This window comes from Nocardia sp. NPDC051832 (genome assembly GCF_040681285.1).
Taxonomy (GTDB): Bacteria; Actinomycetota; Actinomycetes; order Mycobacteriales; family Mycobacteriaceae; genus Nocardia.
The window spans coordinates 680,179-734,061 of the sequence record NZ_JBFAYL010000004.1 but is presented as its reverse complement, the minus strand read 5'-3'; the positions used below and the strand labels follow the sequence as shown (position 1 = coordinate 734,061).

Below are 53,883 nucleotides of genomic sequence, written 5' to 3'. Positions count from 1 at the left end.
CGCGACCGCCCGGCGGTAAGCGAAGACCGACCGGTGCGCGACGAGATCGAGAATGAAGTCGTACGGCCCGGTCCGCGTGAAATCCGCAGCGCGATAATCGATCACCTCGTCAGCGCCGACCGAACGCATGAACGTCAGCTTGTCCGCGTTGTCCACCCCGGTCACGTGCGCCCCGGCCCGCTTCGCCAACTGAATCGCGAACGCCCCCGACCCGCCGCCCGCGCCATTGATCAACACCGACATCCCGTCCGCGACCCCAGCCGTACCCTGCGACGCGATCGCCGCCGCCTGCGGCAGCGTCGACGCCTCGGCGAAGCTCAGCTCCGCCGGTTTCCGGGCCAGCGCCGATTGCGGCGCCACGGCGTACTCCGCGAACCCGCCCTTGAGCATGAGATTGTCGCCGTAGACCTCGTCACCCACCGCGAACAGTGTGACCGCGGAGCCGACAGCTTCGACCCGTCCGGCGATATCGGATCCGAGCACCGGCCGCCGAGGCGCCCGAATCCCGCCGATCCGCGAATACAACGGCGTCCCCCGCAGCGTCTCCCAGTCCGAGAGGTTGATCGACGTCGCCTGCACCCGAACGAGCACCTGGTCAGGTCCAGGCGTCGGCACTGGAATTTCCGCGACCGACAACACCTCGGGATCGCCGTACCGGTCGTAAATGACAGCCCTCATGCGATTCCAGCACACCGGACCGAGCGACAGCCTGACACGCGACAGAGTCTAGCCGTGGTGCCGCCCTGCGACCGGCGAACGTCACCAGCATGCCGGAGGCGCAACGACCCACCCGACCGGTAACGATCGGCTCGACAAAGGATTGCTATTCGATTGCGATGAGCTCCGGGCGCGATGCCCGCACCGTCACTTCGTTCCGCCTGCCTAGGCTCGGTTCTCATGGTTGCTGAGAGCACGGAGGTCCGGCTGGACAGCGAGTTCGCGCCGCTGCGCACCGTGGTGGTGTCCCGATGCGAGTTCCGCGCACCGGCCGGCGCCGCGATCCTCGGACACTCGATGCCCGTGGAGGCCGGCGCGGCCGAGATCCTCGAAGCGGTGTGGGGGAAGGATTTCGGGGCGGTCCATCCCGAGAAGCAGGCGGCCTGGGAGGCCGAACGGGAGGAACTGGCGGCGGTGCTGACGCGGCACGGCGTGGAAGTGCTGCGTCCGCGACTGTTCAACGACGTGGAGAAGGCCGCGGCCGGCGACACCGGTTACGCCAACTTCTTCGTCCGTGATCCCTGGTTCACCGTGGGTGAGCACGTGGTGGAAGGCGTCCTGCAATTCCCGCATCGCCGGCGGGAGATCCTGCCCAGCCGCCAGCTGCTGCTGGATCGCGTCCTGCCCTCGGCCGCGCACTATGTCTCGCTACCGCAACCGGAGATCGCGCCGCTCGGCGCCCCCGGTGCGGGACCTTTCCTCGAGGGCGGTGACGTCTTGGTGCTGGGCGCCGAGGTATTCGTGGGCTGTTCGGGCATGGCCACCGACGAACTCGGATATCGCTGGCTCGCGAAGTACCTGAAGCCGTTCGGATTCACCGTGACCCGCGTCGAGCTGCCCCCGCACGTGCTGCACCTGGATTGTGCGATCAGCCTGGTCCGGGACGGCCTGATGATCTCCTGCCCGGCCCGTCTGCCGGCAGGATTGCCTGCGGCACTGCGCGATTGGGAACAGATCGAGGTCAGCGAGGACGAGGCGGCGGCCATGGCCACCAACGGTCTGCCCATCGACCCCGGCACCTACATCACCGATCCGCAGTTCGAACGGGTCGGCAAGGAACTCGAGGCCCGCGGGATCACCGTGGAGTACATCGACTTCTCGGTCTCGCGGCTGTTCGGCGGCGCGTTCCGCTGCTCGACCCAGCCCCTGCTGCGCGCCGGCTGAAGCTCGGCGACTCGGCCTACGCAAAGTATCGAACATACGTTCTATCTGATGTAGTCTGCTCCACGTGACCATAGATTCGACCGCGCTGGCGCCGAACGCTCCAGCATCGGGCTGGCCGGAACTGGCCGATGTCGATTTGCTGCGCATTCTCGTCGAAACCGAACGCCGCCGAAGGCGATTGGACGCCGCCATGCGTGCGGCCGTCGCCGAAGCCGAGCGCCGCGGCCTCGCTGCGGACACAGGCTACCGCGACACTGTCGACCTCTTGGCCGATCTGCTCCGGATCAGCGCCCCCGAAGCGCGCCGTCGAATCGAATACGCCGCTCCACAGCCCCGGTCACGTTCCCGCAAGGTGTGGCGGGTGCTGGCGGCAGCAAGCTGACGCCGACCGGTCGGATAATCAGCCCGGCACGTTGTCGAGCGCGATTCGCGGGTGCTCCGGAATGCGATCCGGCAGCACCCGTGTCAGCGTCAGCAGCGCGTCCGGGTCTCCGTCGAGCGTGACGCGTCCGGTGGTGAGGGCTTCGGACAGCGCCAGTCGGCCGGCGCTGATTTCCAGAACGGTGACGGGATCGGTGCCGGCCGTGGCGTCGAATCGGTCCAGCGGGCCCGGCGTCACGGTCACGTCGTTGTGACTGATCCGCAGATAGGCCTCGGATTCGCCGAGCTGGAAGCGATAGGTGTATTCGAGGCCGGTGAGTGCGTCGCGATCGATCATCTGAGCGATGAAAACGAGCGCCCATTCGGCTCGATAGGCCTCGTCGGGCCGCGGTGCTCGCGCGCGATGGCGCGCTCCCCACAGCACCAAGGGCAGCATCGCTTCGGCGAGTTCGGTTCCCGCTGTGGTCAGTTCGTAGACGGTCGCCGCGGTGGGTGGGGGTAGCTGGCGCTGGCGGATGATGCCGTCGTCTTCCAGCTGCCGCAGCCGGGCCGCGAGCAGGCTCGAGCCGATTCCGTCGAGGGCGCCGGCCAGGTCGGTGTAGCGCTTGGGGCCGGCCATGAGCTCGCGAACGAGGAGCAGGGTCCACCGTTCGCCCACGATGTCCAGGCTCAGCGCGAGACTGCAGAACTGGTTGTACACACGCCTGGCCATGCCGCCAGCCTAATCGCCGGGAACAATTCGGGAGGACATGGTTCAGTTTCATGTCCTGATTCCGGCGTCGCTCAATTGCTGCTGCAGGGCCGCCAGGGTGAAGACCTCCTCCGGATTCGCGGCTCCGGTGCGCCCGTCGACTGCGGAGCGGAGGAACGCTCGGCCGAAGATCTCGGTCGCCCGGGCCGCACGCAGGTAGCCGCCCGAGCATTCGACGGTGCGCTCCTCGAGCCGGGTCCCCCGGGCAGACGTCGCGACCCAGTGCACCACGGTTTCGGCGCTGGGCCGGGCGGGCACGGTGCGGCGGCCGAGGAGGAACGGGGCTTTCGGCACTTCCGCGAGCAATCCGAGCGGGTTGAGGGCAACGACCAACTGGTGCAGGAACTTTCGGTCCAGATAGGCGTAGGTGCGGATGGCGCGTCCGCCGGCGCTGTCCAGCAGCCAGCCCCGGTCGCGCTCGGCGAAACCGAAACAGGTCATCGGCTCGGCCCGATCGGGCAGGGACACCGTCATGGTGTGATGACGCGGGGCCAGCTTGTTGTAGACGCCGTGCCGGCCGATGGTGGTCAGATTCTCGTGGACGAATCCGACTCCCGCGGGTCCGGCCATCCCGCTGGCGGGGAGGCACATCACGAACTCGACGGTGTCGGCTTCCGGATGACGGGCGAGCATGTCGGCGATCACCAGATTGCTGACCCCGGGCGCCAATCCGGCATTGAGCAGTACCGCACCCCGGACCGGTCGCTGCGCCGCATGGATGCGCAGTTTTCGCGCGGAAGTCGCCGGCACGGTCGCCGGAGTCAGTACGCGGCAGCCGTTGGCCAGCGCCCAATTCTCGACGGTGAGATCGGGATCGGGGACGGTATTGACGGTCAGGTCGGCCGCCATCAGCGCCGGGGCGATGGTCTCCGGCCGGGACAGATCGATCAGTACCGAACCGGGTGCGGCCCGCCTTTTCCGGGTTCCGCGCAGCACCTGCCACCCGGCGCGGGCGAATACTTCGGCGACCGTGGATCCCAGCACGCCGGTGGCTCCGATCACGAGGACGGTTCGATCGATCATCGGGCACTCCTGGTTTCGGCGAGTTCGCTGCTCGGCTCCGGATTCGACTGGGGCGCTTCGTGTTCGGTGAGACCCCATTTGTCGTGCCAGCGGGCCAGCGGGCCCGGCGCCCACCAATTCGCGCCGCCGGCCAGTTTCATGAACGCGGGGATCAGCAGGGTCCGGACCAGGAACGCGTCCACCAGCACGCCGATGGTCAGGCCGACTCCGAGGGCGCGCATGAACAAGACCTGGCCGGCGCTGATCCCGAGGAACACGATGACCATCACCAGGGCCGCCGCGGTGACGATCCGGCCGCTGCGTGCCATGCCGAACGCCACTGCCCGTTCGTTGTCGCCGGGTCCTCTGCCGGATCGCAGCCATTCCTCGCGAATGCGGGAGAGTACGAAAACCTCGTAGTCGATCGCGAGTGCGTAGGCGATACAGGCGAGCAGAGGCGGAACGAACGCGATGGTGCCGTAGTCGCCGCCCGCCGTGCCCAGCGCGCCGAGATTGCCGAACTGGAAGATCCACACCACGACTCCGAGTGCGGCCGCGAGCGACAGCAGATTCATCACGAGTGCTTTGATCGGCAACAGCACGCTACCGGTCATCAGGAACATCAGGACGAGCGTGATGACGGCGACCAGGACCACTACCAGCGGAACGTGTTCGGTGATGCCGTCGACGTTGTCCAGATTCCGTTGCGCGATGCCGCCGAACAGCGCTGGGGCGGGCGCGGGCACCTCTTTGAGCATCGCGAGTTGTGTTTTGCCCTGCTCCGAGAACGGATCCCGGGTCGTCGACACCGTCAGATAGGCGGCATTGTCTTTGCGGGCCGCTCCGAAGGTCACCGGGCTGATCGGTCGCCCCTCGGCGTAGATGCCATTCGGGGCGGCGACCTGAGTCACGTCCTCGACCCGGGACAGTGCACTCGCGTACTCGGCGACGACACCTGGCGAGGTCACGCCGTCGGGGAGGACGATCACGATGTTGCCGGTGTTGTTCTGGTGCAGGAATTCCGCGCGTATGAGGTCGCCGGTCTGCCGCGCCATCGCCGACTGCGGCAGGATCCGGTCGTCGGAGTAGCCGAGTTTGATACCGAGGAACGGCGCACCCAGGAGCAGCAGGATCGCACTGCCGACCAGGACGACCGGTATCGCACGCCGCATCGAGAAGAGCGCGATGCGATGCCAGAACTGCTGTTCGGGTCGTCGATTTCGTGGTGTCAGGCCCAGCCGGCGCGCGATCGGCTTACGGATGTCCAGGGCGTCGATCCGCTTGCCCATCAGCACGATCAGCGCCGGCGCCAGCACCAGCGCGCCCACCAGCGACAGCGCGACCGCGATGACCCCGCCATAGCCGAGTGACCTGAGCATGTACTGCGGGAACACGATCAAGGTCGAGACGGTCAGCCCCATGGTGAGCGCCGAATAGGTCACCGTCCGCCCCGCGGTATTCATGGTGACCAGCAGCGCCTGGCGCGGCGGACCACCCCGTGCGAGCTCTTCGCGATAGCGGTTGACGATGAACAGGGTGTAGTCGATAGCGAGCGCCAAGCTGAAGGCGGTCGTCAGATTCACCGCGTAGATAGACACATTGGTGAAGAAGTGGATCGTCCACAGGCTCGCGAGCGTGCCGGCGATCGCGAAGACCGCCACCAGCAGCGGCAGCGCCGAGGCGACGGCACTGCCGAAGATCCACACCAGTGCCAGGAAGGTGAACGGAATCGCCAGCGCTTCCATGAGCAGCAGATCGGCACGGGACCGGTCCTGCGCCTCCCGGAAGGCCAGCGCCTGGCCACCGGCGCTGACCGTGACCCCGTTCTCGGTTCCCGCGAACCGCGCGGCGATTTCCCCGGCCCGGGCCGGGGCGGTGGTGTCGTCGCCGACGATCTGAGCGGCGACGAGTCCGGTGCGATTGTCCACGCCGACCAGTGCGTCGTTCAGCCCCGGCGGCACCGTCCAATACGAAATGACTTGCCGCGCATGGGGAAAGGCTTGCAGAGCCGCCACGATCGCCTGGCCCCGCGACCGTGCGGCCGGACTGTCGGCCCCACCCGGGGCGGTCACGGTGAACACCAGCGACGACCCGCCGGCGTGAAACTTCTCGTCGAGAATCTGCTCGGCCCTGGTCGATTCGGCGCCGGGCTCGTCGAAGAACCCGCCAGAGGGCAACTTCCAGGTCGCCGGCGCGGCGTAAACCCCCGCCACCACGATGAACAGCAACGCGCCTAGCACGATCCGGCGCGGATAGCGCAGGGCCAGCGTGGCCAGGTCGGTGAGCTTCATTCGGACCCATCCCCCTCGGTAGGAATCTTTTTGAAGTATCACCGTATATTTTTGAAGTAGGCCGTGTCCAGGGTGAATCCGGAACTCGGCGAGTACCTGCCGCTGGGTGCGCGTGGTAGACAGGGCTGATGATCAGTCACGGAATCGCCGAGACACGACATCACCCACCGCGTGGGCTGCGCGAGGACCGATCGTGACTGCCGGCGAGGTCTTGTTCGGCCTCGGCCTCGAAACCGATGTCACCCAGGTCGATGAGATCCTCGCCCACGCCCGCACCGCCGACGACGCGGGCCTGGACCTGGTCACCCTCTCCGATCACCCCTACTTCGCCCAGCGTCTGGACGCCTACGCGGTGCTGGCGTTCGTGCTGGGCGCGACCCGCAACATCACCGCGGCGACGGTCATGACCAACTTGCCCAATCGGCCCGCTCCTCAGCTGGCCCGCACCGTCACCGGCCTGTCCACGATCTCGGGCGGCCGATTCGCACTCGGCATCGGCGCCGGCGGCGGACAAGGCGAGGAAAGCCGCGCCCTCGGCGCCCCGCAGCTCGCGCCGGCGGCGCGGGTCCGCGCACTGGAGGAGGCGATCACCCTGATCCGGGCATTGTCCGGCGGCGGCGATCCGGTCACCTTCGACGGCGAGTTCTACCAGGTCACCAACCTGGCGCCGGCCGCAGCGCCGACACCGCCGATCTGGGTCGGCGCGCTGGGCCCGAAGATGCTCGCGCTCACCGGCCGACACGCAGACGGATGGATCCCCGGCCACCTCGCCGACTGGCGCAGCCCCGACGTTGCCCGAGGCCGGCCGATCATCGACGAGGCCGCCACGGCCGCGGGCCGCGATCCCGCCGACATCACCACCATCTACAACGTGGCGGGAACCATCTCCCGCGACCCGCTGCCCCGGACCCGCACCGCCGAAGGCCGCTGGATCGGAGGTTCGGTCACCCAGTGGGTGGAGGAGCTGACCTACGCCGTCGCCGAACACCGCGCCGGTGCGTTCATCTACCTGACCCGCCCTGGCGACATCATCAGCGACGACACCGTCGACCGCTGGGCACGGGAAGTGGTGCCCGCCGTCCGCGAGGCAATAGCCCAGCACTGACGCCCGTCAGCCTTGCCGACGGAGATCCCCGCGAAGACGCTCGATTGCCCTGCTGATCGCCGCCGCCCGATCAGCGCCGGGATCGTTGCGCTGTTCGAACTCGATGAGCCGCTCGGCCGTGGCGTGATTGCCCATCACCATGGTGAGGAGGATGTCCATGTCGCCTGCCGGGGTGCGCGCGGAACGGCTGCTTTCCCGCGCCGCGGTCTGGCTCGCCTTGGTCGCTAGGCGGCGCCAGTATTCGGCTTCGGCGATATTTCCGTCCTCCTGCAGCAGCGCTGCGAGCTTGGCCATCGCGTCCGGATTGCCCGCGTCCGCCCCGACCTGATACCAGTACAGGGCACCGTCGCGGTCACCCTGGCCGAGCGCGGATGCCGCATGAGCCTCCAACTCGGCGAAGGAAGGTTTGCGATCCTGCCCTTGGTCGAGGGGCTGAGGTCTGTCGCCGTGCGCGTCGCCGGTACCGGTCGAGGACCGGGTATACCGGTAGCAGACCGCGCCCGCCGCGACGCCGACAACCAGAACCGTGATCCCAGCCGGCAGAATCCCTTTCGCGGATTCGAGGCCCTTACGCTTTTCCTCAACTGCCTGCTCATAGCTGGTGACCCCGGACGAATCCTTTCCGAAACTCCAACACTCCGTGCCGGGAGTCATGACCTTCTCGTCGCAGGTCGGCCCAGCATCCGGATCCTGGCGGGAAACGATGAAACCGCCGACGATTAGGATCAGCCCGATCGGCACAGCCACCACCGCGATCAGCATGCACACCCCGGCCGTCAGCTGCCGGCGATCAGCTTTCATCGTCTGTGCGCCCTCGAACGGACCGGGCCGGATATCAGTGGTCGTGCGGTACTCATGATCGCCCCTCGACTAGATTTCCTGTGTCAGTTGACCATTCTCGGCGGGTGTGAGGAAAGCTAACAGGTCGAAAACATCACGGCTGCTGGAGAACACACGCAAATGCCTGCGGGCTCAGGTCATATCACCGAGGAGCGCTGGGATTCTGTTCTTTGACCAAGACTGGGTTGCGGTGTGCGGCAGGCCAGCATTGGATGTGGACGTGTTGCAGGTCGGCGGCGTTCGCATCCGGAGATTGGAACAACAAGATGCGCAATCGCAGCCACCCGGTCGGCACTGTTATCAGGCCACCATCGTGCGTGTCGCCGGCCGGTGAAGTCAGTTTCAACCTGCTGGAGTCCGCGCGCAGGCTGCACTCGATCACGCTGTCGAAAGCCTCGTGGTCATCGCCAGGAGCAGCGTCGAGGACATCGATCGCGACCGAGACATCGCCGTTGACTCCGGTGCGGATACCGACTGCGTCCTCGGCCAACACCAGGTAGTCGGAAAGTGCGGAATCGGTCCGTCGGTCTGCCAACTCGGTGGACGATGCACTGTCGAGAAGATGGATCAGACCGTCTGCGGAGCGCACAGTGCCGAGGCCGAGCCGCCGACGTGCTTCGCGTACCAGCGGGCTCACGCCGAACATCTCGTCGGGAGCGGTGGCCTCCACGCACGCCCATTCCTCGAGTTCCAGCGCGATCCTCGGTGCTTTGGTTGCCTTCCACACCGCCACCAAAGCGTCGATCAACGATTCAGTTCGTTCCGGCGGATAGTCCCGCGGCGGTGTGACGAGCATTTCCCCCCAAGCCGATTCGAGGACGAGGTCCACCAACCAGAAGCTGATCGACCAATCGGCCTTGTGGGCGAGCAACAGGTCAACGAACTCATCGAGCCGCGCCGGATCGGAGACCTCGATAGGCCAATCCTGCATCCAATCTTCGAGCGCGATGTTCGCCATTTGCGCTACCCGCGACGCCGAATCCGCACTGGGATAGATCATGTCGCTGAAGGTAGCCAACGCAGCGATCGTTGGCGACGGAGTTTCCGTGCGAGCGTTACGTCTCGCCCAGGATCTTTGGTGTCACGCCGGTTCGATGGGCAGCCACAGCTCGCAGGTCGCGGTGCTGAAGTCATCGGCGCGCTCGAGGACCGCGACGATCGAGGGTCCGGGTCGCAACCGCCATGGGTTGGCGGGGAACCATTCGGTCGCGGTCGCGGCCCACGCATCCTGCAGGGTCTGCGGATGGGGTCCGGCGGTGTGGAAGACCGCCCACCTGCCGGTCGGGACCTCGATCGTGTCGAGGTCGTCGGGCGTCGGGGTGCCGGGGGAGACAGCGACCCCGTGGAGGTAGGTCAGTTCGCTGCCCTCGACGCCGTCGGGATCGACGTCGTCGCAGACCTGCAAAAGGCCCACCGGTTCGCTGTCTCCGAGGTCTTTCAACCGGGCATGTTCCTCCAGCGGCAGCGCGGCGATATGGCGCTGAATGTGCGGGTTGATGCCTAGGTGGATGAGTGGAACCCGGGCTGAGTGTCCGATGAGCCGGAAAGCGGGGCGGTCGACGATGCGGGTGTTCATGGGGATGTTCCCTTCGACGGTCAGGCGGAACCTGAGCTGTGGTTGTGTGCGAAGGGGGCCTCCGTCGCGGCGGACGTCGCTGGGGCGGGCGCCGTGAACTGCCCGAAACGCCCGCCCGAAAGCCTCGGTCGAGCCGTATCCGTGCCGGACGGCGATGCTCAGCAAATCGTCCTCGTCCCGGACGACGTCACCGGCGGCGATTGTCATGCGGCGGCGGCGTAGGTATTCCGACAGCGGCATACCGGCCAATGACGAGAACATCCGGCGCAGGTGATATTCGGTAGTGCCGAGTGTTCTGGCGGCTGCGCTGACGTCGAACTCTTCAGCGAGGTGTTCCTCGACAAGAGCGACAAGCCGGTTGAGCGCTGAGATCATGAGGCCTCCTTCGGCATCAACCCTGGTGGAAGGCACCCCTACCGTGCCCGACTATCGCGATCCGATCCGATCAGGCGCGTCCGCTGGTGCAGTCACGCAGTCACCCGGCGGCAGCAAGGCCTGCTCGGTACCACTGCGGCATGTAGGCATCGTCGCGCGGGAATCGTTCTTGTTCGAGTGCGTACGCACTCTCTTTCGGTTACCTCGCTCGGTAGCGCTGTAGCAGCACACCGGACCGCTCGAACGATCTCGCCTCGACCAGACGCAGGTCTCGGCGTGTGCCGTCGTCCGCGAACAGTGGTTTTCCGGTCCCGAGGACGACCGGGAAGACGAGTAGCCGGTATTCGTCAATCAGGTTCAACCGCATAAAGGTTCGCGCGGTGGCAACTCCGGCGAACAGGATCAGCGGCTTGCCGTCCTGCGCTTTCAACGCGGCGACTTCCGTGGCGAGATCGCCGCCGATCCGGCTGGCGGGCTGCCAGGACAGATCCGGGTCCTGCCCGGAGACGACGAGTTTGTTCAATCCGTTCACCTTGGGCGCCAACATCTTGTCGCCCGGCGTGGCGGGCTCGCGCTCAGCTTCCGGCCAGTACTGGCCGAGCAATTCATAGCTGACACGGCCGAAAATCTGGGCGTCGACGCTGTCCAGGAGATCGGACAGGTAATGGTCGAGGTCGGGGTCGTCTACCTCGATCCAGTCGAGGTTTCCCGCCGGCCCCTCGGCCATCCCGTCCACCGACACCATCATCTGCAAGATAAGCTCGCGCACGCTGTCCTCCGCTGGTCGAAACACACTTCCGAGAGAAGGGACGCGGTGGCAGGGCGAAAGTAATCGGTGCCGGGTTTCCGATCGCTCGAAACCGGATCGCGGCCCGATCTCCGGGATCTGTACCTGCGAGTCCTTCGCGGCCAAGGTTGACGGTCTCCTCGATGTCCCGACAATCATTGCCTACAGTGATCGAGCCGTCGTGGTGGAAGATCACGAAGGTTCCGTTATCCCGTGCGACGGTCGCCGCATCTGCTGCGGTTCGCGACCGTAAGGTCAGGTGCCAGCGGACAGCTGGGCGGATCAGTAGGTCACCTGAGTGTCGCGCTGGCGCGGGGTCCAGCCTCGCTTGAGAGCAGCTCGGATTGCTTGGGCGACCAGAGCCGGAGTAACCACCGTTTCCTGACCGACGACGGTGACCATACGCTGGCCTTGGCCGTCGGCGATTTCGGCGACGATACTCATCTCGGGTTCGAGTTTGGCAGCGACAGCCCATCGATACCGGACCCCGTCGACGTCGATCATCCGTGAACCTCTGCGCGCCAGCCCCATTCACCGATTCAACACCGCGGACCGGCCAACGTCGAATGATTTCTCGGTGTCCTACCTCTTGCGGCATCGCAATCTACTGCCGCTGACAAGGCTGTTCGGACCGGGACAGGCCGCGCCAGCGAACGCACTGATCTGCCGATGACACGATGTCTGACAGAAGCCGTTGGAATACGTCAGATGGTGAAGAATCCAGCGATGCCGAAGCCCGGCTTCGCTGCCGCCATGGCGGCGAAATCCACACCTACAGCAATCCATTCGCGGACATGCCGATCCAGGGCGGAAAGCTGCTGTTGGCTCGCTGCATCCCACTCGGCCAGCGCACGCACACACTGTTCATGCGTCCACTCGCCGTACCCGCCGTCCTCGATCGGCGGCAGACCCTTGGGAGTGTCCCCTTCGAAAGCCGTGAACGAGATGGCATCGATACCCACCGACCGAAATCCCCTGTCCACCACACTCAACCAGTCACCGCGATAGGGGCCATGCGAGGCATTTCCCTCTGAGCAGGTCTGACAAATATCGCGGTAGGCCCTGTTGTACCGGTAATCGCAGCCCTCTCTATAGGGCCCGCCTGCGATCACCGCGCGCAATGCCTCCGGCATGCTCGGAATGCGATCGCCCGCTGGGTGATTGGCGAAGTAGGCGGCATCCTCGGCGTACTCGATCACGCAGTCGTAGTCCTCCACGGCCTCCCGGATGTCGTCTCGGTCGCCACCGATGGCCTCGTGCACCTCGTCGAGCATCACCACATACACGCTCAGAAATCGTCCCACGCCTGCAACTTTATGAGACTGAACGGACGATGCCGACTGGAACGCCGTCCGGTGCACAACATCCTGTATTGGCTCCCCTCTATGTCAAGACGCCGGTGGGGGTGCGGGGTTAGCCTGGTTGTCGGGTCCGGGATGTGGCTTGTCCGAAGGATCGGTATGCGGGTTGGAACCGGTCACGCTGGAGTCAAGAGTCGTTCCCGATTGCCCTCCCGGGCCTGCCCATTCACGACGATGTTGATCGGCGAGCATGCGGGCGTAGACGATGTTGGAGAGTCGTCGTTTGAGTGCACGGATCGCTTCCATTGAGGTCTTCCCGCCTGTCTTGCGGCTGTCGTAGTAGACGCGGCCGGCGGTGGTGCGGGTGCGTAGTTGAACGATGGCCATGATGTGTAGAACTCGGTTGATCTTGCGGTTCCCGGCCCGTGAGAGTCGGTGTCGCCGTTGATCACCGGAAGAGGCATCCAGGGGCGCGGTGCCGTTCCAGGACGCGAACCGGTCCCGGTCGCGGAATCGCCTGATATCGCCGACGTCAGCCAAGAGTCTCGCCGCGGAAGACGGTCCGATTCCGTGCAGGTCCATCAGGGTGCAGCCGCGGTCGATGATCAACTGGCGTAATTCTTTGTCGGCGGCCCTGGTTTTGCGGTCGATGGATTCGAGCTCCTCGATCAATTCCACGACCAGTCGTAACCGGATCCTGACCGCGGCGTCCGACCGTGAGATCGGGGCAATCAACTCGCGGGCCTGGCGAGCGGAGAGAAAGGCCTTGGCGCCACCGGGAATCAATTCCAGCAGTAATCGATGCATCCGACACAAGGTTTCGGTGCGGGCGCGCCCGAGTCCGTCGCGGCGATCGGCGAGCATGCCCAGCGCGATCAGTTCCGGATCCGCGGTGACGCGGCGCAGATTCGGGGCGTGCAAGGCGGCCAGCGCGACCGAGTGGGCATCGACGGGGTCGGTTTTGCGGCCGTTGCCGGTCGCGAAAACACGCACCTGCGCCGACAGTTTCGCCGGCACGTCGATCACGGTCTCGCCGTCGTGGACCAGGCGGTGTGCGAGGTGGCGGCCGATACCGTTGCAGCCTTCGACAGCCCATACCCTGTCGCTGAATCGGCCTGCGGTAGTGAGCATTTCCGAATATCCGACGTTGTCGGTGCTGTATCGGCCGGTAGTCAGAACTTGCCCGGTCGGGTCGATGACTTCGATGGTGGCCGAGCGTTTGTGCGGGTCCATTCCGATGATGACGGTCATCGCCGTGCCTCCCGTGTCAACGAAACATCGTGGTGTCCGTGCGGGAGGGCACCGCTAGTACGAGCATCGGGGCAGACCCCTCTTCAGCCACTCCCTGCACGGTGACCGGTGGGAGGCAAGCCAATAGAGAGCCACACCAATCCAGACGGTGGGCAGCCGCATGAAGGGAGCACCCCACCGGGCACCTGGACCTGATCCTGGCCGGGATCCGATCCTGATACCAGTCTCTTACTAGCCGCATATCGCTCGACCGGTGGGCTCGCGCTGGCGCCGCCATCTCGGCGATGCTCAGCACAGCGGTGGCGGTGCTTCGCCCCGGGCACAAGACGAGTCGTTGTCGCTTTTTTGCAAGACCATGATCTGCCCCTGCCATAGGTTGGAGACCAATGACCACTGGAGGAGGCAAGCAAATGACCGGCTATGTGGCTAAGGCGGCAACCGACATCAGCGCTTCGCCCGATCGGGTGTGGGCCGTGCTGACCGACCCCGGCGAGATTCGTGAATTCATGTTCGGGGCGGATGTGCAGACCGACTGGCAGGTGGGCAGCCCGATCGTCTGGAAGGGCGTCTACGAGGGGCGTGAGTACGAGGACAAGGGTGAGATTCTCGCGGTCGAGCCGGGCCGCCTGTTGAAGATGACCCACTACAGCCCGCTCACCGGCCAGCCGGACGTGCCCGAGAACTACCACACCCTCACCTACGAACTGAACGGGGACGGCGCCACGACGCACCTGTCTTTGAGCCAGGACAACAACGCCAGCGCGGACGAGGCCGCGCACTCCCGCGGCATGTGGGAGTCCCTCGTCGACGGCGTCAAGACCGCCGCCGAACGCGACGGTCAGCGGTAATCGACCGGGGCGGAAAAGCCTGTCCTGTCGTCGAGTTCGCGGTGCTGCCGTCCTTCGGGCTGTCCCTCCCGGACCAGGCGTGCCATGCGACCCAGCGCGGTGACATCTGTACATGCCCTGAGTCCGCACCGCTGCACGCTCGGCTCGCAGCGAGATCGACTGTGCCGCGGAGTGTCCGGAAATGCCGATGAGCGTGCGGCCTGTCGTTTCAGGAAACTCCTCAGCTACCGGTGTGCCACCGCTGCTCGACTGCTTGACGAGCCATGGTCCAGACCGTCTCGAAGTCCTCAGCCGGCATTTGGTCGAGGGCGCTGACCTCTACGTCCCAATCTTCGGAACTGCCCTCCCCGAGTACGCCGTACCTGCGCTCGTACGCCTGAACTTCAGCGATTCCCCCGTGGTCACGTGCAAACATCACCTCGGTAAGCGATGCGGCCGTTAGGGGCTCACTGTCAACACCTCGAAGATCGACTTGTCGGTTCGGCCAGCCATCATCATCGAGTTCGATCAACTGCCAGATGCCCTCATCCGCGTAGTAGTCGCGAATCCACCTCATACGACCAGTATTGCGGCTTTCGGCCAGTACCCGAGCATCTCTCTTTTCTGCCACTGGGCATGCGATCCCCAGCGGCTGACGTGGCGGTCGAAACCTGACCGAGTCGATCGGCGTTCTGCCCGCCGGCGAGATACGCTCCCGTCTAAGAGCTGGATCGCGCGGCCGGAGGGGGCGTTGATGGGCAAGGCCCGGTACTACAAGGACGTAGTTGCCACCGCCGCAGTGGTGTTGGTGTTCGAGCTGGTATTTCTCCTGCTCTACTACTTCATCGACATCGACAGCTTCCTGGTGGTGCACAAGCTCCTTCCGCTGATACTCGCCGTGCCCCTGCTGGTGCTGGTGGCGGTCTGCCTGGCCCGCATGCGCAAGAAGGTGTGGGTGTGGGTAGTCCTGGCTCCAGCTCTCGTACTCGGCGCGCTGATCTGCGTGCCTGTTGGAGCGCTGGCGGCAACCGAAATCCATATCGGTGGCCTGTGTTTGGATGCCGTGCCGAATTCGGACACGGCGCTCGAGGTCAAACGGACGACCTGTTCCCAGCCGACCTCCGTCTACGTGCAGAGGAACGCCGGCCCCTTCACCAGACGCTGGCTGGTCGCTCGATGTACGAGTGCCGACACGAACAACTCGGTGGGGCCGCAGCTCAACCCCACATGGACCGGTCGCTCGGCCTTCGTGCTGAAGAACCACCGAGGGGAACTGGTCGACGAGGTCACTGTCGACCCCACCACCGGAAGACCGGACCACGTCCTCCTCGAAGGGGATCGCTGCCCGCGCGGCGGAAGCGGCTAGACGGATATGTCGGATCGCGACGGCGCGCGGTCGGAAGCGGCGACGCGGGCATGCGGAAAATCAACGGGCATAGACCATCGCAGTGTTGGTATGCCCACGGTGCGGCGGTTCTGGATCGAATTCGATCTGGGCAACGAACCATTTTCCTGGCCAGAGCTGCGCCAAGGCGTTGGTGTGACCGGATTCGACGAGCGGGATTGCTTGTCGATGGTTGCGGATCTGTTCGACCCCGACACGGTGTTGCCTCCTGTACGCCGCATCACGGTCGACATCTCACTTGCCGAGAGACTCCCGGTGAACCCGCCCACTCTCGGAGTCCCCGTGTGGCGAGGCGTCTGGTATCCGCCCAGAAACCTTCGGACCGGGCCGGAATGGCGCCCCAGAGGTGTTGACCGAACGGTCGAACGCTCCGGTTACCCGACTCCTGTCACAGGTACATCCCCCACGTGGTGGGACGGAATCCCACATATCGAACGTCTGCTGTTGCCGCTGGTGTACATACACAATCCGAAGTTCGGTGATCGGAAGTGGGAGCACATGGCCTGGATGGAGCGCGCCGTCTTGGCCAAGGATCCGAGCTATGCGGCCATGGTGCGCGAAGCCCTCGACTACGTGATCGCGCGCCGCCCGACCCCGAGCGAATGGTACGACCCAACCAACGCCTGGTTCCATGATCAACGGCAACTGGACGAGTATTTGCGGGCATTCCGAGACTACTTGTTCGGAAATCGCTCAGAGCCGATCTCCCCTCCCAGAGACAAACGGCCTCCACTCCATGCGGGAACCGATGATGGATCGAGACACCTGGACAGCTATCCAGGCGTGACCGAATAGATCCGTTCCCTGATCCCGGCCGATCACCGCGCGCTCCTGTCGCATTGCCGGATCCCGATTTCGCACGGCGATGCGGCGAGCGGTGCGGGTCAGTGCGCGGCCTTGGGGACGAGGTCGAAATGATCGGTCTGGTACTGGAAGAGCAGGCATTCGGTGCCCGGTACACAGCCGCTCAGGTGCGGGATATCGGCGGACAGAGTGTAGAAGGAACCCGCCGGGTATTCGATCCGCTTGCCGTCGAAGACGGCGTAGAAGGTTCCGCTGAGGACCACGGTCGGCAGGTCGCTGGTGTGGGTATGAAACGGATTGTCTTTTCCGGCAGGAAATTTCACAAACGCCTCGTAGGGTCCGTTCCCGGCGAGATCGCCGCGGACATTCGCGAACCGGACGCCACCGCTATCAGGCAGTTCACGCCAGACCAGGTCGGCGGCCGGGAACGAGATGGCGGGCCCCTGCGTGGTTGTGGCCGGATTCGGTGCGGTCGTAGCGGGGGCGGCGGAGGTGGTCGTGCAGGCGGTGGCCGAGATCGCCACGGCCAGCGCCGGCAGGATGATGCGGGCGATGCGACGCGAATTCATGGGGTTCCTCTCAGGGGATGTTCGGTGTCGGCGTCAACGATCTCGTGCCCGGCGGCGACCCGACAGTGGCTCGTGTGCCTACAATCGACGGAATTGGGCCAATGAGGGGAGGCAACAGTGGATGTGATCGCCGTCGTGGCTTTCGACGGGATCAACCCGTTTCACCTGTCGGTGCCGTGCCTGGTGTTCGGCGAGGAGCAACCTTCGCCGGAGTTGCCGCCGTGCGAAATCCGGGTGTGCACCGCCGGTGCGGCGCCGATCACGACCACCGCCGGGTTCACCGTGGCCACCGGTCACGGCCTGGACGAAGTGGCGGGTGCTTCGATGGTGATCGTGCCCAGCTGGCCGGACCCGGAGCTACCGGCCCCGCCCGTCATCCTCGAGGCGATCCGCGGCGCCCACGACAATGGCGCGCGCGTCGTCGGCCTCTGCCTGGGCGCGTTCGTCGTCGCCGACACCGGCCTGCTCGCGCACCGACCGGCCGCCACCCATTGGAAGTGGGCCGATGTGTTCGCGCGCCGGTTCCCCGATGTGCTGCTGGATCGGGAATCCCTCTACGTCGACGACGGTGACATCGTCACCTCCGCCGGGACCACCGCCGCGCTCGACACCTGCCTGCATCTGCTGCGCCGTCAGCACGGCGCCGAACTCGCCAACCGGGTCGCCCGCCGCCTGGTCACCCCGCCGCATCGCGAGGGCGGGCAGGCGCAGTACATCGAACACCCCTTGCCTGCAACAGGTTCCGCGCATCCACTGACGGACACGCTGCGCTGGGCGATAGCGCATCTCGACGAAGACCTGTCGGTGGACCAGCTCGCCGCTCACGCCAGCATGAGCCGCCGAACCTTCACCCGCCGCTTTCGCGAATCCGTGGGCACCGGCGTCGCCGTGTGGGTGGCCACCCAGCGCGTAGCGATGGCCCAGCGCCTGCTCGAGACCGGCGACTACTCCATCGACCGCATCGCCGAACTGTGCGGCTTCGGCAGCGCGGTCACTATGCGCGAACAATTCTGGCGCGCCATCGGCACCACGCCGTCGGCCTACCGCAAAGCCTTCCGCGGGCCGGCGCCACTGTCCGAGATCGGCTGAATGTGCCAGGCCCGATCTACGCCGGGCAGACCGATACCTGGTGGACCGGAAGACATTACGCGCGCTGTTGCGGTATCAGTCCCAGCTTTCGGCCAGTCCCGGGAGGATGTCCGCCAGGAGCTGGGCATGAGTCGCCGCGCCGTCGGCGAGTAAGGTGATCGCCTGCGCGCGTGGGGTATTGGTGACAGCGGTGTCGATAGCGGCGTGCTGGGCGGGTGGCGTCGGTTTGCCTGAACGCTCGGCCGAGTTGTTCGAGGGTGATGGTGGGCGGTAGCCTACGGGCCGGGGGATTCGGGCAGTCGGCATGAGATGCGGAAAGCCGTCCTCGATGGCCATTTCCACTGTCACACGGGGGTTTCGAATGTCTCAGATCGACGCGATGCGGGCGGGCGTGCAGTCGCCGTACGCGAACGAGCCCGCGGTTCGGCGATTGACCCGCGTTGCCGGAATCGCCGGAATCGTTCTGGGTATAGCACTTTTGGCGTGCGCTGTCGGACTCGTGGTGTCCGGGCTGGTCAATCCGGAGTATCTGATCGTCGTCTGCGTGGTCGCGCTGTTGCCCGGGATTCCCGGCCTCAGCCTGCTCGCGGCGTCGCGGCGGATTCTGCGCGGCGAGATCAACGGAACGACCAGGGCGACCACGACGTTGGTCGCCGCGGGCGGTCTGGTCCTCCTGGGGACGGTGGGCGCCGTCATCGAAGGGCCGTGGCCCGCAAAGATTGTGATGGTCTTTCTCGCCATCGGCACTTTCACGACAGCGACCTTCGTCAACCGTGCCGATCGAGCGTTGAAGGGCCAATAACTCGACCGCCGATTACGTGATGTCAACGATTTCATAGGCCACCGGATATGGCGACCACGAAACTGACGATCGTCACAACGACCAGAAGCAGGATATACCGCAGCGGCCAAACCGATACGGGACGCTTGCGCCACCAACTCCAGACCATCAGTACCAGCACGACGATCGCACCAACCAACGTTGTGAAATTCATCAGCCCAATGCCGATGTCAACGTGGGTGCGACAACGACCCGTGCACTCGCTGGACTGACCCCCGGGAGCACCGATAAAGCCGATCATCAGCGTCGCGGTCATTCCGGCGAAACAGATCACCGCGACCAGGACCACCCCACCAACCAGGTCAGCGGCACGTCGCCACGCCCCGTTACGAAACTCCATGGCAGCAGGATAGTTCCAGGCCCAGCTCGAGGGACGTCCGAAAATGCCCTGCCCGGTGTCAGTTGGTGTGCTGCGCCGCTTCAGGTCCGTCCGGGTTCGTGTCCGCTCCAACGTCACCGGTGATCGTCTGCGGTGGAATGATCCTGCGTCCAACACCTTCGGGTTGTCCCGCTGCCGCCTGCTCGGCAACGAAATGCCGCAATCGGGAAACAAGGTCTGTGGACATCGGGGCGGTCCTTCTCGTCTCCAGGTTGACATGCAGGTCCAACTGCTCGGACACGGCTACCCGGGTGTGGTCACCGAGATTGCGTACTTCGTGGAAGAAATGCAGACGTTTGGCGTCCGCGCCGAGCAGCCAGGAATCGACTCCCAGACATGCCCCGCGGCGTACTTCTCGTTCGTAGGTCATCGCGGTTTGCACGACGACCTTGCCACACCTCGTACTCCGGACGTACTCGTCGCCGAGACCGAGGATGTCGGTGAATGCGGCATGCGCGCGATAGACGATGATTCCGTAGTACTGGGCGTTCATGTGGTCGTTGATATCAATCCACGTCGCCTCGACGTCGCATTCGAGAGTTCGCACGCCGCCACTCGGCTGATATCGCGGGTAAGTGTCGAACATCAGCGGTAAATCTGCCTGCGAACCGACGAGTGGGGTGGAAGCACTTCTTGTCCGGTGATCTTCATGATGCATGTCCCCTCCGAGATTGTTGGTGGAACTACGTCTGATGTGCGGGTCGGCGCCGGCCCCGTCGCTCCGTCCCTGGGCCGGAGGAGCGGGGCCGGTTGCCGCCCTGGGCCCGAAACGATCATCAACGACCGGCGTTGAGGCGGTCAATCCTCGGTTTACCTTGGCAATCCCCAAGATTCGGCTTTGATCCGGCACACATTACGGTGGGCTTGGTGCGGATGACCTTCGATGACCTCAGGGTGTTCGTGGCGGTGTGTCAGGCTGGAAACCTCAGTGCTGTCGCGCGCGACCTCGCACGAACCCAACCGGCGGTCAGCCAACACGTCAAACGCCTCGAACGGGCCACAGGAGTTCGTCTGCTCGAACGTGGACCCGACGGCGTGACACCCACTGCGGAAGGTCTCGTGCTGTACACGGCGGCGCGTGACGGCATCCTCGGCGTGGATTCTGCGCTACGCCAGCTGAGCGAAATGGCCCGGGGCCAAACCGGCTGCGTCCGCGTCACCACGGGAGCGACAACCATCCGTAACTTCATGTCCGACGCCGTCGTCGATTTCCGCCGACGGTATCCGCACGCCAGATTGGAGTTTCGCACAATCGTGTCCAGCCGTCGATGCTTCGAGTCCCTCTCCGAGGGCGTCGTCGATCTGGCGTGGGTGACAATCGCCGACGCGATCCCCGGCATCGAACAACGCCCCGTCATGGAATTGCCGTGGGTATTGGCTACCCGAGACGACGATCCTTTGGCGGACCGGTCTTCAATTACACCGGCCGATCTCACCGGCATACGGCACATTCAATTACCCGACAACGCAGTGTCCCGCGCCCACCTCGATACCGCGCTCAACCGACTCGGAGTCCAGTTGACGCCCGAAACCGGTGTCGCGGACTGGAATACCGCTTGCTTGCTCGCTGAGCTCGGCGTCGGGCACGCCATCGTCCCCTCGCTGCCGTATGACTCCGCAGCCGCCGCGCACCGTCCGCTTCGGTTCCAGCCGCTACCGTTCCTTGCTCCGCTGACCGTCGGATGGGCTGTCCGCCGCTGGACGACACTCAGCCCACTCGCGAAGAGCTTCGCCGACATGGTCGAAGAACAGTGCCGAAACCACTGAGACCTTCACAACGAGAACAACATCCGCCTGAGCCCGCACCGATTACCGGGCATGAACGATAAGCGGATTTACTCGCGGACTTGGGCCGACCCAGCGACCTCAAGGGAGGCAGCGTCCGAGCATGAGGCTGATCTGGGGGGCAGTGGGCGGGGCGTCGGTCGCGATGCCGCGCAGAGTAATGCCCTGAGCGGTATCGGTGAGCAGCGCCGCGGTCTCCGCATCGGTGTAATGGGCATACATCGCTCGAGTCGCCGCGGTGAACCGGTCGGCGATCGCCCGCAGCCCCGGCCGCCGGATCGCCGCCACATACAACTCGAGTTGCACCGTGGTGACCGTGCGCTCGGTGGTGAAGCAGGCGACGAGAGCGTGCGCGGTCTGCTCGATAATCCCCTCGATGGTCATGGCGGGGTCGGAGTCCGGGATCGCGGCCATGAGCGCGGCGTAGTCGGCCACACAGAGTTCGAGCGCGGCGACGAGGAGATCTTCCTTGTCCTTGTAGTGGTAGGTCGTGCCCGCGATCGGGACGTCGGCGGCCGCGGCGACGGCGCGATGAGTCAAGCCCTCGATGCCTCGTTCCCCGATGACCTCGATCGCGGCCCGGGCAATGCGCTCACGCCGGTGCGGATCGAACCTGCGGCGGCGCGCGGTCCGGGCAGGGGCCTCGACTGCTTCACTCATTCGCACCTCCCTCCGGCAACCCGACCTCCATAGGGTACATGTGTACCTAATGTGATCTGACCGATATTGAGGTGCACCGGCCGATCCTCCTGAGGTACAAATGTACCTATCAAACCGAAGGCGGACCCCCGTGGTTTCGCTCCGATCGAGTTTCGAGGTGATGACTTATCTCCCAGGCCAAGTAGCCGTTGTTCCGGCACCGACCCCTGAGCCGCGCTGCGTGCGCGCTCCGGTCGTGTCGTGGACGGCTCTTCCCGATGGCCTGGGCGTAGTCATACCTTCCCGCTGTTCCTGTGCGCAGTTGGCGTGCATGGCCCTGGCCTGCCCGTACTTCTCACCGACTGTTCAGAACAGGAGATTTTCGTGTCTTCGGAAACCCTCGACTCCGCCCGTGCTCGCGGTGGCACCGCAATCACGGGCCGAGCCCTCACCATCACGCTGATCGTGGTCCTGGTCGCCGAGCTGATGAACGCTCTCGACGGCTCGATCGTCTACACCGCGCTGCCGACCATCCAGAACGACACCGGCGCGACAAGTGCTGCGGTGCAGTGGATTCCGGCCGCCTACACACTGGTGTTCGCCCTCGGGCTGATCACCGGAGGGCGCCTCGGCGACCTCTACGGCCGCAAACGCGTCTTCCTGGCCGGCGCCGCCGCCTTCACCTCGGCCTCCCTGCTGTGCGGCCTGGCGTCCGGACCGGGGATGCTGATCGCGGCTCGCATGCTCCAGGGCGCGGGCGCGGCGGTCATGGTGCCCCAGGTGCTGGCCACGCTCTATGTCAGCTTCGACGGGGCCGCGCGCGCGAAAGCGTTCGGCCTGTACGGACTGATCATGTCGCTGGGCGGTGTGCTGGGCCCGGTCCTGGGTGGCGTGCTCACCGGCGCTGATCTGTTCGGTCTGGGCTGGCGCACGATCTTCTTGATCAACCTGCCCATCGGACTGGCCGTGGTCGCCCTCGGTATGCGGTTCATCCCGGAGTCCCGCGACACCCACGCACGGCGCCTGGATCCTCTCGGGATCTTGCTGTGCAGCTCGGGTCTGCTGCTGATCGTCTATCCGCTCACCGTGGGCGGCCAGCAGCAGTGGCCTGGGTGGAGTGTGGCGATGATGATCGCCGGGCTGGCGATGCTGGGCGGTTTCGTGGTCCAACAGCGCGCCAAGACCGCGAAGGACGATTCGCCGCTGGTGTCGCTGACGCTGTTCCGCGGCAGGGCGTTCCTCGGCGGAGTGTCGGCCCAGCTGGTCTTCGGACTGGTGTCCGGGATCTTCCTGCTGACGTGGACGCTGTTCATGCAGGACGGACTCGGACTGTCCCCGGTGCAGTTCGCACCGGGCGCGGCGGCGGTGGCCATCGGCGGTATGGGCGGTGCGATGCTGGCCTCCAAACTCGTGGTGACCCACGCACGTCGAGTTCCGCAGGCCGGCGCTTCACTTCTCGCACTGACCCTGCTCGGCTACGAGCTCCTGGTCGGTAGCCGCGGCACTGGAGTCGGCCTCGTGGCGGCGGTCGCGCCGATGCTCGCCCTGGGGTGCGGGTTCGGCATGATCGGCGCGGGTCTGGCCGCCCTGGCACTCGGCCAGGTCGATCCTGCAGACATCGGGTCGGCATCCGGTGTGTTCAACACCGCGTTGCAGGTCGGTACCGCACTCGGTGTCGCGTTGGCGTCGGTGGCCTACTTCGTGGGGGCACCCGCGGGCAGTCACGGGACCGAGGTCACCACGGCCTTCGCGGGCGCGCTCTGGTACGTCATCTGCGCGGTCGTGGCGATGTGGGCGCTGATGTTCCTGCTGCCACGCCACCAGCCCCGCAGCTGAAGGGTCAGATCGTTCCCCTCCCGCAGAGCGAGGGGAACGACGCCCCAGCCGCCGGCACCGTCGAAAACCCACGCGAACAACATCTTCGGCGATCTCCGGAATGGACAAAATCATGATCCGAGTGCTGATCGGCGGCGCACTGCGGCTGCCGCGCGAAGCGATGGCCACCGTGGTCTCGGCCATACCCGGCGTGCAGGTGGTCGCTCAGGTAGGACACGGCAGCGAGGTCGTGCCCTGCGCCGTGCGCACTACTCCGAACCTCGCCGTGCTGGACGCCGACCTTCCAGGGCTGGACGGAATCTCGGCCGCGCAGCGGCTCAAAGCGACCCTACAAAGCTGTCGTGTCGTCCTACTGACTCCACCGAATCGGCCCGATCTGCTGCGCTGCGCCCTGGCCGCCGAGGTGGAGGGATTGTTGAGCCGGGGCGCGTCACTGGAGGCGTTGACCGACACCGTGATCCGGGTCGCGCACGGTCAACGCGCAATTGAACCGCAGGCCTTCGTCGAAGTTCTGGACTCGCCGGGCAACCCGCTCGCAATCCGCGACATCGAGATGCTGCGATTGGCTTCACAAGGGCGCACGCCCGGTGAAATCGCTGCGGCACTGCACCTTTCAGCAGGCACGGTCCGCAACAACCTGGCCGCGATCAACCGCAAGATCGGCGTCCGGAACCGTATCGAGGCGATCCGCGTCGCGACCGCACACGGGTGGATCTGAAGGCTCGTGCATTGTGCACTGCCAGCCGTGCCAAACGCACGAGTTCACTGGGCCCGAGGGGCGGGGGAGCAGCTTGTCCGCGCAGGTAGTGAGCCAGATTGTGCCACACGCCGCTCTTCTAATCGTCTCGCGTGCTCGGCCGGGAGAGACGAAGACTAGTCCGTGGTGAACCACCGCTCGCATCGGTAGCGAGCGCTACGAGGAACAGGAGAGACCATGTCTGCCCATTGCGATGTGTGCGGCAAGCAGCCCAGCTTCGGTAAACGCGTCGCGCGTGCCGGGCGCCGCGCCCAGCAGCGTTACGTCAAAGGCCGCACCAGTCGCCGCTTCAACCCCAACATCCAACCGGTCCGCACCATCAAGAACGGCACCCCGATACGAATGAAGGTGTGCACCTCATGTCTGAAGAAGGGCAGCGTGCAACGACGCACGGCAACGTGAACGGCGCTGCGGGATGGTCGGCTCGCCTTTGGCAGCAGTGGCTGGCTCGCGGTCTGCTTCGGCTCCGCAGCACCGACTGGTGGCCGATCATCGCAGATTGCCGACACTCGGAACGCGACGAATTCCCCTGCCACGACTGCGGATCGGCGACTGCGCCGCTCGACGGACCCGACGAGTGGTACGTCGTGCACGACGACCTGTGGGAGCGAGCCGGTGCCCGGCCCGAGAGCATCTTGTGTATCGGCTGCCTCGAAACCCGGCTCGGGCGGCGGCTCGCACACACCGACTTCGTTCCCGCGCCCCTCAACGATCCCGGATACGGACACCACAGCTGCCGCCTGAAAGACCGGCTCGAGCACACCACTCGCCCAGACAACCGCCGCGGCGGATCGGTCCGGCTCGACACCTTTTCGAGCCGCATGGACCGCCGCCCGACCAAGAAACCATCATGACGACATCCCGATTCAACTTCCGTACGACCGTCGCGGCCGATCAGCAATTCCTGGCCGAAATGCTGATCGAGGCAGCGCACGCCTCCGGTCACGAACTGACCCTCGAGGCGCTGCCCGCCACGACCGACTCCTATCGCTACGTCGCCGACTGGGGCCAACCCAGCGACCTCGGCGTCATCGCTCACGACGACCACGGCACCCCCGCCGGAGCGGCGTGGCTGCGGCACTTCGACCGGACAATCGCCTCGCCGGCGTTCATCGACGAGCACACTCCCGAACTGACCATCGCCACCACCGCGTCTGCTCGTGGCCAGGGTTTGGGCACCGCGCTACTGCAACGACTCCAGGACACCGCCGCCCAGGCTGGTGTGCCCGCCCTGGCACTGGGTGTGCACCGCGAAAACCAACCCGCCCAACAGCTTTACCGCAACGAAGGCTGGCAGCTCCATACGATGGCCGGGGACTACAACATCCTGGTCAAACACCTCGACCGACGGTAATGAGGAGCTCGCCCCGGAAGGAGAAGATCATGCCGTTCGCCCCCTGCCTCGGTGTCAAGGACACCGCGGTGAGCAAAGCGTTCTACGAAAAACTCGGCTTCACCGTCGACAGCCAGACCGCCACCCCCGACACCGACATCCACATGCTGCTCTTCGGGGGGCAGTTCTGCGGAATGCTCTACCGCCAAGCGCAACTGGAGAGCTGGCTGCCCTCCCTCGCTGGTCAGCCGATCGGTTTCAGCGGCATGTTCTACCTCGAAGTCGACGACTTCCAATCCGTACTCGACACCTGCGCTTCGGTCACCGACATCGTGCGTGGCCCGTCGGCCGATCACACCGGAACGCGTGAGTTCTACATCGCCGACCCCGACGGGTACATCATCGGGTTCAACGAGGCAGCTTCTCGCCAGGCCAGCGACATGGTCGGCGGGTACGCGGTCTAGATCTCGGTGGCCCGACCGGATAGTGCTCTGCATCGATTCTAGAACATCTGCTCATCGGCGAAAGGCGTTCTAGCGGCGCTCTTACTGGCTGGCATCAGTTACGGCAAGTGAGCGACGATGCCGCGACCCGCGCGGTCCGGCACTGCCAGTGCGGACCGCGGAAGATCCATGGGCAGAGGTCATCTCAACATCAGTGCCGCCCTGAAATAGTCGAGCTTGGACCAACTAACCTACCGCCGAGAACGAGCGTGCCCATATGTGAACCGTCGCCGTAGGCCTGACCTTTATCACGCGCGGTGGTCGCTCGGAGGGTTCGTCCAGAGTCCGGCTGTAACCCGGCGCAGGACGGCGCGTGCCGTGTCGGCGTTCCGGCGTCCGATAAGGACCTGCAAAGTCAAACCATCGGTGAGGGCGATCAGCTCTTCGGCGACGTGGGCGGGTGTCACGCCCGGGCGGAGGCTCCCGCCTTCCTGACCCACCCGCATCAGAAGTTCGAGTAGCTCGGTCAGTCCGCGTTGCTGCTCGCACTGCGCGGCCGCTACCGCTGGGTCCACCGCCGCCTGCGCGGTAAACGCGATCCAGACGCGCGCCTCGACGAGGTTCGGGTCGTCGACGAGGAGCATGGCCTGCAGCGTCTGCTCCAGCATGGTGATGACCGACTCCGGGTCCGCGGCTGCCGCGATGAGCTTCTGGGCGCGCTCGGTCACGCGGCTGTTCACGTGGTCCTGGGCAAAGATCAGCATCTGCTGGCGGGTGCGGAAGCATCGCTGGACGGCGCCCATCGAGACACCCGCTTCCTCGGCGACGTGGCGCAGCGTGGCCGCCTCGATCCCGGCCCGTCCGATGAGTTCACAGACCGCGTCCGCGATCTGACGTCGTCGGCCCTCGTGATCCACCTGTTTCGGCACCGCGTCAGCATACCGATGCAAGTGCATCGGTTCCGTGTTACCGTTCCGATGCAAGTGCATCGGAAAAGATCGGAGAACGAACATGTCGGAATGGATCACGGCCGCGCGAACACAGTCCGGATGGTGGATCGCGGGGCTGATCCTGTTCGTGCAGGGGTTCGGCTCGGCGCTGACCGATGCCCTGTGGCAGCACAGCTTCGGTGTGGCCGCGCTGTCGCGCACCGCCGGCCTGCCCGCATGGACGGATTGGGTACTCGGGGCGTTCGGCTTCGCGCTGTTGATCGTGGCCGGGCTCCGAACCCGGGCGGTCGAACGTGCCTGAGCTTTCCCGCAGGTCACTGCTCGGCGCGGGCGTGGCGGGCGCCGGTGTCCTGGCGAGCGGGTGTGCCTCCGGCCCGGCCACCTCGCCGACGTTCGTGATCGTGCACGGCGCCAACGGGAATGGGGCCTCGTACGCTCCGCTGGTGGCCGCGTTGGCCGCGGCGGGCTACCGCGCACTGGCCGTCGACCTGCCCGGACATGGGCCGGGTGCGCACTTTCCGCTGTCCTATCAGGCGCCGCAGGATCTCTCGGCGCTGGCGAGCGCGCCGGCGCCCCTGGCGCGGATCGGACTCGACGACAATGTCGAGCATGTGGTGCGTGTCGTGCGCCGGGTCGCGGAGCATGGACCCGTTGTGCTGGTCGGTCACAGCATGGGCGGGGCGACAATCACCCGTGTGGGCAGCGAGATTCCGGATCTGATTGCGCGACTGGTCTATTTCACAGCCTTCTGCTGTGTCCGGCTGCGCAGCGTGCTCGAGTGCTTCACCGTGCCCGAGGCGACCGGGACACTGGCGGCGGCGATCCCGAGTCTCGGCGATCCGGAACGGACCGGGGTCACCCGCACCAACTGGCGCTCGGCCGATCCCGACTTTCTCGCCGCCGCCAAACTCGCGCTGGCCGAGGACTACGACGACGCCGCTTTCCGGACAGCGCTGAACGGTATGGAACCGGACGAGACCTGGGAGGTGACCGTCGGCGACGCCCGCGGCGAACCGGCGACGTGGGGGCGGATCCCGCGCAGTTACATCCGTTGTAGTCGCGATCGGATGCTGCCGCTCGCTCTCCAGGACCGGATGATCGCGGAGGCCGATGCCGCGACGCCGGGCAACGCTTTCGATGTCCACACTCTCGATGCGCCCCATCTGGGTCCGCAGGACCCGCAGCCGTTGGTCGAGATCTTGACATCGCTCGTCCGCTGAGCTGACCGCCAGCGCTATTCGAGCGCATCAGGAGGACGTGCCAGACCTCCTATTCCGCTCGGCCGATCCCGGTACGGGAAACTCGCCCGCCGGGTAGACGCCAGATCGATCACCGTTGCCTAGCGTCGATTCGGTGATCGAAAGCAGAAAGACAACGGTGCTGGCGGTAGTCGCACTGGCAGTGGTGGGATCGGCGGCATGCGCCACCACCACACCCGATGCCCCGGGAATCGCCTGGCACGATTGCCGTACCGGACCGGCCGACGTGTCGGTGCCGTCTACCTGCAGATGTTCGGCGAGCGCGTCGGGCGGGTCGTGCTCGACAGTGCTCTGGATCCCCGCGCGGCAGGACCGGACCTGACTCGCGCGACTGCGCCCGCCGGTGCGGCCGCACTGGCGGATTGGGCGCGCTGGGCCGCTGAGCATCCCGAACAGGCTGGGGTGCAACGCCGGACGCGGTCATAGCCGAAATCGAGAGCCTGCTCGACGCGATCGCCGCCGAGCCGGTGACTCTCGCCGGGAGCACGCTGACCAGCGAGCTGTTGCCCGGGCTGCGGTTGACCGTCGACGATACTCAGGACGCTCGATGTTCAACCGCACCCACTAAAGCTCTGTCGCCACATGCTCGACATGGAAGTAGCCGACAACCCGCGAGCCCTCGGTGACAACGACGACGGCTCCAGCCTCGATCCTGTACAAACCGGTGTTCCCGAATGCCAGCCATCCGGCGCTGGCCGGTGAACGCCAAGCCGAACGATCATCCACACGCAAAACCCACGACGCCAAGCCCTCCTGCAAGCCGTGTGGCGGAACGAAGGCAGTCGCTGCGTAGTCGTGCTCGGCAGGTGTCGGGGGAGGTCCCGAGCTGCGACCGCCTTGCTCTGCTGTCAGCCACACCATCACCCCACGGAACGGCAACTCGCCACGAAAACGCATGACGGCATTCTGATCTCAGAGCCCATCGATCGCAGCACCCAGGTCGGGACCGTAGCTGGCCCAGCACAGCAGGGGCTCGCCAGGCGCGGGCCGGTGCCCCATGTACCAGTCCCCGGATTCGACGCAGCGGGCAAGAAACAAGCTGGAGAAACCGATGATCACATCGATTGCCAGGGGTCGTCCGTGGTTCGGGTGGTCGGGCCTTCATAGTTCAGACCGCCGGGAACTGTTCACTTACCGGCGGCCACACCCGCTATCGCGCAGGGCTTCCGGTCACCGGCTGACTTGCAAGCGCCCTGTACTAGCCGCTGATCGCGTTGAGAAGGGCGGCCGAACAGCGGCCGACCCAATGCGATGTTCAGCCGAGAACCGCGCGCTGGATGCAAAGGATGGTGCTAGCTGCTACGAAGCGCTTTGAGATTGCGCAGTGCCAGCGCCGCGTTGTCGGACAAGGTGATTCCCGAGGACTCGACCTGTGCCACGACAGCAAGCTCGCCACCGGCGTCCAGCTCGTTCAGCTTGTAGGCCATGTAGTCGGCATCCGGATCGTCGCGGCGACGGCCCAGGACTTCGAGGACGGCGAGGATTCCGTTGACTCCGCCCCTGCGGGCGAGAACCTCGGCCGCATCGACTTCCATCGTCACGATGTCGTCGTCCAGCATCTCTGTCAGGCGGTTGAATGCGCGGGAGTCATCGATGAACTCGCCGAGTTCGGGTATAGCGTTCACGCGTGTCATGCCGTCTCGGCTCTGGGATCGAGCGAGGATGTCGCCCAAACGGTAATCGACGGGGTTCATCAAGGAATCTCCTCCGGTGTGGCCGGCCGCACACTGTCGCTGTTGGTTCGGGCAAATACTTCACCCGTTTTCGGGTTCACGTTCTTCTGCACTTCCACTACCCGTCCGGGAAATCCAGGGAACCTCAGTTGCTGGTTGGCTTGTGTCCCAACGCTATTAGTGGGATCGAAGGTGCGCCCGCTGTCGCCGGGCAGCCAGCATTTCCAGAGGGTCACGTCTACCGTGGTCGGATGGCTGAACAGTACCTCTCCGCTTACGCGGTCGACGCGCGAGATCTAGACGACTCCCTCGGCTCAGACCACGATCCGCTCGGGCGAGCTTTGGAGGCGGGCACGTCGCTGGGTGGCGCGACCCTTCCGGGCCGCGGCTGGGATGTCTTGGATCGCGCGTTCGACGCCTGGAATCTTCCGATTCTCGCCGAAACATGGCGACGCCCCTGGCCGTTTCCACCATTCGGCGACGCGGACCCTTGGCCGTTTCCGATGCGAGCTTCGCGGGCTCAGCTCGATGCCATCTCCCGAGAGCTGGCCGATTTCGATTCCGAGCGAATTCACGAGAATTACGACCTGCTCCCCTCCGGAGACGATGACGCCGACGAGGTCGCCTGGCTGCTCGAAGACCGCCTGACCAGCTGGGTCACCAGAGTCCTAGAACTCGGGACCGAGCTGCTGATCGTCCGGGACGGCGGCCGATAGAAATTTCAGCGGTGCAGTTCCGCAATGTTCTGCGGGCCAGCACCTTGGAGTCATGATCGCCGACCACGATCATCTGCTCTGGTCCCGTCGAACGATTCGGCGTGCGCCGCTCCCGGCCAATTGGGTTCGAGCGCACCATCGATTGCCAACAACCATCACATCTGCACATGCCGAGGACCGTGCTGGAACTAGATCATGGCTGGGTGCAGGCATGCTCGCGGTTGAACGAGCCGACGCTTCCGGTGCCGGTGGGGAGGTTGCGGGTGGCGTCTGCGTAGGCATCTCCCGGGGTAGCTCCTTTACCGAAGCCCACAATCGGGAACCCGGCGATGATCGCGAGCGGACTCGTCACGATTGCACCGCAGCCGTTCGCGAATGTCACCATCATCCGGCAGTCGATGATGCCTTGACCCTTGCACGCTCGATCGGCGGCTCGGATGGCGTCGGCTTCCGTCGGGTGGTTGACCGAGAACGCGTAGACGTTGCCCCACACGCTGAGGGAAGCGGCGCCCCAGTTGACCGGGTCGGCGGTGGCGGTCGGTGCCGCGAGTACGGCGGCGGCGCTCACCGAGAGCGCGGCGGCCGCAAAGGATTTGTTGAACATGTGGCGTGCTTCCTCTGCGCGCCGACCAAAGTGCGGCGATCGGATGGAAGATACCGCAGCGCAGGGGCGCCGCCGGTGCGGCCGCGAGAGCTCCGCACCCTGACGCTTCCGGCTGGGTGCGGAGTGGCTTCCGCTTACGCCTAGATCCGCGTCACGATGCCGACAGCTCGGCCGACGGATTCAGCTGGGAGGCTGCTGGATCACCACGGTCGGAACGGTTTTCGAGCACGATCAGAGGGACGGACGCCAGCGCCAGACCGACCCCGATCCACGGGATGACCGTGATCGACGCGCCCGCGCCCAAGGCGAGACCGGCGAGCAGCGGGACGAGACTGATGCCGAGCTGGAAAGCCGAGACTGTAGTGGCGCCCGCGAGTGTCGGGGCCGCGCCCGCGAGAGCGAAGACTCGGCCGTAGATCGCGGGGTTCAGGACGAATCCGGCGACACCGAGCAGCAGGACGAGGGGCGCGACGACCAGTGCGGTGCCGGCTCCGGCGGCGAGGAGTACGGAGGCCGCGCCGATGCCGGTGGCCCCGAGGAGCATGGCGCGGTGCGGCAGACGATCGGAGATCCGCCCGCCGATCGCCAAGCCGATATACGCGCCCACTCCGAACAGAACCAGCACCGGCGCCACCCAGATCTCCGCGATTCCGGTGACCGTGATGAGAAGCTCGGCAAGGTAATTGAAGGTGACCATATAGGCGGCGGTGCTCAGCAGGGTGATCGCGTAGACGAGCCACAGCCGGCTGTTTCGCAGTGCGGCGAGCTCGGTGCCGACATCGATGTTCGGCGCCGCGGAGGTCGGCGGCAAAGTCAGTCCGACCGCGATCGCCGCACCGAGGGTCAGCGCGATCACCAACCAGAATCCGCCCTGCCAGCCCGCCCGGTAACCGATCAGCGTGCCCACGGGCCCACCCAGAATCATCGCCAGGCCCAGCCCGCTCACCACCACACCCGACGCTCGCGCCGCGCGGTCCGGCGGCACCAGCCCGACCGCGGTCGATGCCGCGACCGCGAAGAATCCGGCATACGCGAGACCGGCGGCGAACCGCGAAATCAACAGCGCCGGATAGCTTCCGACGATCAACCCGATCCCGATACAGCCCGCGAACGCCACCTGCGTCACGACCAGCGCGGTGCGCCGCGGCCAGCGGAGACTGAGAATCGCGAACGGCGGACCGCCCACCACGACACCGATCGCGAAGCTCGTAATCAGCCCGCCCACCGCGGCAATGCTGACATCGATATCGGCGGCGACCACCGGCAGCACGCCCGCCAGCAGAAACTCCGCACTACCCATGGCGAAAAGGCCGAACGCCAGCAGATACACACTGACCGGCAGGAACCTCTTCGGCGCGCTGGCAGGCGCGCCGGACCCGTTGACACTCATCGGATTTCACTGACCTTCGCTCGAACTGACGTGGAGATCCGAGCGTGCGCGATCCGATCGGACGGTCGCAATTACTGGTGCCGAAACTGGAACAGACCGCAGCGCGTCGGCGGTGTGCGATGCGGTCCAGCAATCTGGGGGCTACTCACCTGGCGGGCTCTTTGTCGCCGGTCAACCGGTCCTCGTGGGCGAGGACGCGCACGATCTGGGCGGCCTCGGCGCGAGTTGTGCGCCGTGCCGGCGTGGGTTGCCGTCCGGGTTGGGCTGTGTCCATGGACAACTCGGGTTCGCCCCCGTCGCTGTGCCAGATGAGCTGGACGCAGCCACCTGAACGACCAGTGAAATGCAGTGAGTGCCCGGCGTGCGCCTCCATCTTCTCGATCCAGAGCAGTGCGGAATCGAGCGTCGTGCGCCAAGGTTCGGTGTCGTCGCGATAGCGGTTGCGGATGCGTGTGTCGAGCATCGGAGTGGCGGGCCGCCGCGCTGCGGCCGCGAGCGTCGCGGGATCGAATTCTCCGGTGTGGAACAGCGTGCTGAAGAGTTCCCAGCCCGACTCGATCGGTGCGTCGACCGCCATGGGCTGGTCGTCTCCGGGGAGTCGCAGGGTGCCTAGGAGACGGTCGAATCCGCGGCGCAGGCGAAGCTCCTGACCGTGCACACCGTGGACGGAGATCTCCTCGGGTCCGTGGAACATCTCGGGCAGGTCCCGCTCGAACAGCTCTTGTGCCGGTTTCGCCACAGGTTTGCTCATATTTCGGGCTTTTCTGGTGGGGCGATAGAGGCCGCCGGGGTTATGGTCCAGTCGCAGCACACGCGCCGCGGGCACCGGAGCACGGGACCAATCCTTTTCGTCGATGCCGAGGTTCTTGCCGAAGATGCGCCCGCGCACGAACGCATCGATGTCGGCTCCGTCATCGACCTCGGAGCTGTGCACCGGCACGACCTGCAAGCCGCAGTCGGCGAATTCGGGTTTGCGGTCGAAGAATCCGGTATAGCCGGGACCGAACAGCGCGGCCCGATCCAATGCGACGCCGGGTACGTCGAGTGGGCGCAGATGCACCGTGGAACCCAGATCGTCCGCGTCCACCAGGTCATCCACGGCATCCAACAGTGCCGAGGCGAGGTCCTCGCGATAGCTCGGTCCCGCAAGCAGCGCGGTGACCCGCCCGTTGCGGATGCGGTAGACAAACGTCTTCTCCGCACCGAAGCCGAGGTTCTCGATCAATACCTCATGCCGCCCGATTCGGGCTGGAGTGAACGGAACATTGTGGCGCCCACGCTGAATCGCGTCCGCGAGTGTCGATAACTGAGCCATCGGTGCAGCGTACTTTCGACTCGCGAACCGTCCACCGTGCCGACAGGACGAACGAACACATGCGGGTGGGCAGCCGATTACGGAATATGCCACGGCACAATGCCGCCTGAGACTTCCCGGATTCGGGTAACCAGCGCGCGTACGAAAGGCTCTTCGTGGACCGGTAGTCCATCATCGCGACGGCTCTGTGCGTTCATCTCCAGGAACAGGCAGGTACGCAACAGATTCAGATCGCTGGGTAGGTCGCCGACCGTATTCCATGATCGCTGTGCATGCTGGACCGCCCGGCCGAGTTCTATCGGGTCGTCGTCGAAGGCGGCATAGGCGTCGTAGGTGCGGGCGAACTGGAAAGGTCTGAGGCTGTGGTGTCATTCGGTGGCACGGGATACTGCCCTGTCGCCATGGCCTTGTGCAAGGTCGCTGTGCTCTCGATGCTCCTGAGAGCTTGATCGGTGAACTCTTCGATTGCGGAGCGGGTGCGCCGTGCTTCGTCCTCGCTGAAGGTCCCGTCGGCCAGGTGAGTGCGGCACTGGTCGGTGAGGGCGCGGTGCACGTCGCGGACCAGGGCACGCGCAGTTTCGGCCTGTTCGTCGATCGCGGGGATCAGTTCTTGCGGGTTCTGCTGTAGCGCGGCGACTCTGATGATCTTCCCCCGGACACGCACGTGGAATCCGGCCTGGACGATGGCCTGCCGAACCGCGTCGGTGTTCACGCCGTCGAAGGCTGCGACCAAGGATGTCGAGCCTTGGGTGTTCACGTGTGCCACCTTGGGCAGCAGTACTTTCGACCCGAGGTGATCCACCAGGATGTCGTCGAGAGGGCCTGTGCCCAGCAATTCCGCCATCGCGTTCGAAAACGCGTTGGCGGGCTCGATCGTGCGTAGGACGGCATCTTTGTGCACATTGTTCAGCATCTGTGACCTCGCGACCTCGGCATGGGGACAGGTTGGTGGCGAGTGACGCTGTTCCCCATGATCTTTCACCCGCCCGACAGCAGCGTAGCGCGAGGAGCTCACGCGAACCGAGAGGTATCGACCGCACGCAAATGATGTCGCCTCGATCACAGGGGATTGACCCCAAGATTGGTTGAGGTTGGAGGCTGTGGGCAGCACCGACACGGGTGCGATCGTCCAGAAGAGGGGCCTCATGAGCAACTGGCACGTCAATACCGAAGGGCCGCAGGGCAGTCGGGTCGCGGCTCCGCTGCGGGTCGCGGTCGTCGTGGGTAGCACCCGGGAAGGCCGGTTCGGCACGACCATCGCGGACTGGTTCGTCGGTCAGCTGCGGCGCCACGACACTCTCGAGGTCGAGGTTGTCGATACTCGGGAGGTTGCGCTGCCGCACGCTTTCGGTGCGGTCACCGATCACGTGTCACGGGGGGAGGCCTCCGAAAAACTCTCTCGCGCTGATGCTTTCGTGGTGATCACGCCCGAGTACAACCACAGCTACCCTGGTGCGCTGAAGAACCTGATCGACGAGCATCACGTCGAATGGCAGGCCAAGCCAGTGGGTTTCGTCTCCTACGGCGGCATCTCCGGGGGTCTGCGCGCGGTGGAGCACCTGCGGCCGGTGTTCGCCGAACTGCACGCGGTCACCATCCGCGACACCGTCAGCTTCGCGAACCCGTGGCGCCGCTTCGACGACGCGGGGGAGCTGGCCGAACCGACCGACGCGGTCACGGCGACCAAGGCTCTGCTGAAGCAATTGACCTGGTGGGGTGAGGCATTGCGCACCGCGCGTGCGGCCAACCCGTACGGGGCGTGAGGGCCGTGACCACTACCGCAACGGGCCCCGTGTCGCCGGTCGCGGCCCGCGACCCGATGACGATCGTGCTGGTGCTGGTACTCGGCACGATCATGGCGACGCTGGATCAGACCATCGTCAATGTTTCGATCAATACCCTGTCCGCTCAGTTCGACGCGGGCCTGAACACCATCCAGTGGGTGGCGACCGGCTATTCGCTGGCGCTCGGCGCCGTGGTGCCGACCTCGGCGTGGCTGGTCGGCCGGTTCGGCGCCAAGCGGCTGTATCTGACCGCGGTCGCCGCCTTCGCGGTCGGCTCGATGCTGGCCGGGCTGGCCTGGAACATCGAGTCGCTCATCGCTTTCCGGGTCGTGCAGGGCGCCAGCGGCGGGCTGCTGATGCCGGTCGCGATGACGATCCTGCTGCGGGCCGCCGGCCCGGATCGGCTCGGACGGCTGATGAGCACGCTCGGTCTGGCTATTCTGGTCGGCCCACTACTCGGGCCCGTGATCGGCGGCTACCTGATCGACGCGGTGTCGTGGCGGTGGATGTTCTTCATCAATCTGCCGATGGGTGCGCTGGTGCTGTTCCTGGCCGCCCGGATCGTGCCCGACGATCTGCCGGAACCGCGGCACGCGCTCGACCTGCCCGGACTCCTGCTGATGTCGCCCGGCTTGGCCCTGCTGATCTACGGAGTGACAGCGGCGGGCGAGCAGGCCGGATTCGCCTCGCCCGCCGTGCTGGTCCCGCTGCTGGCCGGAGCCGGGCTCATCGCCGTGTTCGTGCGCCGGTCGCTTACCATCGCGCAGCCGCTGCTGAATCTGCGGGTGCTCGGCAACCGGATCAGCGGCACTTCTGCGCTGCTCCTGGGCCTGTTCGCCAGCGGATACTTCGGTTCGATGCTGTTGCTGCCCTTGTACTTTCAGGTGGTGCGTGGCGAATCGGCGCTGGTGGCAGGTGCATTGGGCATACCGTTCGCGTTGGCCTCTGGTTTGACCATGCAGGTGGCGGGCCGGTTGATCGATCGGATTCCGCCCGGCCGCTACCTACCGGTGTCGATCACGGTGGCACTCACCGGTTTCGTGCTGTTCATCGTCCAGCTGGACGCGGACGCGCCGTACTGGGCGCTCGGCGCGAGCATGCTGCTCATGGGCGCCGGTGGCGGCGGCACCATGATGCCGGTCATGACCACCGCGACCCGGTCGCTGAGCCGAGCCGATCAGCCGGCGGGCTCGACGGTGCTGAACATGATCAGCACCACCGCCCTGGCGGTCGGCACCGCGGTGTCCTCGGTCACCCTGGGCGCACTGCTCCCCGTGGCCGGCGGACTGCAGGAACTGCACGGCATGGCGCCGGAGCAGCGCGCCGCGATCGCTCCCGCGCTGGCCGAGGCGTTCCAGCACACCTACTTGATCGCTCCGGTCGTGATCGCGCTCGCGTTGATTCCGGCCTTGCTGCTACCGCGCCGGTCCGGGGCGGTGCGGTAGCAGCACTCATTGACACTGTCACATCTGTATGTGACAGTGTCATTATGCAGTGGACGATCGCGGAACTGGCCTCGGAAGCTGCCGCAGCGGTGGAACGCCTCGGAATCGAGGCGCCCAATGGCAAAGTCGGGGAGGTACCAGATGTGCGCATGCTGCGCTATTACGGTTCGCTGGGGTTGCTGGACCGGCCCGCCGAAGTCCGTGGGCGGACCGCCTACTACGAGCGGCGCCATCTCCTGCAGGTGATCGCGGTCAAGCGATTGCAGGCCGAAGGTGCCACGCTTGCCGAAGCGCAGCGCCGCCTCACCGGCCGGGTCGACACCGAGCTCGAGGCGATCGCCCGGCTCGATGATGGCAAGCGGCGCAAGCGGTTCTGGGCCGCCGAGCCGGCCCTGGACGGCGCTCCGCCCGCGCCCTCGCCCGCGATGGTGTCGGTCGGAGTACCGCTCGCGCCGGGTTGCACCGTCCTCTTCACACCAGCCCGCCCGCTCGACGAAGCGGATATCGCCGCCCTCCAGGACGCGGGGCGAGAACTTCTCGCGACCCTCGCCCGTCGCGGGCTCAGCACCTCAGAACGGAACTCGTCATGACCAGCATCCCGACCATTCCCGACCAAGAACTCGCCCGCATCGGCGGACCACGCGAAGCAGACGAACTCGTCACCGGCGTACTACGCCGAACCGATGCTGACCGAACCGGATTGCCGCTCGTGGCGATGGAGGTGAGCGCGACGGTCACCGGCCTCGTCGCCACCACGACTGTCCGCCAGGTCTTCCGCAATACGCTCGGCACCGGCATCGAAGCCGTCTACATCTTCCCGCTGCCCGACCGCGCCGCCGTCACCTCCTTCGTCGCGGACTTGGCGGGCAGGCGCGTCGAAGGTGTCCTGCGGGAACGGCAAGCCGCCCGCGACACCTACGACCAGGCCGTGGCCGAAGGCCATCGCGCGGCTCTCGCCGAAGAAGATCGCCCCGGCGTCTTCACCACCACCGTCGGCAACCTGCAACCGGGGGAGGAGGCGACCCTCACCCTGGTGCTGACCGGCCCACTGCCCGTCGACGCGGGGGCGGCGACACTGCGCTTCCCCCTGGTGGTTCCGCCTCGCTACATCCCCGGCCGGCCCCTCGACGGACCACAGGCCGGCGTGGGCACCGCGCTCGACACCGACGCGGTACCGGACGCCAGCCGCATCACCCCGCCGGTCCTGTTCCCCGGGCAGCCCTCGCCCGTCGAACTCTCGCTGACCGCCACCATCGATCCCGCCGGACTCGGCCCGGTGCAGGTCCGGTCGAGTCTGCATGCCGTCGCCGAGCAGACTCACAACGGCACCACCACGGTGCGCCTGCATCCCGGCGAACGCCTTAATCGCGATGTCGTGCTTCGTCTTTCGTTTGGGGCGGGCTCGGCGTTCGCCAGCACCGCGGTCCGCGCCGAGGAGACGGTGCAAGTCACCCTGGTTCCGCCGATGAATCTCACCGGGTCCAGCCGCAGCCGCGACGTAGTCGTGGTGCTCGACCGGTCGGGTTCCATGAGCGGCTGGAAGATGGTCGCCGCCCGCCGTGCCGCCTGCCGTATCGTCGACTCCCTCACCGACCGGGATCGTTTCGCGGTCCTCGCCTTCGACCACCTCATCGAACGACCCTCCGGAATCGACAGCGGGCTCGTCGACGCGCTGGACCGGCACCGTTTCGCAGCCGTGCGCTGGCTTTCCGGGCTCGAGTCCCGTGGCGGCACCGAACTGGCCGCACCACTCGCCGAAGCGGCGGATATCCTGCGCGAAGACCAGGGCCGTGACCGTGTGCTGGTCCTGGTCACCGACGGCCAAGTCGGCGACGAGGATCGCCTGCTCCAGCGAATCACGCCACAGCTCAACAGAACCCGGATCTTCACCCTCGGGATCGACCGGGCCGTGAACGCGGGCTTCCTGCAGCGCCTCGCCGCGATCGGAGTAGGCCGGTGCGCGCTCGTCGAGACCGAGGATCGTCTCGACGAGGTCCTCACCGACATTCATCGGCGCATCGCCCCGCCGGTTCTCACCGACGTCGTCGTGGAGGTCGACGGGCGTCCCGTGGCCGAGCCGGCGCCTGTTCGTAGCGATGTGTTCGAGGGCGTGCCCGTCGTCCTGGGTGGACGCGCCGCCGGCGAATTCGATTCCGTCGTGGTGCGAGCCCGCACCGCGGCCGGGGCGGACTGGTCCACCACGCTGCCGCTCGCACGCAGTACCGACAAGGCGGTGCGCGCGGTGTGGGCGCGGGCCCGAATCCGCGATCTGGAGGACGCTTTCGCCGCTCGCACCGGTGTGGTCGAGGCTGCGGAAATCGTCGACTTCTCCTTGAAATCAGGTGTCCTGAGCAGGTTTACGGCCTTCGTCGCGGTCGATTCCAGCCGGACGGTCACCGGTGAACACCACACGGTGGTGCAACCGGTCGAACCCGCCGACGGATGGGAGATGGCGGGCCCGCCGCCTGGAGGTCCGGCGGGCGCGGCCTACGCCTCCGCGCCATTGCCGATGGCGTACCCCGCGGCGCCACGGCCCGTAGCCGCAGGCTTCAGGCCGCCCGAGCCGGGCTCCCTGCCGCCCGCACCGGGCTCCGCACCGATGCCGCCCGCATCGGGCTCCGCACCGATGCGGCCCGCGGGCGCGGCACCGAAGCGCGCGCCGCTGGCACGTTCGAGGCGAACCGCCGGTGTCCCCGATGTCCTCGCCGCGTTCACCGAACGCCTCCGCGCCGCACTTGCCCGGCCCGACGCGACCACGGGCAACGAACTGGCCGACGAACTCGAATCAGTAGGCGCCGCACCGGAGTTGATCGAAGCACTGCGCCGACTCGCCGCAGCACTGATCTCCGGTAACACCGCCGTAGCCGACGAAGCGATCGCCGATATCCGCCGCATCCACCCCGAATTGACGCAGAAGCCTCGCCGCCAAGGGTTCTGGCGCTGAACTGAAACTCTGCGCCCACGCACCTGTCCGCCGGCCCGGTGATCACGATCGGCGGGAGCTCGCTCGCTCTCCTGGGTGATCGCCGGTCGCGACGAAGGTAGCGACGTACGTGGCGGTGAGCTGTTCGGTCAGTCGCCTTTTCGACCACCGTCGTTGGTGAGCGAGGCGGTCGAGTAGGTCGAGCGACATGAGCGCCCACAGTAGGTCGGTCGCGGTGTCGACGGAATGGTGTGGGGCGAGCATCCCCTCCCGCGCCAGTCGTTCGATGACGCGGCGGCTGCCCTTGAGCCAGTTCCCCTGGGTCGTCCGCCACAACGCTGCCGCATCCGGGTCGGTGTGCTGGGCTTGCTCCACGGCGCGTAACACCGCCAGGATGCGCAGGTGTGATCGCACCAGGTGGGCGACCCATTCCCGGAGACCCGACACGGCGTCAGGGGTGTCCCACACCGCCTGGAGCGATACCGCGAGGTCCTCGGTCTCGCCAAGGCTGCGGTAGAGCGCCGTGACGAGGTCGGTCCGCGTTGCGAAATGCAGGTAGACGGCTCGGCGGGTGACGCCTGCGCGCTCGGCGACTGCTGCCATGGTCAACGCGGGCAGGCCGTCGGTCTCGATGATGTCGCGGGTCGCCGCCAACAGGGCGCCGACCGTGCGGTGGCCTCTGGCGTTCTGCGGTTCGGTCACGTCCGTCTCCCGTGTTCCGTGCGATGTGGACTGAGCTCGTGCGGGATATGCACATCGCGTGTAGCTTAGTTTCTACACATCGTGTGTAGTTTATGGAGGTAGTCATGTCCTGGGGCGGTGGGGAATTGAGCAGAGGAATCAGTCGCCGAGCGTTCATCGGCGCGGCGGGTCTGGGCGCCGTCGGCGCGTCGGCTTGGGCGATCGACGATCTGGTCACGACACGTGCGACGACAGCGGCCAGTGCCGATCTGCGTGCGGTCGTGCGGGGCCGGGTATCGCTGCCGGGAGACCCGGAGTTCGAGACGGCCGGCCGGCCGTGGAGTACGGCTATCACCCAGCAGGTGCGGGCGGTGGTGGAGCTCGCCGACGTCGACGATGCCGCCGCCCTGGTGCGCTACGCCCGTCGCGAGGGGTTGTCGCTGTCGGTTCAGCCCAACGGTCACGGCGCCAGTGACGATCTCAGGGGCGTGATCCTGGTGCGCACAAGCAGACTCGACGCGGTTCGGGTGGATCCTGCCGCGCGAACCGCACGGGTCGGCGCGGGGGTCGCGTGGGGCCGACTGCTCGCCGAGGCGGGGCCGCACGGATTGACCGGGCTGGCAGGCAGTTCGCCGGTGGTCAATGTGACCGGGTTCTGTCTCGGTGGCGGATTGAGCTGGTTCGGGCGAAAGCATGGGTGGGCGGCCGATAGCGTCACCGCTTTCGACATCGTCGACGCCGACGGTCGCCCCGACCGGATCACCGCCACCTCCGACCCGGACCTGTTCTGGGCCATGCGCGGTGGTGGTGGTGACTTCGCTCTCGTTACCGCGGTCGACTTCGATCTGCACCCGGCGCCAGCCGTTTTCGGCGGGAGAATGATGTGGCCGGGGACCGCCGCGTCCGCGATCATGACGGCCTTCCGTGACGTGACCGCGGACGCGCCCGACGAATTGACGGTGTGGTTCCAGCGGTTTCAGCCCCCGGGATCGCCCGATGCCATCACCAGCATCCTCGTGACGTACCTGGGGGACGAGGCGCGCGGGCGGGCATTGTTGTCCGTGTTCGACTCGATTCCGGGCAGGCTCGAAGACACCCGCCGCATGATGCCGATCGCCGATGTCGGCCAGATCGCGCTCGAGCCAACCGATCCCACTCCGGAGATGTTCGCCTCCGAGCTGCTGACCGAGATCGACGATCACACCGCCCAAGCGCTGCTGCAGCCGATTACGCCGCTGCTCGCGATGGAGATCCGGCACCTGGGCGGTGCGTTCGCCAGACCATCCGACAGCGCGGCCGGGCAGCTGACGGCACCCTACTGCCTCATCGCGGTCGGGATGGTCACCACGCCGGACTCCAAGGCGGCAATCGAAGCCCGGCGGCAGCAGTACCGCGCCGACCTGCACCCGGTCCTGGCCGGCCGGTCGCCGTTCACGTTTCTCACGCCGGGTGACACCGCGGCACGCGCTTTCCCGCCCGCCGCGCTGACCCGCTTGCGGGCCATCAAACGCAATCGCGATCCCCACACGGTCATCCGCGCCAACTACCCCGTTCTGGCCTGATCGCCTGGCGTCGGCGCTACCCGCTACAGCCGTGGCGGGTCAGTGCACGACGTCGTAGACGAGTTTGGCTACGCCGTTGCTGTAGGTGGCCGAGTCACGCAGGCGCAGTTGCTGTTTGTCGCGGTCGGAGCGGCTGAACAGGCCCTTGCCGGCGCCCAGCAGGACGGGGAAGACGAGCAGGTTGTAGCGGTCGATGAGGTCGGCGTCGGCGAGGCGGCGGGCCAGTTCGGCGCTGCCGTGGATGAATATGGCGCCGCCTTCGGATTCCTTGAGTTTCGCCACATCCTCGGTGCTGCGCAGGATGGTGGTCGGGCCCCAGCCGTCGAGCAAGTCGGTTTCGTCGAGGGCGGTGGACAGGACGTACTTGGGCAGCTCCTTGTAGGCGATGTGATCGTCGGATTCGCGCCAGTACGGTGCGAAGACCTCGTAGCTGCGGCGGCCGAACAGCAGGGCGGTGTGTTCGGCGAGTTCGTCGCTCTTGAGGGAGTAGGCCTCCGGGACGAACTCGGTGTCCATCACCCAGCCGCCGCCGCGATGTCCCTCTTCTTTGCCACCCGGCGAGTCCACGACGCCGTCCAGCGACATGAACCCGGTGTACACCAATTCGCGCGGCACAATTCCTCCTGAAATCCGATGGTCGAATCCGCTGATACTGCGGCGGATTCCAGCATCGGCAGTCGAAGGCCGTGCAACAAGCGGTGTTTCGGCAACGCTTCGCTAAGCGAGGTTCAACGCTTAGCCGCACTCAACACTGTGTGTACCGAACATGGCCGTCAGGAGTCCGCGGGGTTTGCGGCGGCGTCGATCTCGGCCATGTGCTCCTCGGCCCACGCCCGTAGTGCGGCCAGCGGATTTTCCAGGGAGAGTCCGAGATCGGTCAGGCGATAGTGAACGCGTGGGGGAACGGTGGGTTCGACGCGGCGGGCGACCAGGCCGTCGCGGGACAGGTTTTGCAGCGTCACCGACAGCATCTTCTGCGATACGCCGGGCATCCGACGCTGTAGTTCGGCGAAGCGCACTTCGCCGGGTGCGGCCTCGGCGAGCAGTTTCACCACCATGGACACCCATTTGGTGCCGAGTCGATCCAGGAGCCGGCGGGTCGGGCAGTCCGGAGCGAACAGATCGCCGCGCCGGCTGCTGGGTCGGGTAGTCACCTGGAGCTCACCACCTGTATCGAAAGTGCCTTCTTGGCAGGCTACCTTGGGTTACCTACGGTCAGCTGGTAACTATTGGTAACCAGCTAGCGGAGGATCGCATGTCGCACGAACTGCCCGATCTCACAGTGCGGATGGTGGCAACAAACGGGATCGAAGCGAACGTGGCGATCGCCGGCACCGGACCGGCAGTCCTGTTGCTGCACGGCTTTCCGCACACTTGGCAGCTGTGGCGCGAATCGATGGGCCCACTTGCGCAACATCATCGGGTGATCGCGCCGGACCTGCGCGGCCTCGGCGGCAGTACCCGAGCACAGGAGGGCTACGACGCGGGCACGCTGGCCGCCGACGCCGCGGGGCTGCTCGACGCCCTGGGTGAGAACAGTGCGTCCGTCGTCGCGATCGATGCCGGTGCGCCGCCGGCGTTCCTCTTGGCGATGCGGCGGCCCGATCGGGTCGATCGGCTGGTGCTGATGGAATCGCTGCTGGGCACACTGCCCGGTGCCGAGACTTTTCTGGCTGGTGGGCCGCCCTGGTGGTTCGGGTTTCACGCGGTGCCGGGTCTTGCCGAGAAGGTCCTCGCCGGAAACGAATCCGATTACCTCGACTGGTTTTTGGCGACGGGAACCCAGGGACGCGGCATCCCCGAACCAATCCGCGAGGCCTTCGTCGCCGCCTACACCGGCACTGATTCCCTGCGCGCCGCTTTCTCCTACTACCGAGCGATGTCCACCAGCGCCGACCAGATTCGGCGAGCTGTCGAGACTGCCCGGCTCACCGTGCCGACGATGGCCATCGGCTCCCACCCGGTCGGAACCACACTCGAAAACCAACTCCGCCCGATCGCCGACACCTTGACCGGGCACTTGCTCGAGGACTGTGGTCACATTATCCCGCTCGACCGCCCGGCGACCCTCGTGCCGTTGCTCGTCGACTTCCTCGATTCCTGAAGGACCAGGGCCTGTGATTCGGAGGGTCGCGGGGTGGACGGCCCGACCCGGTTTCGCCCACCCCGCGACTCCGATGGGACAGCCCGACCAACCCCGACCGGACCGTCCCGGTAACGCACAACGCGGCTACCGGCGGCTGGGGTGCCGCCGGTAGCCGGGCGTTATGCGCGGGTCATCGCTGGATCAGCGTGCGCAGGGCGGTGATCGAGGCCCGGCGCTCGTAGGCGATCCAGGCGAAGATCGCGGTGAGTGCCAGCGGGAACGGGGCCAGTTCCGGTGTGCCGGTAAGGAAGACGTTGAAGCCGGCGGCGAGGAAAGTGAGGATCGCCAGGCCGGTCGCGGCGGCGGCGGTCAGGCGGGGAACCATGAGTCCGATGCCGCCGGCGACCTCGGCGAGACCGATGAAGATCAGCAGCGCCAACGGGATCGAGAAAGCGGTGGCGTTGTTTTCCATCAGGGTCTGCGGGATGAGGAGCTTCGGGCCGCCGGAGGCGATGAGGAAGAACAGGCCTAGCACGATCTGCAGGGTCCACAGGACGCGGTTGCGGATCTTGCCGGGGCGGACGGCGGTGGTGGTCTGGGTGGCGGTGATGGCGGTCATTTCGTGTTCCTTACCGGGTTGGTCGCGCCGGGTTGGTAGCGCGTTCAGCAGTAAGGACGGTGGCGGTCCGGAAAACTCATCGCCGCGGCCGAAAAACTTTCGCGCGCCACGGTTCGGCGCTCGGTCTCGGTACGCTTCGACCGCCATCTGGAGCAGGTGGATTCAACAGTGGGAGAGAACCACACGATCACGCTGCACCCCGGCCACCGGCGGCAACCCGCCCGCCAATTCGGGTAGCGCGGGCTGGTAGCCCTGCGGATGTGAACATCGGGTTCGGTGCACACCGCCAGCCGGAGTGCACCGAATCGCCTCACGCCGAATGTTGATACGCCGAGTACGTCACGTACCCGCTGTCCCCGCCTTCGTAATACACCGCTTCGTCCGTAGGAGCGATCGGTAGCGCGCTGCGCAGGCGTTCGACCAGGTCGGGGTTGGCGATAAAGGCGCGGCCGAAGCTGATCAGGTCCGCGCCGAGACCGAGCCAGCGGTCGGCGTCGTCGCGACCGACTTGCTGGGGTCCCATCGGATAGACGGGGTTCATGATGAGGGTGCCGGGCCAGCGGCGGCGCAGGCCGAGCAGCAGTTCGTCGTCGGTGGTCGCCTCCAGATGGATGTAGGCGAGGTCGAGGCGGGTCAACTCGTCCAGCAGTGCGGCGTACAACTCGGCGATATCGGTTTCTTCGACGCCCCAGAAGGTGGCGCCGGGAGACAGGCGGATGCCGGTCCGTGCCCCGCCCACCGCCTCGACCGCGGCGGCGGTCGCTTCGACCGCGAATCGGATCCGGTTGCGGACCGAGCCACCGTAGCGGTCGGTGCGCAGGTTGGCGTTCGAGGCGAGGAACTGCGAGATCAAATAGCCGTTGGCGCCGTGCAATTCGACACCGTCGAAGCCGGCTTCGATAGCCCGCCGCGCCGCCGCGCCGTAGGAGCGCGCATGCTCGGGCACCTCGGCGATGTCCAGGGCGCGGGGGAGCGGAGCGGGTTGCCGACCGGACGGAGTGAAGACCTCGCCGACCGCGGCCACCGCCGACGGGCCGACCGGTTGGGCGCCGATCGTCTCGGCATGCGACACCCGTCCGCCGTGCATGAGCTGCGCGAAGATCCGGCCGCCGTTGGCGTGCACCGCGCCGGTGACCGGACGCCACGCGGCGACCTGGGCGTCGGTGTAGAGCCCCGGCGTTCCCGGGTTCGATTGCCCGATCAGGCTGGGTTGTACCCCTTCGGAGATGATCAGCCCCGCGGTAGACCGTTGTGCGTAATGCGTCGCCATGGACGCGGTCGCCAGGCCGCCCGCAGCGGCGCGCACCCGGGTCATCGGAGCCATCACCACGCGGTTCGGCAAGGTCAGGTCGCCGAGTGAGTAGCTGTCGAAAAGTGAAGTCATGCCAGTACGCTAAAACCTGACGTCAATGTCAGAGGCAAGTGCTGTGACGCAGGTCATTTCTGGAGGGACGAAACGTGCGAATAGGGGAATTGGCGGCGCGAACCGGAGCCAGCGTTCGCTCGTTGCGGTACTACGAAGAACAGGGGCTGCTCAGCAGCACCCGCAGCCCCAGCGGCCAACGCCATTACGCCGCATACGATGTCGAGCGCGTCACCTTCCTGCAGCGGCTCTACGCCGCGGGTCTGTCCAGCAAGACCATCGCCGACATCCTGCCCTGCGTCGACGCGCCGAGCGACGAGACCACCGACTCCGCCTTCGAGCGCATGGCTCGGGAACGCGACCGATTGTCCGAGCACATCAGCGAACTCGTCCAGACGCGGGATGCGCTCGACGAGCTCATGGCCGTCAACCGGGCGCACCGCGCCACCAGTGTCTCTCCTAGTCCCGACGGGATATCTTCGTGCGCATGAGGTTTCAGTGTCGCGCGATTCTTGAAAGCGACATACCTGCCTGGTAATTCGCCAGTGCGGAAACGGTCCGCGCGGTTACGGTTTTCCCATGGTGTGGCTATGAGCAAGTCGAATCATCGCGAGGTGGCCAGAAGCGCGCCGTTCCAGTTGGCGGCGCGGGTGGGCTTGGTCGCCTATGGCGTCGTGCATCTCCTCGTGGCGTGGGTCTGCGTTCAGGTCGCGCTCGGCGATGTCGACGGCGGCGGGGTCGGTAAAGCCGACAAGACCGGCGCGTTGCAGAACCTCGCGGAGAACCCCGGCGGCGGGTTCGTGCTCTGGCTCATCGCTGTCGGGCTCGGGTTCGCTGTGCTGTGGCAGTTGCTCGAAGCGTGCACCGGTGCGCGAAACAGTCGGAAGGACAAGCTGCTTCGTGCGATGAACTTCGGTGAGGCGGTTCTGTTCGGTTACCTCGCCTACAGTGCGGCCAAGCTGGCGAACGGTGCGTCGGCCGCATCGACCGACCAGGCGCAACTCGGTCTCATCGGCAGCCTGCTCGGCAAGGAGTGGGGCAAGCCGGTGGTGATCGTCATCGGGCTCGCCATCGTCGTCGCGGGCCTGTTCATCGCCCACCACGGCTGGTCTCGGCGGTTCCACGAGGAGCAGGATTTCGGCACGGCGAGCCGGTCGACGGAGCGGGTCGTGATCCGGCTCGGGCAGGTCGGCTATGTGGCGCTCGGCGGGGTGTATGCCGGCGCCGGGGTGCTCGTCATCGTGGCCGCTGTGCAGAGCCAGCCGCAGAAGGCGACCGGGCTGGATGTGGCGCTCAAAACCCTTGCGGCGCAGCCGTACGGCACCGTATTGCTGCTCGCCGTCGCGGTCGGTCTGGCCGCGTTCGCGATCTTCACGTTTTTCGACGCCCGGTTCCGCAAGGTCCACTAGCCCCGTCTGACGAATTTCCGAAACCGAATCAGCGGGTTGTGCGAACCGGCATTTTATGTCCTTTGTGGCATGCCAATAACGTCGGATTCATGGAGTGGAAATTCAGATCGGCCGAAGAACTTTCAGCTGCCTTGCGCGCGGGTGCGGTGACCTCCGTGGAACTCACCGACGAGGCGATCGCCCGCATCGAGCGTGACGACAAGGTGATCAACGCGATCTGTGTGCCGGACTTCGACCGGGCACGGGCCGCCGCGCGCAGTGCGGACCAGGCTCGTGCTCGCGGAGCGGACCGGCCGCTGCTCGGTATTCCTGTGACAGTCAAGGAGTCCTACGACATCGCCGGGTTGCCCACGACCTGGGGCATGCCGCAGCACAGGAATCATGTGCCGGTCGAGGACGCGGTACAGGTGTCGCGGCTGAAGGGCGCCGGCGCGGTGGTGCTCGGGAAAACCACGGTTCCGTTGGGGCTGCAAGATATCCAGAGCTTCAACGAGATACACGGCACCACCAACAACCCGTGGGATCACACCCGCACCGCGGGCGGATCGTCCGGCGGATCGGCCGCGGCCCTGGCGTCCGGATTCGGCGCGCTGTCCATCGGCTCCGACCTCGCCGGTTCGCTGCGCACCCCCGCGCATTTCTGCGGCGTCTACGCACACAAGCCGACACTCGGGCTGGCGGCGCCGCGAGGTATGGTCGCGCCGCCGGGCCCGGCGCTGCCGGTCGACCTCGACCTCGCAGTCGTCGGCCCGATGGCGCGCACCGCCCGCGACCTCAGTCTCCTGCTCGACGTCATGGCCGGACCGGACCCGTTGACGCACGGCCTGGCCTACCAGTTGACGCTGCCGCCCGCGCGCCACGAGCGGCTCGCTGATTTCCGAGTCCTGGTCCTCGACGAGCATCCGTTCCTCCCCTCCGGGTCCGCCGTGCGAGCGGGTGTCAACCGAGTGGCCGACGCCCTCGCCGACGCCGGCGCCCGGGTAGAACGGCGTAGTTCGCGGCTGCCCGATTTGATCGACGCCGCAGGGCTTTACATGCAGTTTCTGTTCTCGGGCTCGGTGGCCCGTTTTCCTGTCGACGCGGACGAGCAGTTGCGCGCCCGCGCCGCCGCACTGTCCACGGACGACCGGAGCCTCGCCGCGGCCCAGCTGCGCGCCATGGTGTTCAGCCACCGCGACTGGCTCGAGGCCGTCGGCCGTCGCGAGTTCCACCGCCACGGCTGGCGGCAGTTCTTCACCGAGTTCGATGCTGTGGTCTGCCCGATCACGCCCACTCCCGCGTTCCCGCACGACCACAACCCCAATCTGCTGGAACGCAGAATCGACATCGACGGCGTCGCGCACCCGTACTTCGATCAGCTGGTCTGGGCCGGTCTGGCGACCTTGCCCGGCTTGCCCGCCACCGCCATCCCCGCGGGCCGTTCCCCCGAGGGACTGCCGGTGGGAGTCCAGCTCATCGGTCCGATGTTCGAGGACCGCACTCCGTTACGTCTGGCCGAACTACTCGAACAGCGGATCGGTGGCTTCCAGGCACCGAATTAACCTGCACCAGTGGTGCATCCAACTATTGGCCCACCGTGCAAGCGAACGGCGCGCAGTTACGCGTCGTCGTGACGGTGGGGGACGGTTTCGGGCTGGTCGGGCCGGAGTTGGTCAGCAGCAGCACCGCGCCGAACAACCCGACCAGCATGGCCACGACGAGAAACAGCACCAGCACGGGCGCGCCGGCGATGATGCGCCCGACAGCGCGGAACAGGGAGCCGAAGAAAGATCTCGGCATTGCGGTCTCCCTCCAGGTTCTCGGTGGTCACCAGGACGGCGTCAATCGGACATCCGGCCACGGCGGCCGGCGCAGCAGCGCACCCGTTACGAAGGCCGCGGCGAGCAGCCCGGTCACTGTGCCGACGGTCGCCGCGATCAGGTGGGTTCGGGTCTGGAGCAACCCGATCCGATCCTCGGCCGCCTGCCACGTCACCTCGCCGCCGTGCACGACGAATACCCCGACTGGTCGCGCCTCGTTGCCGCTCCAGGCCGACACCGTAATGATCGTGGACCCGTCGGGCGTTTGATAGGGCTCCCCGTACACCAGGGCAGCGTCCAGCATCGTCCGGTCAGACCTTTCGCGCAGCGTCACAGCAACCCCTCAGTCGTTTCCGATTGTCTCCCATCAACTTACGCTGCGGCCGGCAGCGCGCGACGGCCGCGACGATCGCGGTGTTCCTTCCGGGCCGCCTGGGACCTGCCGTTTTATTGACTGCTCCACGGCACGCCGCCGGAGACATCCCTGATCCGGGCTGCCAGGGCTCGTACGAACGGCTGCTCGCTCAAGGGATGGCCGTCGCCGCGATGACGGTGCGCCTTCACCTGAAGGAACAGGCACGTACGCAGCAAGGTCAGATCGTTGGACAGCAGGCCGGTCTGATCCCATAACTGCCGCACGTGCTGGACCGCACGGCCGAGTTCGATCGGGTCGTCATCGAATGCCGCGTAGCCGTCATAAGTGCGGGTGAACTCGGTGAGGTCCCAGTCGTCCATCGCTTCCGGGCGATGTCCCTTCGCCATGGCTTTGAACCTGGTCGCGGCGAGGTCGATGTTGCTGATGGTCGCGTCGGTCACGCGTTGGACCACGGACCGGGTGCGGCGTTCTTCGTCCGCACTGAAGATCCCGTCGGCCAGGAGCAGGCGACACCGATCGCTCAGGTCTTCATAGACGCCGCGCACCTCGGCGCGGGCCTGTTCGGCGTGCGCTTCGATTCTCGCGATCTGTTCGCGCGGGTTCGACTGCGGCGCAGTAACTCTGATGATCTTTCCGGAGATTCGTACCTGAAACCCGGCCTGCACGATGGCGTGTCGAATGGCGCTGCCTACCGCCCGGTCGAAAGCGGCGATCGACGAAGTCGGGCCCTTGGTGTCGACCTGTGCCAGCTTCAGGAGCGGAATTTTCGACCCGGCGTGATCGACGAGGATGTCATCGAGCGGGCCAGTTCCCAGCAATGCCGACAACGCGTTCGCAAACGCGGTGTAACGGTCACCAGTGCGGATGACAGCATCCTGATGCACCTCGTTGATCATGTTTGTGACCTCACAACCTCGGCATGGGTAGATGACGCTGTTGCCCATGATCTTTCACCCGCTCGGCTGAAGGGTAGCGCGAGGCTCCGGAATCCAGCGAGCGATACCCGGACTCGTCAGTTGTCGGTGTTCAGGTACACCACCAGATCGCGGGGGAGTCCGTGGGTGTCATGCAGATACTGGTAGTCGTCCTCGGTCAGGGGTTCGAGGAAACGGCTGCGGGACAAGACCTTTCGTCCGCGCTGGAGCAATACGCCGAATTTGTGCTCCTCGTCGAACAGAACGGTGCGCACCTCCTCGGGGCGAACCGATTGCCGGAAGTGGTCGAGGGTGTGTTCCACCAGATCGATCGGCAGGTCGGACAAGGTGCGGGTCGGATCGTCGCGCCACAGCGTGGTCAGGGTGCGACGGATCAAACGGCGGAGTATGTGACCGCGTCCGGACGGAGACGGTGTGACGTTGTCACCGAGCACCACGACGCTGGATCGAAGATGATCCGACAGCAGGCGCAGCGACGGTTCGCCCAGCGGACCCCAGAGTCGGGGCAGGGTGCTCATCCAGGGCCGGAAAACGTCGATCTCGAAGACGGACCGGGTGTTCCGCAGAATTCGCACCAGCCGCTCCAGACCCAGGCCGGTGTCGATACCGGGTCGGCGCAGTGGTTCGAGGCTGCCGTCGGGATGCCGCAGATAGCGCATCATGACGTGATTCCACACCTCGACCCACCGGTCGTCGGATGTCGGTGTGCCCTGCGGTATTTCGTCGCCGGTCCAGACAAAGATCTCGGAGTCGGGTCCGCAGGGTCCGGTCGGGCCGTTGGACCACCAGTTGTCGCCGGTGGTCGGTTCGACCGGTAACCCCAGCTCGTTCCACGTCTGCCAGGAATGGTGGTCGGGCTCGACCTGGTCGTCACCACCGAACACCGTGACGTGCATCCGGCCGGGGTCGATGCCGAAACCGTCGCGGAGCAATTCGAACCCCCAGCGCAGGCTCTGCGGGCCGGCGTAGTCGCCGAGGGACCAGGACCCGAGCATCTCGAACACGGTGAGGTGGGTGTCGTCGCCGACCTCTTCGAGGTCGGTGGTGCGCAAGCAGCGTTGCCGGCCGGTGAGCCGCTGGCCCAGCGGATGGGGTCGGCCCCGCAGATAGGGGGTCAACGGGTGCATGCCGGAGGTGGTGAACAGCACCGGATCCCCGGGCGGGGGGATGAGCGATCCGCCTGGGATGAGTTCGTGCCCGCGGTCGCGGAAGAAGTCGAGGAAGGTCTGAACGGTTTGCTCTGTCGTGATCATGGCGGTTGCTCCATCGATGTGAAATCGACCGGAAGCGACCGCGACTGGCAAGCCCGGGACCAGAACCGACGCGCACCAGCGGACCGTTTCCGGTCGCTGGCAGGGAAGAAAGGTCAGGCGGCAGCGACCGGCGAGCTGAGAGCTCGTGCGGCTGCGGCGGCGGTTCGTAAACTGACCATCATGGCTGGACAGTAGCAACCAGGGCCTGCCGGGCACCAACGATTATCGGCGACCGAGATGAAATCTGACCGAACGCAATTCTGGACTGTGGTCGGCCGGTGCTTCAGTCTCGCGGTACCGCAATGCGAGGTCGTGTTGCCGATATCGAGGAGTACGTGTGAGACGACACAGCAGGGCCTTTATGGGCGCGGTTATCGCCGCCACTGTGACGGTGGTGCTGAGTGCGTGCGGAGGCGGGGAGGTCCGGGAATCGGGCGGGGTTCCGGTGCTGCGCTACCAAGGTTGGGCTTCGCAGGTCACCCTTCCCGAATTGGCGGAGGATCTCGGGTTTTTCGGCGGCAAGGTGAAGCTCGACTGGCAGGGTAATACCATCAGCGGCCCGCAGGACATTCAGTCCGCGGCGACCGGGCAGGTCGACTTCGGCGGTGCGTTCGGTGGCGCGGTCGCCAAGCTGGCGCAGGCCGGCGCGCCGGTGACGGCCGTGATCAATTACTACGGCTCCGACGAGAAGACCTTCACCGGGTTCTATGTGCCCGAAGACAGCCCGATCCGGTCGCCGAAAGACTTGGCGGGCAAGAAGATCGGGGTCAACACGCTCGGCGGGCAAGCCGAGGCGGACATTCACACGGCGCTGAAGCAGAACGGGTTCGACGAGCAGCAGATCAAGTCGGTGCAGTTGGTGGTGCTGCCGCCGCCGAACACCGAGGACGCGGTGCGCCGCGGGCAGGTGGACGTCGCGGCGCTGAGCGGCCAGTTCCAGCAGCGGGCCGTCGCGGCCGGCGGGTTGCGGGCCGTGTTCACCGATTTCGAGCAGTTCGGACCGTTCAACGGCGGCCAGTACATTTTCCGGAACGATTTCCTGGCCAAGAATCCCGCCGTGGCAGAGGCGTTCGTCGGCGGGATCGCCAAGGCGATCGAATGGCAGAAGACCACGCCCCGCGATCAGGTGGTCGCGAAGTTCACCGAGATCATCGAGAAGCGCAAGCGGGCCGGCGAGGACGCCTCGGCGGTGAAGTTCTGGCTGTCGGTCGGCGTGCCCGCCGTCAACGGGCTGATCACACCACGCGACTTCGAGCTCTGGGAGCCGTGGCTGCGCGATACCGGCGCGATCACCGGCCCGTTGGATTCCTCGAAGTTCTTCACCAACAAGTACAACCCGAATGCGGCGAAGTAGGGGAGGTGCGGTCGCTAGGTCGCGACATCGCCGCTGAGGTGCATTCGGTAGATGATCGGCTGGGCGGCGATGTCGTTGGCGGCGAAGTTGGCCAGGACGAAGTTTCGGAAGCTCGGCCGGAACAAGAGGCTGGGCAGGA

General features: G+C 66.0%; 61 protein-coding genes (2 of these 61 cut by a window edge). 27 read left to right on the top strand and 34 right to left on the bottom strand.

Features of this window, described 5'->3' with window-relative positions:
- A protein-coding gene (locus AB0M14_RS28875) for an NAD(P)-dependent alcohol dehydrogenase (protein WP_365000228.1) crosses the window boundary here: on the bottom strand, window positions 1-678 show its 5' portion. The gene continues 276 nt to the left of window position 1, outside the view; only the first 678 of its 954 coding nucleotides appear in the window; the start codon lies at window positions 676-678; its stop codon lies off the left edge, out of view.
- 219 nt (window positions 679-897) lie between these two features.
- Here AB0M14_RS28875 and AB0M14_RS28870 point away from each other — a divergent pair, with 219 nt between their 5' ends.
- Window positions 898-1,881 carry an amidinotransferase gene (locus AB0M14_RS28870; RefSeq protein ID WP_365000227.1) on the top strand — a complete coding sequence of 328 codons (984 nt, stop codon included), beginning with the start codon at window positions 898-900 and terminating at the stop codon, window positions 1,879-1,881.
- 64 nt (window positions 1,882-1,945) lie between these two features.
- Window positions 1,946-2,263 carry a DUF222 domain-containing protein gene (locus AB0M14_RS28865; RefSeq protein ID WP_365000225.1) on the top strand — a complete coding sequence of 106 codons (318 nt, stop codon included), beginning with the start codon at window positions 1,946-1,948 and terminating at the stop codon, window positions 2,261-2,263.
- An 18-nt stretch (window positions 2,264-2,281) separates the two neighbouring features.
- On the opposite strand, the gene AB0M14_RS28860 is transcribed toward AB0M14_RS28865, so the two are convergent.
- From AB0M14_RS28860 to AB0M14_RS28850, 3 genes are read right to left on the bottom strand one after another with little or no spacing between them, the layout of a single operon-like run.
- Window positions 2,282-2,974, bottom strand: a complete 693-nt coding sequence (locus AB0M14_RS28860) for a winged helix-turn-helix transcriptional regulator (RefSeq protein ID WP_365000223.1) — start codon at window positions 2,972-2,974, stop codon at window positions 2,282-2,284.
- 48 nt (window positions 2,975-3,022) lie between these two features.
- Window positions 3,023-4,036: a hypothetical protein gene (locus AB0M14_RS28855; protein WP_365000222.1), complete on the bottom strand. Its 1,014-nt coding sequence runs from the start codon at window positions 4,034-4,036 to the stop codon at window positions 3,023-3,025.
- Window positions 4,033-6,306 carry an MMPL family transporter gene (locus AB0M14_RS28850; protein WP_365000220.1) on the bottom strand — a complete coding sequence of 758 codons (2,274 nt, stop codon included), beginning with the start codon at window positions 6,304-6,306 and terminating at the stop codon, window positions 4,033-4,035. The genes AB0M14_RS28855 and AB0M14_RS28850 overlap by 4 nt, the downstream gene beginning before the upstream one ends.
- A gap of 193 nt (window positions 6,307-6,499) precedes the next feature.
- Here AB0M14_RS28850 and AB0M14_RS28845 point away from each other — a divergent pair, with 193 nt between their 5' ends.
- Window positions 6,500-7,411 carry an LLM class flavin-dependent oxidoreductase gene (locus tag AB0M14_RS28845; RefSeq protein ID WP_365000219.1) on the top strand — a complete coding sequence of 304 codons (912 nt, stop codon included), beginning with the start codon at window positions 6,500-6,502 and terminating at the stop codon, window positions 7,409-7,411.
- 6 nt (window positions 7,412-7,417) lie between these two features.
- Here AB0M14_RS28845 and AB0M14_RS28840 read toward each other — a convergent pair whose 3' ends face one another.
- The 7 genes from AB0M14_RS28840 to AB0M14_RS28810 all read right to left on the bottom strand — a co-directional run bounded on the left by AB0M14_RS28840 (window position 7,418) and on the right by AB0M14_RS28810 (window position 13,541).
- The gene (locus tag AB0M14_RS28840) at window positions 7,418-8,212 is read right to left on the bottom strand and encodes a hypothetical protein (protein WP_365000217.1); all 795 of its coding nucleotides are present in this window, start codon (window positions 8,210-8,212) and stop codon (window positions 7,418-7,420) included.
- A 181-nt stretch (window positions 8,213-8,393) separates the two neighbouring features.
- Window positions 8,394-9,251: a hypothetical protein gene (locus AB0M14_RS28835; protein ID WP_365000216.1), complete on the bottom strand. Its 858-nt coding sequence runs from the start codon at window positions 9,249-9,251 to the stop codon at window positions 8,394-8,396.
- Between the two features lie 81 nt (window positions 9,252-9,332).
- Complete coding sequence (locus AB0M14_RS28830) at window positions 9,333-10,202, bottom strand: AraC family transcriptional regulator (RefSeq protein WP_365000214.1); 870 nt, start codon at window positions 10,200-10,202, stop codon at window positions 9,333-9,335.
- Window positions 10,203-10,401: 199 nt separating this feature from the next.
- Complete coding sequence (locus tag AB0M14_RS28825) at window positions 10,402-10,971, bottom strand: dihydrofolate reductase family protein (RefSeq protein ID WP_365000212.1); 570 nt, start codon at window positions 10,969-10,971, stop codon at window positions 10,402-10,404.
- A gap of 300 nt (window positions 10,972-11,271) precedes the next feature.
- A complete protein-coding gene (locus AB0M14_RS28820; protein ID WP_365000210.1) occupies window positions 11,272-11,493 on the bottom strand; it encodes a hypothetical protein in 222 nt (73 codons plus the stop codon).
- Between the two features lie 200 nt (window positions 11,494-11,693).
- On the bottom strand, window positions 11,694-12,293 hold the full coding sequence (locus AB0M14_RS28815) for a hypothetical protein (protein WP_365000208.1): 600 nt from the start codon (window positions 12,291-12,293) through the stop codon (window positions 11,694-11,696).
- Between the two features lie 84 nt (window positions 12,294-12,377).
- Complete coding sequence (locus AB0M14_RS28810) at window positions 12,378-13,541, bottom strand: IS110 family transposase (RefSeq protein WP_365000206.1); 1,164 nt, start codon at window positions 13,539-13,541, stop codon at window positions 12,378-12,380.
- Between the two features lie 386 nt (window positions 13,542-13,927).
- On the opposite strand from AB0M14_RS28810, the gene AB0M14_RS28805 reads away from it, so the two are divergent.
- Window positions 13,928-14,389, top strand: a complete 462-nt coding sequence (locus tag AB0M14_RS28805; protein ID WP_365000203.1) for an SRPBCC domain-containing protein — start codon at window positions 13,928-13,930, stop codon at window positions 14,387-14,389.
- Between the two features lie 220 nt (window positions 14,390-14,609).
- Here the strand turns inward: AB0M14_RS28805 and AB0M14_RS28800 are convergent, their stop codons facing one another.
- Window positions 14,610-14,945 carry a hypothetical protein gene (locus AB0M14_RS28800; protein WP_365000201.1) on the bottom strand — a complete coding sequence of 112 codons (336 nt, stop codon included), beginning with the start codon at window positions 14,943-14,945 and terminating at the stop codon, window positions 14,610-14,612.
- A gap of 177 nt (window positions 14,946-15,122) precedes the next feature.
- Here AB0M14_RS28800 and AB0M14_RS28795 point away from each other — a divergent pair, with 177 nt between their 5' ends.
- Both AB0M14_RS28795 and AB0M14_RS28790 read left to right on the top strand, forming a co-directional pair.
- Window positions 15,123-15,734 carry a hypothetical protein gene (locus tag AB0M14_RS28795; protein ID WP_365000199.1) on the top strand — a complete coding sequence of 204 codons (612 nt, stop codon included), beginning with the start codon at window positions 15,123-15,125 and terminating at the stop codon, window positions 15,732-15,734.
- A gap of 6 nt (window positions 15,735-15,740) precedes the next feature.
- Entirely contained in the window at window positions 15,741-16,568 is an 828-nt protein-coding gene (locus tag AB0M14_RS28790) for a hypothetical protein (RefSeq protein ID WP_365000197.1), read from the top strand.
- Between the two features lie 89 nt (window positions 16,569-16,657).
- Here the strand turns inward: AB0M14_RS28790 and AB0M14_RS28785 are convergent, their stop codons facing one another.
- Window positions 16,658-17,146 carry a hypothetical protein gene (locus AB0M14_RS28785; RefSeq protein WP_365000196.1) on the bottom strand — a complete coding sequence of 163 codons (489 nt, stop codon included), beginning with the start codon at window positions 17,144-17,146 and terminating at the stop codon, window positions 16,658-16,660.
- Between the two features lie 117 nt (window positions 17,147-17,263).
- On the opposite strand from AB0M14_RS28785, the gene AB0M14_RS28780 reads away from it, so the two are divergent.
- Complete coding sequence (locus tag AB0M14_RS28780; RefSeq protein ID WP_365000194.1) at window positions 17,264-18,235, top strand: helix-turn-helix domain-containing protein; 972 nt, start codon at window positions 17,264-17,266, stop codon at window positions 18,233-18,235.
- Window positions 18,236-18,310: 75 nt separating this feature from the next.
- On the opposite strand, the gene AB0M14_RS28775 is transcribed toward AB0M14_RS28780, so the two are convergent.
- Window positions 18,311-18,583, bottom strand: a complete 273-nt coding sequence (locus AB0M14_RS28775) for a hypothetical protein (RefSeq protein ID WP_365000192.1) — start codon at window positions 18,581-18,583, stop codon at window positions 18,311-18,313.
- Window positions 18,584-18,596: 13 nt separating this feature from the next.
- Between AB0M14_RS28775 and AB0M14_RS28770 the strand changes: the two genes are divergently transcribed.
- Window positions 18,597-19,037: a hypothetical protein gene (locus tag AB0M14_RS28770; RefSeq protein ID WP_365000190.1), complete on the top strand. Its 441-nt coding sequence runs from the start codon at window positions 18,597-18,599 to the stop codon at window positions 19,035-19,037.
- A gap of 31 nt (window positions 19,038-19,068) precedes the next feature.
- Here the strand turns inward: AB0M14_RS28770 and AB0M14_RS28765 are convergent, their stop codons facing one another.
- Together AB0M14_RS28765 and AB0M14_RS28760 are read right to left on the bottom strand one after the other, a co-directional pair.
- A complete protein-coding gene (locus AB0M14_RS28765; protein ID WP_365000188.1) occupies window positions 19,069-19,416 on the bottom strand; it encodes a hypothetical protein in 348 nt (115 codons plus the stop codon).
- 58 nt (window positions 19,417-19,474) lie between these two features.
- Window positions 19,475-20,113, bottom strand: a complete 639-nt coding sequence (locus tag AB0M14_RS28760; RefSeq protein ID WP_365000186.1) for a thioesterase family protein — start codon at window positions 20,111-20,113, stop codon at window positions 19,475-19,477.
- 215 nt (window positions 20,114-20,328) lie between these two features.
- Here AB0M14_RS28760 and AB0M14_RS28755 point away from each other — a divergent pair, with 215 nt between their 5' ends.
- Complete coding sequence (locus tag AB0M14_RS28755) at window positions 20,329-21,222, top strand: LysR family transcriptional regulator (RefSeq protein ID WP_365000510.1); 894 nt, start codon at window positions 20,329-20,331, stop codon at window positions 21,220-21,222.
- Window positions 21,223-21,321: 99 nt separating this feature from the next.
- Here AB0M14_RS28755 and AB0M14_RS28750 read toward each other — a convergent pair whose 3' ends face one another.
- The gene (locus tag AB0M14_RS28750; RefSeq protein ID WP_365000185.1) at window positions 21,322-21,900 is read right to left on the bottom strand and encodes a TetR family transcriptional regulator; all 579 of its coding nucleotides are present in this window, start codon (window positions 21,898-21,900) and stop codon (window positions 21,322-21,324) included.
- A 363-nt stretch (window positions 21,901-22,263) separates the two neighbouring features.
- On the opposite strand from AB0M14_RS28750, the gene AB0M14_RS28745 reads away from it, so the two are divergent.
- The 5 genes from AB0M14_RS28745 (at window position 22,264) to AB0M14_RS28725 (ending at window position 26,269) form a co-directional block, all read left to right on the top strand.
- Window positions 22,264-23,715, top strand: a complete 1,452-nt coding sequence (locus AB0M14_RS28745) for an MFS transporter (RefSeq protein ID WP_365000184.1) — start codon at window positions 22,264-22,266, stop codon at window positions 23,713-23,715.
- Between the two features lie 112 nt (window positions 23,716-23,827).
- The gene (locus AB0M14_RS28740) at window positions 23,828-24,433 is read left to right on the top strand and encodes a response regulator transcription factor (RefSeq protein ID WP_365000183.1); all 606 of its coding nucleotides are present in this window, start codon (window positions 23,828-23,830) and stop codon (window positions 24,431-24,433) included.
- A 216-nt stretch (window positions 24,434-24,649) separates the two neighbouring features.
- Entirely contained in the window at window positions 24,650-24,874 is a 225-nt protein-coding gene (gene rpmB, locus AB0M14_RS28735) for a 50S ribosomal protein L28 (RefSeq protein WP_365000180.1), read from the top strand.
- A gap of 448 nt (window positions 24,875-25,322) precedes the next feature.
- The gene (locus tag AB0M14_RS28730; RefSeq protein ID WP_365000179.1) at window positions 25,323-25,826 is read left to right on the top strand and encodes a GNAT family N-acetyltransferase; all 504 of its coding nucleotides are present in this window, start codon (window positions 25,323-25,325) and stop codon (window positions 25,824-25,826) included.
- A 29-nt stretch (window positions 25,827-25,855) separates the two neighbouring features.
- Window positions 25,856-26,269, top strand: coding sequence for a VOC family protein (locus AB0M14_RS28725; RefSeq protein ID WP_365000178.1), 414 nt, complete (start codon window positions 25,856-25,858; stop codon window positions 26,267-26,269).
- A 287-nt stretch (window positions 26,270-26,556) separates the two neighbouring features.
- Here AB0M14_RS28725 and AB0M14_RS28720 read toward each other — a convergent pair whose 3' ends face one another.
- Window positions 26,557-27,177, bottom strand: coding sequence for a TetR/AcrR family transcriptional regulator (locus AB0M14_RS28720; protein ID WP_365000176.1), 621 nt, complete (start codon window positions 27,175-27,177; stop codon window positions 26,557-26,559).
- An 82-nt stretch (window positions 27,178-27,259) separates the two neighbouring features.
- Here AB0M14_RS28720 and AB0M14_RS28715 point away from each other — a divergent pair, with 82 nt between their 5' ends.
- Together AB0M14_RS28715 and AB0M14_RS28710 are read left to right on the top strand one after the other, a co-directional pair.
- Entirely contained in the window at window positions 27,260-27,499 is a 240-nt protein-coding gene (locus AB0M14_RS28715) for a hypothetical protein (protein WP_365000174.1), read from the top strand.
- Window positions 27,492-28,418 (top strand): alpha/beta hydrolase, encoded by a 927-nt coding sequence (locus AB0M14_RS28710; protein ID WP_365000172.1) that lies wholly within the window; start codon window positions 27,492-27,494, stop codon window positions 28,416-28,418. Before AB0M14_RS28715 ends, AB0M14_RS28710 begins: the two co-directional genes overlap by 8 nt.
- A 603-nt stretch (window positions 28,419-29,021) precedes the next feature.
- Here the strand turns inward: AB0M14_RS28710 and AB0M14_RS28705 are convergent.
- Both AB0M14_RS28705 and AB0M14_RS28700 read right to left on the bottom strand, forming a co-directional pair.
- Window positions 29,022-29,354 carry a hypothetical protein gene (locus AB0M14_RS28705; RefSeq protein ID WP_365000171.1) on the bottom strand — a complete coding sequence of 111 codons (333 nt, stop codon included), beginning with the start codon at window positions 29,352-29,354 and terminating at the stop codon, window positions 29,022-29,024.
- A 395-nt stretch (window positions 29,355-29,749) separates the two neighbouring features.
- Entirely contained in the window at window positions 29,750-30,151 is a 402-nt protein-coding gene (locus tag AB0M14_RS28700; RefSeq protein WP_365000169.1) for a hypothetical protein, read from the bottom strand.
- 230 nt (window positions 30,152-30,381) lie between these two features.
- Here AB0M14_RS28700 and AB0M14_RS28695 point away from each other — a divergent pair, with 230 nt between their 5' ends.
- Complete coding sequence (locus tag AB0M14_RS28695; RefSeq protein WP_365000168.1) at window positions 30,382-30,846, top strand: hypothetical protein; 465 nt, start codon at window positions 30,382-30,384, stop codon at window positions 30,844-30,846.
- A gap of 193 nt (window positions 30,847-31,039) precedes the next feature.
- Here AB0M14_RS28695 and AB0M14_RS28690 read toward each other — a convergent pair whose 3' ends face one another.
- The 4 genes from AB0M14_RS28690 to AB0M14_RS28675 all read right to left on the bottom strand — a co-directional run bounded on the left by AB0M14_RS28690 (window position 31,040) and on the right by AB0M14_RS28675 (window position 35,068).
- Window positions 31,040-31,450 (bottom strand): DUF4189 domain-containing protein, encoded by a 411-nt coding sequence (locus tag AB0M14_RS28690; protein ID WP_365000166.1) that lies wholly within the window; start codon window positions 31,448-31,450, stop codon window positions 31,040-31,042.
- Window positions 31,451-31,601: 151 nt separating this feature from the next.
- Window positions 31,602-32,840 (bottom strand): MFS transporter, encoded by a 1,239-nt coding sequence (locus tag AB0M14_RS28685; protein WP_365000165.1) that lies wholly within the window; start codon window positions 32,838-32,840, stop codon window positions 31,602-31,604.
- A gap of 145 nt (window positions 32,841-32,985) precedes the next feature.
- The gene (locus AB0M14_RS28680) at window positions 32,986-34,155 is read right to left on the bottom strand and encodes a hypothetical protein (protein ID WP_365000163.1); all 1,170 of its coding nucleotides are present in this window, start codon (window positions 34,153-34,155) and stop codon (window positions 32,986-32,988) included.
- 295 nt (window positions 34,156-34,450) lie between these two features.
- Complete coding sequence (locus tag AB0M14_RS28675; RefSeq protein ID WP_365000162.1) at window positions 34,451-35,068, bottom strand: ribosome recycling factor; 618 nt, start codon at window positions 35,066-35,068, stop codon at window positions 34,451-34,453.
- A gap of 232 nt (window positions 35,069-35,300) precedes the next feature.
- Here AB0M14_RS28675 and AB0M14_RS28670 point away from each other — a divergent pair, with 232 nt between their 5' ends.
- From AB0M14_RS28670 to AB0M14_RS28655, 4 genes are read left to right on the top strand one after another with little or no spacing between them, the layout of a single operon-like run.
- On the top strand, window positions 35,301-35,918 hold the full coding sequence (locus AB0M14_RS28670) for an NAD(P)H-dependent oxidoreductase (RefSeq protein WP_365000160.1): 618 nt from the start codon (window positions 35,301-35,303) through the stop codon (window positions 35,916-35,918).
- A gap of 5 nt (window positions 35,919-35,923) precedes the next feature.
- Entirely contained in the window at window positions 35,924-37,384 is a 1,461-nt protein-coding gene (locus AB0M14_RS28665) for a DHA2 family efflux MFS transporter permease subunit (RefSeq protein ID WP_365000158.1), read from the top strand.
- A 44-nt stretch (window positions 37,385-37,428) separates the two neighbouring features.
- Window positions 37,429-37,974 carry a MerR family transcriptional regulator gene (locus tag AB0M14_RS28660; RefSeq protein WP_365000156.1) on the top strand — a complete coding sequence of 182 codons (546 nt, stop codon included), beginning with the start codon at window positions 37,429-37,431 and terminating at the stop codon, window positions 37,972-37,974.
- Window positions 37,971-40,328, top strand: coding sequence for a VIT domain-containing protein (locus AB0M14_RS28655; protein ID WP_365000154.1), 2,358 nt, complete (start codon window positions 37,971-37,973; stop codon window positions 40,326-40,328). The genes AB0M14_RS28660 and AB0M14_RS28655 overlap by 4 nt, the downstream gene beginning before the upstream one ends.
- A 42-nt stretch (window positions 40,329-40,370) precedes the next feature.
- Here the strand turns inward: AB0M14_RS28655 and AB0M14_RS28650 are convergent, their stop codons facing one another.
- Entirely contained in the window at window positions 40,371-41,009 is a 639-nt protein-coding gene (locus AB0M14_RS28650) for a TetR/AcrR family transcriptional regulator (RefSeq protein WP_365000152.1), read from the bottom strand.
- Between the two features lie 104 nt (window positions 41,010-41,113).
- Between AB0M14_RS28650 and AB0M14_RS28645 the strand changes: the two genes are divergently transcribed.
- Complete coding sequence (locus AB0M14_RS28645) at window positions 41,114-42,550, top strand: FAD-binding oxidoreductase (protein ID WP_365000150.1); 1,437 nt, start codon at window positions 41,114-41,116, stop codon at window positions 42,548-42,550.
- A 39-nt stretch (window positions 42,551-42,589) separates the two neighbouring features.
- Here AB0M14_RS28645 and AB0M14_RS28640 read toward each other — a convergent pair whose 3' ends face one another.
- Window positions 42,590-43,165: a dihydrofolate reductase family protein gene (locus AB0M14_RS28640; protein WP_365000149.1), complete on the bottom strand. Its 576-nt coding sequence runs from the start codon at window positions 43,163-43,165 to the stop codon at window positions 42,590-42,592.
- 158 nt (window positions 43,166-43,323) lie between these two features.
- Window positions 43,324-43,704 (bottom strand): helix-turn-helix domain-containing protein, encoded by a 381-nt coding sequence (locus AB0M14_RS28635; protein WP_365000147.1) that lies wholly within the window; start codon window positions 43,702-43,704, stop codon window positions 43,324-43,326.
- Between the two features lie 101 nt (window positions 43,705-43,805).
- Between AB0M14_RS28635 and AB0M14_RS28630 the strand changes: the two genes are divergently transcribed.
- The gene (locus tag AB0M14_RS28630; protein ID WP_365000145.1) at window positions 43,806-44,654 is read left to right on the top strand and encodes an alpha/beta hydrolase; all 849 of its coding nucleotides are present in this window, start codon (window positions 43,806-43,808) and stop codon (window positions 44,652-44,654) included.
- Between the two features lie 172 nt (window positions 44,655-44,826).
- Here AB0M14_RS28630 and AB0M14_RS28625 read toward each other — a convergent pair whose 3' ends face one another.
- Together AB0M14_RS28625 and AB0M14_RS28620 are read right to left on the bottom strand one after the other, a co-directional pair.
- Window positions 44,827-45,255 carry a DoxX family protein gene (locus tag AB0M14_RS28625; RefSeq protein ID WP_365000143.1) on the bottom strand — a complete coding sequence of 143 codons (429 nt, stop codon included), beginning with the start codon at window positions 45,253-45,255 and terminating at the stop codon, window positions 44,827-44,829.
- A gap of 310 nt (window positions 45,256-45,565) precedes the next feature.
- Entirely contained in the window at window positions 45,566-46,639 is a 1,074-nt protein-coding gene (locus AB0M14_RS28620) for an alkene reductase (RefSeq protein ID WP_365000141.1), read from the bottom strand.
- A 74-nt stretch (window positions 46,640-46,713) separates the two neighbouring features.
- Here AB0M14_RS28620 and AB0M14_RS28615 point away from each other — a divergent pair, with 74 nt between their 5' ends.
- The 3 genes from AB0M14_RS28615 (at window position 46,714) to AB0M14_RS28605 (ending at window position 49,568) form a co-directional block, all read left to right on the top strand.
- Window positions 46,714-47,109, top strand: coding sequence for a MerR family transcriptional regulator (locus AB0M14_RS28615; RefSeq protein WP_365000139.1), 396 nt, complete (start codon window positions 46,714-46,716; stop codon window positions 47,107-47,109).
- A 99-nt stretch (window positions 47,110-47,208) separates the two neighbouring features.
- Window positions 47,209-48,027, top strand: a complete 819-nt coding sequence (locus tag AB0M14_RS28610; protein WP_365000137.1) for a DUF1206 domain-containing protein — start codon at window positions 47,209-47,211, stop codon at window positions 48,025-48,027.
- An 89-nt stretch (window positions 48,028-48,116) separates the two neighbouring features.
- Window positions 48,117-49,568, top strand: a complete 1,452-nt coding sequence (locus AB0M14_RS28605) for an amidase (protein WP_365000135.1) — start codon at window positions 48,117-48,119, stop codon at window positions 49,566-49,568.
- Between the two features lie 22 nt (window positions 49,569-49,590).
- Here AB0M14_RS28605 and AB0M14_RS28600 read toward each other — a convergent pair whose 3' ends face one another.
- From AB0M14_RS28600 to AB0M14_RS28585, 4 genes are all read right to left on the bottom strand, one after another.
- Entirely contained in the window at window positions 49,591-49,806 is a 216-nt protein-coding gene (locus AB0M14_RS28600; RefSeq protein WP_365000133.1) for a hypothetical protein, read from the bottom strand.
- 27 nt (window positions 49,807-49,833) lie between these two features.
- Window positions 49,834-50,130, bottom strand: a complete 297-nt coding sequence (locus AB0M14_RS28595; protein ID WP_365000132.1) for a hypothetical protein — start codon at window positions 50,128-50,130, stop codon at window positions 49,834-49,836.
- Between the two features lie 143 nt (window positions 50,131-50,273).
- Complete coding sequence (locus AB0M14_RS28590; protein ID WP_365000130.1) at window positions 50,274-51,098, bottom strand: ribosome-recycling factor; 825 nt, start codon at window positions 51,096-51,098, stop codon at window positions 50,274-50,276.
- A gap of 116 nt (window positions 51,099-51,214) precedes the next feature.
- Entirely contained in the window at window positions 51,215-52,390 is a 1,176-nt protein-coding gene (locus AB0M14_RS28585) for an alanine--tRNA ligase-related protein (RefSeq protein WP_365000128.1), read from the bottom strand.
- A gap of 337 nt (window positions 52,391-52,727) precedes the next feature.
- Here AB0M14_RS28585 and AB0M14_RS28580 point away from each other — a divergent pair, with 337 nt between their 5' ends.
- Window positions 52,728-53,744, top strand: coding sequence for an ABC transporter substrate-binding protein (locus AB0M14_RS28580; protein ID WP_365000127.1), 1,017 nt, complete (start codon window positions 52,728-52,730; stop codon window positions 53,742-53,744).
- A 14-nt stretch (window positions 53,745-53,758) separates the two neighbouring features.
- Here the strand turns inward: AB0M14_RS28580 and AB0M14_RS28575 are convergent, their stop codons facing one another.
- Window positions 53,759-53,883 carry the final stretch of a hypothetical protein gene (locus tag AB0M14_RS28575; protein ID WP_365000125.1) on the bottom strand. The gene runs 634 nt beyond the window's last position, so the window shows 125 of its 759 coding nt (coding positions 635-759); its start codon lies off the right edge, out of view — the gene reads right to left on this strand; the stop codon is at window positions 53,759-53,761.

Bases quoted from the DNA above. Each gene is read 5' to 3' on its own strand.
- AB0M14_RS28870 (WP_365000227.1), top strand. From the start codon at position 898: ATGGTTGCTGAGAGCACGGAGGTCCGGCTGGACAGCGAGTTCGCGCCG.
- AB0M14_RS28860 (WP_365000223.1), bottom strand. From the start codon at position 2,974: ATGGCCAGGCGTGTGTACAACCAGTTCTGCAGTCTCGCGCTGAGCCTG.
- AB0M14_RS28855 (WP_365000222.1), bottom strand. From the start codon at position 4,036: ATGATCGATCGAACCGTCCTCGTGATCGGAGCCACCGGCGTGCTGGGA.
- AB0M14_RS28850 (WP_365000220.1), bottom strand. From the start codon at position 6,306: ATGAAGCTCACCGACCTGGCCACGCTGGCCCTGCGCTATCCGCGCCGG.
- AB0M14_RS28840 (WP_365000217.1), bottom strand. From the start codon at position 8,212: ATGAAAGCTGATCGCCGGCAGCTGACGGCCGGGGTGTGCATGCTGATC.
- AB0M14_RS28835 (WP_365000216.1), bottom strand. From the start codon at position 9,251: ATGATCTATCCCAGTGCGGATTCGGCGTCGCGGGTAGCGCAAATGGCG.
- AB0M14_RS28830 (WP_365000214.1), bottom strand. From the start codon at position 10,202: ATGATCTCAGCGCTCAACCGGCTTGTCGCTCTTGTCGAGGAACACCTC.
- AB0M14_RS28820 (WP_365000210.1), bottom strand. From the start codon at position 11,493: ATGATCGACGTCGACGGGGTCCGGTATCGATGGGCTGTCGCTGCCAAA.
- AB0M14_RS28810 (WP_365000206.1), bottom strand. From the start codon at position 13,541: ATGACCGTCATCATCGGAATGGACCCGCACAAACGCTCGGCCACCATC.
- AB0M14_RS28805 (WP_365000203.1), top strand. From the start codon at position 13,928: ATGACCACTGGAGGAGGCAAGCAAATGACCGGCTATGTGGCTAAGGCG.
- AB0M14_RS28800 (WP_365000201.1), bottom strand. From the start codon at position 14,945: ATGAGGTGGATTCGCGACTACTACGCGGATGAGGGCATCTGGCAGTTG.
- AB0M14_RS28795 (WP_365000199.1), top strand. From the start codon at position 15,123: ATGGGCAAGGCCCGGTACTACAAGGACGTAGTTGCCACCGCCGCAGTG.
- AB0M14_RS28790 (WP_365000197.1), top strand. From the start codon at position 15,741: ATGTCGGATCGCGACGGCGCGCGGTCGGAAGCGGCGACGCGGGCATGC.
- AB0M14_RS28785 (WP_365000196.1), bottom strand. From the start codon at position 17,146: ATGAATTCGCGTCGCATCGCCCGCATCATCCTGCCGGCGCTGGCCGTG.
- AB0M14_RS28770 (WP_365000190.1), top strand. From the start codon at position 18,597: ATGTCTCAGATCGACGCGATGCGGGCGGGCGTGCAGTCGCCGTACGCG.
- AB0M14_RS28765 (WP_365000188.1), bottom strand. From the start codon at position 19,416: ATGGAGTTTCGTAACGGGGCGTGGCGACGTGCCGCTGACCTGGTTGGT.
- AB0M14_RS28760 (WP_365000186.1), bottom strand. From the start codon at position 20,113: ATGCATCATGAAGATCACCGGACAAGAAGTGCTTCCACCCCACTCGTC.
- AB0M14_RS28755 (WP_365000510.1), top strand. From the start codon at position 20,329: ATGACCTTCGATGACCTCAGGGTGTTCGTGGCGGTGTGTCAGGCTGGA.
- AB0M14_RS28750 (WP_365000185.1), bottom strand. From the start codon at position 21,900: ATGAGTGAAGCAGTCGAGGCCCCTGCCCGGACCGCGCGCCGCCGCAGG.
- AB0M14_RS28740 (WP_365000183.1), top strand. From the start codon at position 23,828: ATGATCCGAGTGCTGATCGGCGGCGCACTGCGGCTGCCGCGCGAAGCG.
- rpmB (WP_365000180.1), top strand. From the start codon at position 24,650: ATGTCTGCCCATTGCGATGTGTGCGGCAAGCAGCCCAGCTTCGGTAAA.
- AB0M14_RS28730 (WP_365000179.1), top strand. From the start codon at position 25,323: ATGACGACATCCCGATTCAACTTCCGTACGACCGTCGCGGCCGATCAG.
- AB0M14_RS28725 (WP_365000178.1), top strand. From the start codon at position 25,856: ATGCCGTTCGCCCCCTGCCTCGGTGTCAAGGACACCGCGGTGAGCAAA.
- AB0M14_RS28715 (WP_365000174.1), top strand. From the start codon at position 27,260: ATGTCGGAATGGATCACGGCCGCGCGAACACAGTCCGGATGGTGGATC.
- AB0M14_RS28705 (WP_365000171.1), bottom strand. From the start codon at position 29,354: ATGCGTTTTCGTGGCGAGTTGCCGTTCCGTGGGGTGATGGTGTGGCTG.
- AB0M14_RS28700 (WP_365000169.1), bottom strand. From the start codon at position 30,151: ATGAACCCCGTCGATTACCGTTTGGGCGACATCCTCGCTCGATCCCAG.
- AB0M14_RS28695 (WP_365000168.1), top strand. From the start codon at position 30,382: ATGGCTGAACAGTACCTCTCCGCTTACGCGGTCGACGCGCGAGATCTA.
- AB0M14_RS28690 (WP_365000166.1), bottom strand. From the start codon at position 31,450: ATGTTCAACAAATCCTTTGCGGCCGCCGCGCTCTCGGTGAGCGCCGCC.
- AB0M14_RS28685 (WP_365000165.1), bottom strand. From the start codon at position 32,840: ATGAGTGTCAACGGGTCCGGCGCGCCTGCCAGCGCGCCGAAGAGGTTC.
- AB0M14_RS28680 (WP_365000163.1), bottom strand. From the start codon at position 34,155: ATGGCTCAGTTATCGACACTCGCGGACGCGATTCAGCGTGGGCGCCAC.
- AB0M14_RS28675 (WP_365000162.1), bottom strand. From the start codon at position 35,068: ATGCTGAACAATGTGCACAAAGATGCCGTCCTACGCACGATCGAGCCC.
- AB0M14_RS28670 (WP_365000160.1), top strand. From the start codon at position 35,301: ATGAGCAACTGGCACGTCAATACCGAAGGGCCGCAGGGCAGTCGGGTC.
- AB0M14_RS28660 (WP_365000156.1), top strand. From the start codon at position 37,429: ATGCAGTGGACGATCGCGGAACTGGCCTCGGAAGCTGCCGCAGCGGTG.
- AB0M14_RS28655 (WP_365000154.1), top strand. From the start codon at position 37,971: ATGACCAGCATCCCGACCATTCCCGACCAAGAACTCGCCCGCATCGGC.
- AB0M14_RS28645 (WP_365000150.1), top strand. From the start codon at position 41,114: ATGTCCTGGGGCGGTGGGGAATTGAGCAGAGGAATCAGTCGCCGAGCG.
- AB0M14_RS28630 (WP_365000145.1), top strand. From the start codon at position 43,806: ATGTCGCACGAACTGCCCGATCTCACAGTGCGGATGGTGGCAACAAAC.
- AB0M14_RS28625 (WP_365000143.1), bottom strand. From the start codon at position 45,255: ATGACCGCCATCACCGCCACCCAGACCACCACCGCCGTCCGCCCCGGC.
- AB0M14_RS28620 (WP_365000141.1), bottom strand. From the start codon at position 46,639: ATGACTTCACTTTTCGACAGCTACTCACTCGGCGACCTGACCTTGCCG.
- AB0M14_RS28610 (WP_365000137.1), top strand. From the start codon at position 47,209: ATGAGCAAGTCGAATCATCGCGAGGTGGCCAGAAGCGCGCCGTTCCAG.
- AB0M14_RS28605 (WP_365000135.1), top strand. From the start codon at position 48,117: ATGGAGTGGAAATTCAGATCGGCCGAAGAACTTTCAGCTGCCTTGCGC.
- AB0M14_RS28600 (WP_365000133.1), bottom strand. From the start codon at position 49,806: ATGCCGAGATCTTTCTTCGGCTCCCTGTTCCGCGCTGTCGGGCGCATC.
- AB0M14_RS28595 (WP_365000132.1), bottom strand. From the start codon at position 50,130: ATGCTGGACGCTGCCCTGGTGTACGGGGAGCCCTATCAAACGCCCGAC.
- AB0M14_RS28590 (WP_365000130.1), bottom strand. From the start codon at position 51,098: ATGATCAACGAGGTGCATCAGGATGCTGTCATCCGCACTGGTGACCGT.
- AB0M14_RS28585 (WP_365000128.1), bottom strand. From the start codon at position 52,390: ATGATCACGACAGAGCAAACCGTTCAGACCTTCCTCGACTTCTTCCGC.